At 72.3% G+C, this 57,671-nt stretch carries 45 protein-coding genes and 1 tRNA gene (2 of these 46 cut by a window edge); 29 read left to right on the top strand and 17 right to left on the bottom strand.

Annotation, left to right across the window (positions count from 1 at the left end; all coding sequences use genetic code 11):
- A protein-coding gene (locus HQQ85_RS05300; RefSeq protein ID WP_173181410.1) for an aminopeptidase P family protein crosses the window boundary here: on the bottom strand, positions 1-1,068 show its 5' portion. The gene continues 411 nt to the left of window position 1, outside the view; 1,068 of the gene's 1,479 nt are visible here — the first part of the coding sequence; it begins with the start codon at positions 1,066-1,068; the stop codon falls past the left edge of the window.
- A 104-nt stretch (positions 1,069-1,172) separates the two neighbouring features.
- On the opposite strand from HQQ85_RS05300, the gene HQQ85_RS05295 reads away from it, so the two are divergent.
- Positions 1,173-2,042 (top strand): PHP domain-containing protein, encoded by an 870-nt coding sequence (locus HQQ85_RS05295; protein ID WP_173181409.1) that lies wholly within the window; start codon positions 1,173-1,175, stop codon positions 2,040-2,042.
- Between the two features lie 231 nt (positions 2,043-2,273).
- Here HQQ85_RS05295 and HQQ85_RS05290 read toward each other — a convergent pair whose 3' ends face one another.
- On the bottom strand, positions 2,274-3,950 hold the full coding sequence (locus HQQ85_RS05290; RefSeq protein ID WP_254069264.1) for a DEAD/DEAH box helicase: 1,677 nt from the start codon (positions 3,948-3,950) through the stop codon (positions 2,274-2,276).
- A 277-nt stretch (positions 3,951-4,227) separates the two neighbouring features.
- Between HQQ85_RS05290 and HQQ85_RS05285 the strand changes: the two genes are divergently transcribed.
- A complete protein-coding gene (locus tag HQQ85_RS05285) occupies positions 4,228-4,944 on the top strand; it encodes a ferritin-like fold-containing protein (protein WP_173181408.1) in 717 nt (238 codons plus the stop codon).
- 133 nt (positions 4,945-5,077) lie between these two features.
- Here HQQ85_RS05285 and HQQ85_RS05280 read toward each other — a convergent pair whose 3' ends face one another.
- Together HQQ85_RS05280 and HQQ85_RS05275 are read right to left on the bottom strand one after the other, a co-directional pair.
- A complete protein-coding gene (locus HQQ85_RS05280; protein ID WP_173181407.1) occupies positions 5,078-5,380 on the bottom strand; it encodes a hypothetical protein in 303 nt (100 codons plus the stop codon).
- A gap of 9 nt (positions 5,381-5,389) precedes the next feature.
- The gene (locus HQQ85_RS05275; protein WP_173181406.1) at positions 5,390-5,614 is read right to left on the bottom strand and encodes a DUF3107 domain-containing protein; all 225 of its coding nucleotides are present in this window, start codon (positions 5,612-5,614) and stop codon (positions 5,390-5,392) included.
- Positions 5,615-5,830: 216 nt separating this feature from the next.
- On the opposite strand from HQQ85_RS05275, the gene HQQ85_RS05270 reads away from it, so the two are divergent.
- Together HQQ85_RS05270 and HQQ85_RS20940 are read left to right on the top strand one after the other, a co-directional pair.
- On the top strand, positions 5,831-9,328 hold the full coding sequence (locus HQQ85_RS05270; protein WP_173181405.1) for a PD-(D/E)XK nuclease family protein: 3,498 nt from the start codon (positions 5,831-5,833) through the stop codon (positions 9,326-9,328).
- Positions 9,325-13,191: an ATP-dependent DNA helicase gene (locus HQQ85_RS20940; RefSeq protein WP_254069117.1), complete on the top strand. Its 3,867-nt coding sequence runs from the start codon at positions 9,325-9,327 to the stop codon at positions 13,189-13,191. Before HQQ85_RS05270 ends, HQQ85_RS20940 begins: the two co-directional genes overlap by 4 nt.
- Before the next feature lie 46 nt (positions 13,192-13,237).
- Here HQQ85_RS20940 and HQQ85_RS05255 read toward each other — a convergent pair whose 3' ends face one another.
- Entirely contained in the window at positions 13,238-14,320 is a 1,083-nt protein-coding gene (locus HQQ85_RS05255) for a phosphotransferase (RefSeq protein WP_173181404.1), read from the bottom strand.
- 62 nt (positions 14,321-14,382) lie between these two features.
- On the opposite strand from HQQ85_RS05255, the gene nudC reads away from it, so the two are divergent.
- Together nudC and HQQ85_RS05245 are read left to right on the top strand one after the other, a co-directional pair.
- Positions 14,383-15,477 carry an NAD(+) diphosphatase gene (gene nudC, locus HQQ85_RS05250; RefSeq protein ID WP_173181403.1) on the top strand — a complete coding sequence of 365 codons (1,095 nt, stop codon included), beginning with the start codon at positions 14,383-14,385 and terminating at the stop codon, positions 15,475-15,477.
- Positions 15,474-17,198 carry an ATP-dependent helicase gene (locus HQQ85_RS05245; protein ID WP_173181402.1) on the top strand — a complete coding sequence of 575 codons (1,725 nt, stop codon included), beginning with the start codon at positions 15,474-15,476 and terminating at the stop codon, positions 17,196-17,198. Before nudC ends, HQQ85_RS05245 begins: the two co-directional genes overlap by 4 nt.
- 872 nt (positions 17,199-18,070) lie before the next feature.
- On the opposite strand, the gene HQQ85_RS05240 is transcribed toward HQQ85_RS05245, so the two are convergent.
- The gene (locus HQQ85_RS05240; protein WP_371741771.1) at positions 18,071-19,444 is read right to left on the bottom strand and encodes a zinc-dependent metalloprotease; all 1,374 of its coding nucleotides are present in this window, start codon (positions 19,442-19,444) and stop codon (positions 18,071-18,073) included.
- Positions 19,445-19,587: 143 nt separating this feature from the next.
- On the opposite strand from HQQ85_RS05240, the gene HQQ85_RS05235 reads away from it, so the two are divergent.
- The 6 genes from HQQ85_RS05235 to HQQ85_RS05210 all read left to right on the top strand — a co-directional run bounded on the left by HQQ85_RS05235 (position 19,588) and on the right by HQQ85_RS05210 (position 28,452).
- Entirely contained in the window at positions 19,588-20,691 is a 1,104-nt protein-coding gene (locus HQQ85_RS05235) for a PDZ domain-containing protein (protein WP_371741770.1), read from the top strand.
- Between the two features lie 107 nt (positions 20,692-20,798).
- Positions 20,799-23,771: a UPF0182 family protein gene (locus tag HQQ85_RS05230; RefSeq protein ID WP_371741769.1), complete on the top strand. Its 2,973-nt coding sequence runs from the start codon at positions 20,799-20,801 to the stop codon at positions 23,769-23,771.
- 52 nt (positions 23,772-23,823) lie between these two features.
- Positions 23,824-23,897, top strand: a tRNA-Met gene (locus tag HQQ85_RS05225).
- 150 nt (positions 23,898-24,047) lie between these two features.
- The gene (locus HQQ85_RS05220) at positions 24,048-25,367 is read left to right on the top strand and encodes a cysteine desulfurase (protein ID WP_173181401.1); all 1,320 of its coding nucleotides are present in this window, start codon (positions 24,048-24,050) and stop codon (positions 25,365-25,367) included.
- Entirely contained in the window at positions 25,367-25,807 is a 441-nt protein-coding gene (gene sufU, locus HQQ85_RS05215) for a Fe-S cluster assembly sulfur transfer protein SufU (protein WP_173181400.1), read from the top strand. Before HQQ85_RS05220 ends, sufU begins: the two co-directional genes overlap by 1 nt.
- A gap of 35 nt (positions 25,808-25,842) precedes the next feature.
- Complete coding sequence (locus tag HQQ85_RS05210; protein ID WP_173181399.1) at positions 25,843-28,452, top strand: glucosidase; 2,610 nt, start codon at positions 25,843-25,845, stop codon at positions 28,450-28,452.
- Here HQQ85_RS05210 and HQQ85_RS05205 read toward each other — a convergent pair.
- Complete coding sequence (locus HQQ85_RS05205) at positions 28,427-29,380, bottom strand: DMT family transporter (RefSeq protein ID WP_173181398.1); 954 nt, start codon at positions 29,378-29,380, stop codon at positions 28,427-28,429. The two genes, HQQ85_RS05210 and HQQ85_RS05205, sit on opposite strands and share 26 nt — an antisense overlap.
- Positions 29,381-29,433: 53 nt before the next feature.
- Positions 29,434-29,748, bottom strand: coding sequence for a hypothetical protein (locus HQQ85_RS05200; RefSeq protein ID WP_173181397.1), 315 nt, complete (start codon positions 29,746-29,748; stop codon positions 29,434-29,436).
- 156 nt (positions 29,749-29,904) lie between these two features.
- On the opposite strand from HQQ85_RS05200, the gene HQQ85_RS05195 reads away from it, so the two are divergent.
- Together HQQ85_RS05195 and HQQ85_RS05190 are read left to right on the top strand one after the other, a co-directional pair.
- On the top strand, positions 29,905-31,590 hold the full coding sequence (locus HQQ85_RS05195; RefSeq protein WP_173181396.1) for a M28 family peptidase: 1,686 nt from the start codon (positions 29,905-29,907) through the stop codon (positions 31,588-31,590).
- Positions 31,591-31,640: 50 nt separating this feature from the next.
- Positions 31,641-33,194 carry a family 14 glycosylhydrolase gene (locus HQQ85_RS05190; RefSeq protein WP_173181395.1) on the top strand — a complete coding sequence of 518 codons (1,554 nt, stop codon included), beginning with the start codon at positions 31,641-31,643 and terminating at the stop codon, positions 33,192-33,194.
- A gap of 100 nt (positions 33,195-33,294) precedes the next feature.
- Here the strand turns inward: HQQ85_RS05190 and HQQ85_RS05185 are convergent, their stop codons facing one another.
- Positions 33,295-33,975 (bottom strand): response regulator transcription factor, encoded by a 681-nt coding sequence (locus HQQ85_RS05185; RefSeq protein WP_173181394.1) that lies wholly within the window; start codon positions 33,973-33,975, stop codon positions 33,295-33,297.
- Between the two features lie 92 nt (positions 33,976-34,067).
- Here HQQ85_RS05185 and HQQ85_RS05180 point away from each other — a divergent pair, with 92 nt between their 5' ends.
- On the top strand, positions 34,068-35,279 hold the full coding sequence (locus HQQ85_RS05180; protein ID WP_173181393.1) for a sensor histidine kinase: 1,212 nt from the start codon (positions 34,068-34,070) through the stop codon (positions 35,277-35,279).
- Complete coding sequence (locus HQQ85_RS05175) at positions 35,276-36,565, top strand: hypothetical protein (RefSeq protein WP_173181392.1); 1,290 nt, start codon at positions 35,276-35,278, stop codon at positions 36,563-36,565. The genes HQQ85_RS05180 and HQQ85_RS05175 overlap by 4 nt, the downstream gene beginning before the upstream one ends.
- Before the next feature lie 86 nt (positions 36,566-36,651).
- On the opposite strand, the gene HQQ85_RS05170 is transcribed toward HQQ85_RS05175, so the two are convergent.
- Together HQQ85_RS05170 and HQQ85_RS05165 are read right to left on the bottom strand one after the other, a co-directional pair.
- Positions 36,652-37,017 carry a hypothetical protein gene (locus HQQ85_RS05170; protein WP_173181391.1) on the bottom strand — a complete coding sequence of 122 codons (366 nt, stop codon included), beginning with the start codon at positions 37,015-37,017 and terminating at the stop codon, positions 36,652-36,654.
- A 185-nt stretch (positions 37,018-37,202) separates the two neighbouring features.
- Entirely contained in the window at positions 37,203-37,952 is a 750-nt protein-coding gene (locus tag HQQ85_RS05165) for a GAP family protein (RefSeq protein ID WP_173181390.1), read from the bottom strand.
- Positions 37,953-38,043: 91 nt separating this feature from the next.
- On the opposite strand from HQQ85_RS05165, the gene HQQ85_RS05160 reads away from it, so the two are divergent.
- The 3 genes from HQQ85_RS05160 to HQQ85_RS05150 all read left to right on the top strand — a co-directional run bounded on the left by HQQ85_RS05160 (position 38,044) and on the right by HQQ85_RS05150 (position 42,592).
- Positions 38,044-39,402 (top strand): F390 synthetase-related protein, encoded by a 1,359-nt coding sequence (locus HQQ85_RS05160; protein ID WP_173181389.1) that lies wholly within the window; start codon positions 38,044-38,046, stop codon positions 39,400-39,402.
- Complete coding sequence (locus HQQ85_RS05155; RefSeq protein ID WP_173181388.1) at positions 39,399-41,714, top strand: NAD-dependent epimerase/dehydratase family protein; 2,316 nt, start codon at positions 39,399-39,401, stop codon at positions 41,712-41,714. Before HQQ85_RS05160 ends, HQQ85_RS05155 begins: the two co-directional genes overlap by 4 nt.
- Positions 41,715-41,779: 65 nt before the next feature.
- On the top strand, positions 41,780-42,592 hold the full coding sequence (locus HQQ85_RS05150) for a carbon-nitrogen hydrolase family protein (protein ID WP_173181387.1): 813 nt from the start codon (positions 41,780-41,782) through the stop codon (positions 42,590-42,592).
- A gap of 29 nt (positions 42,593-42,621) precedes the next feature.
- Here HQQ85_RS05150 and HQQ85_RS05145 read toward each other — a convergent pair whose 3' ends face one another.
- Positions 42,622-43,815 (bottom strand): aminotransferase class I/II-fold pyridoxal phosphate-dependent enzyme, encoded by a 1,194-nt coding sequence (locus tag HQQ85_RS05145; RefSeq protein ID WP_173181386.1) that lies wholly within the window; start codon positions 43,813-43,815, stop codon positions 42,622-42,624.
- 177 nt (positions 43,816-43,992) lie between these two features.
- Between HQQ85_RS05145 and HQQ85_RS05140 the strand changes: the two genes are divergently transcribed.
- From HQQ85_RS05140 to HQQ85_RS05120, 5 genes are all read left to right on the top strand, one after another.
- Complete coding sequence (locus HQQ85_RS05140) at positions 43,993-45,675, top strand: S1C family serine protease (protein WP_173181385.1); 1,683 nt, start codon at positions 43,993-43,995, stop codon at positions 45,673-45,675.
- A 126-nt stretch (positions 45,676-45,801) separates the two neighbouring features.
- Complete coding sequence (locus tag HQQ85_RS05135) at positions 45,802-46,890, top strand: glycosyltransferase family 2 protein (protein ID WP_173181384.1); 1,089 nt, start codon at positions 45,802-45,804, stop codon at positions 46,888-46,890.
- A gap of 2 nt (positions 46,891-46,892) precedes the next feature.
- The gene (locus tag HQQ85_RS05130) at positions 46,893-47,699 is read left to right on the top strand and encodes a CDP-alcohol phosphatidyltransferase family protein (protein ID WP_173181383.1); all 807 of its coding nucleotides are present in this window, start codon (positions 46,893-46,895) and stop codon (positions 47,697-47,699) included.
- A gap of 50 nt (positions 47,700-47,749) precedes the next feature.
- Positions 47,750-48,598 (top strand): glycosyltransferase family 2 protein, encoded by an 849-nt coding sequence (locus tag HQQ85_RS05125; protein ID WP_371741767.1) that lies wholly within the window; start codon positions 47,750-47,752, stop codon positions 48,596-48,598.
- A 124-nt stretch (positions 48,599-48,722) separates the two neighbouring features.
- Positions 48,723-50,003: a CDP-glycerol glycerophosphotransferase family protein gene (locus tag HQQ85_RS05120; protein ID WP_371741766.1), complete on the top strand. Its 1,281-nt coding sequence runs from the start codon at positions 48,723-48,725 to the stop codon at positions 50,001-50,003.
- A 56-nt stretch (positions 50,004-50,059) separates the two neighbouring features.
- Here the strand turns inward: HQQ85_RS05120 and HQQ85_RS05115 are convergent, their stop codons facing one another.
- On the bottom strand, positions 50,060-50,281 hold the full coding sequence (locus HQQ85_RS05115; RefSeq protein ID WP_173181382.1) for a hypothetical protein: 222 nt from the start codon (positions 50,279-50,281) through the stop codon (positions 50,060-50,062).
- 89 nt (positions 50,282-50,370) lie between these two features.
- A complete protein-coding gene (locus HQQ85_RS05110; RefSeq protein ID WP_216851420.1) occupies positions 50,371-51,204 on the bottom strand; it encodes a hypothetical protein in 834 nt (277 codons plus the stop codon).
- Between the two features lie 48 nt (positions 51,205-51,252).
- Between HQQ85_RS05110 and budA the strand changes: the two genes are divergently transcribed.
- From budA to HQQ85_RS05095, 3 genes are all read left to right on the top strand, one after another.
- Positions 51,253-51,990 (top strand): acetolactate decarboxylase, encoded by a 738-nt coding sequence (gene budA, locus HQQ85_RS05105; protein WP_173181381.1) that lies wholly within the window; start codon positions 51,253-51,255, stop codon positions 51,988-51,990.
- Positions 51,987-52,547, top strand: a complete 561-nt coding sequence (locus HQQ85_RS05100; protein WP_173181380.1) for an MOSC domain-containing protein — start codon at positions 51,987-51,989, stop codon at positions 52,545-52,547. Before budA ends, HQQ85_RS05100 begins: the two co-directional genes overlap by 4 nt.
- Before the next feature lie 91 nt (positions 52,548-52,638).
- On the top strand, positions 52,639-53,604 hold the full coding sequence (locus tag HQQ85_RS05095; RefSeq protein WP_173181379.1) for an LLM class F420-dependent oxidoreductase: 966 nt from the start codon (positions 52,639-52,641) through the stop codon (positions 53,602-53,604).
- A gap of 102 nt (positions 53,605-53,706) precedes the next feature.
- On the opposite strand, the gene HQQ85_RS05090 is transcribed toward HQQ85_RS05095, so the two are convergent.
- Together HQQ85_RS05090 and HQQ85_RS05085 are read right to left on the bottom strand one after the other, a co-directional pair.
- Positions 53,707-55,077, bottom strand: a complete 1,371-nt coding sequence (locus HQQ85_RS05090; protein WP_173181378.1) for an HNH endonuclease signature motif containing protein — start codon at positions 55,075-55,077, stop codon at positions 53,707-53,709.
- 112 nt (positions 55,078-55,189) lie between these two features.
- Positions 55,190-56,053, bottom strand: a complete 864-nt coding sequence (locus HQQ85_RS05085; RefSeq protein WP_173181377.1) for an SDR family oxidoreductase — start codon at positions 56,051-56,053, stop codon at positions 55,190-55,192.
- A 116-nt stretch (positions 56,054-56,169) separates the two neighbouring features.
- Here HQQ85_RS05085 and HQQ85_RS05080 point away from each other — a divergent pair, with 116 nt between their 5' ends.
- Positions 56,170-56,568, top strand: a complete 399-nt coding sequence (locus HQQ85_RS05080) for a helix-turn-helix domain-containing protein (RefSeq protein WP_173181376.1) — start codon at positions 56,170-56,172, stop codon at positions 56,566-56,568.
- 49 nt (positions 56,569-56,617) lie between these two features.
- Here the strand turns inward: HQQ85_RS05080 and HQQ85_RS05075 are convergent, their stop codons facing one another.
- The gene (locus HQQ85_RS05075; protein ID WP_371741765.1) at positions 56,618-57,508 is read right to left on the bottom strand and encodes an aminodeoxychorismate lyase; all 891 of its coding nucleotides are present in this window, start codon (positions 57,506-57,508) and stop codon (positions 56,618-56,620) included.
- Between the two features lie 67 nt (positions 57,509-57,575).
- Between HQQ85_RS05075 and HQQ85_RS05070 the strand changes: the two genes are divergently transcribed.
- Positions 57,576-57,671: the beginning of a CYTH and CHAD domain-containing protein gene (locus HQQ85_RS05070; protein ID WP_173181375.1), read on the top strand. 1,572 nt of this gene lie beyond the right edge of the window; 96 of the gene's 1,668 nt are visible here — the first part of the coding sequence; it begins with the start codon at positions 57,576-57,578; the stop codon falls past the right edge of the window.

Genomic DNA, 57,671 nt, shown 5'->3' with positions numbered 1-57,671 from the left:
GAACTTGATGCCCGGCCGCACGATCGCGAACGCCGCGTCGGCCGCCTCGCGGACGGCCTCGTAGACCTTCCGCTGCACCTCGCTGAAGCGTCCGTCGACCGGGATCGTGCGCGTGATGTCGGCCGTGTAGTAGCTGTCGAGCTCCACCCCGGCGTCGAGCAGGATGAGATCTCCGGGCAGCACGGGCCCGTCGTTGCGCGTCCAGTGCAGGATGCAGGCGTGCGGCCCCGAGGCCGCGATCGTGTCGTAGCCCACGGTGTTGCCGTCGAGCCGCGCGCGCGTGTTGAACACGCCCTCGACCAGGCGCTCGCCGCGTTCGTGCTGCGAGCTCCGCGGGAAGTCGGCGATGACGTCGTCGAAGCCCCGGGCGGTGGCGGCGATGGCGAGCCGCATCTGCTCGATCTCGTAGTCGTCCTTCACCAGGCGCATCTCGGAGAGGAAGCGGTGGAAGTCCGCGTCGGCCTCGTCGCCTGCACCCGCCGGCAGCTCGGGGGCCGCTTCGCGCACCACCAGCGTGGAGGCGTCGAACAGCACCTCCTCGAAGCCGGCGATGCCCGCCGTGGCCAGGCCGAGGTCGCTCGCGACCTGGGCGAGGGAGGGGCGCGGCCCGATCCAGAACTCCCCGATCTCGGGGTTGGCGTAGAACTCGTCGGAGTCGCGGCCCGCGCGCTCACGGAAGTAGAGGGTGACGTCGTGACCCGCATCCGCCGGCTCGAAGACCAGGAACGAGCCCGGCTCGCTGTCGGAGCCCCAGCCGGTGAGGTAGGAGAACGCGGAGTGCGCCCGGTAGGGGTAGTCGGTGTCGTTGGAGCGCTGCTTCGCGGCCCCCGAGGCGACGACGAGGCGCTTGCCGGTGTAGGCCTCGGAGAGGCGGCGGCGGCGCTCGGCCGCGAACGGCGCCTGCTCGCGCGCGGGCGGCAGCACCTCCTCGCGGTCGGCCCACTGGCTGCCGATGTAGTCGCGGAAGGTGTCGGACGCCGGGGTCGTCGACCGGTTGCTCGTGGCGCGCGGCTTCGGCGCCTCGGTGACGGAGTGGTCGGCGGTGCTGGGTGCGGTGGTGTCTGCCATTCCTCCATTCTCCACCCGGCGGCCGGGCGTGGGCGGGGAAGGCGACGCCCTGGGGACGGAGGCGGCGGTCTGTGGAGGGATCGCGGAGTGGTTAGCATTGGGGAATGTCTCCCGATCGGCTGTTCCGCGCGCCGATCGACCTGCACACGCACAGCCGCGTGAGCGACGGCACCGAGTCGCCCGCCATCCTGGTGCGGGCCGCTGCCGAGGCAGGGCTCGGCACGGTCGCGCTGACGGACCACGACTCCACCGCCGGCTGGTCCGAGGCCAGTGGGGCGGCCGTCGAGAACGGCGTCACGCTCATCCCGGGCATGGAGCTCAGCACCCGGCTCGACTGGTCGAGCGTGCACATGCTGGCCTACCTGTTCGACCCGAACAACGCGAAGCTCGTGGCCGAGACGGCCCGCATCCGCGAAGCCAGGCTGCACCGCGCCGAGGAGATGGTCGCCCGCATCGGCCGAGACTACGACGTGGGCTGGGACGATGTGCTCGCCCAGACGACCCCCGGCGCCACCGTCGGCCGTCCGCACATCGCCGACGCCCTAGTCGCGCGCGGCCTTGCGGCGACCCGCAGCGAGGCGTTCGCGGGCATCCTGCACTGGCGGGCCGGCTACTACCAGCCGCACTACGCACCCGACCCGCTGCTCGCGGTCGAGCTGGTGACCGCCGCCGGGGGAGTGCCCGTCATCGCGCATCCGGCCACCGTCAGCCGGGCCGACGTCGCTCTCGACGACCGAATGGGCGATCTCGTCGACGCCGGACTCTTCGGCCTCGAGGTCGACCACCGCGAGAACACCGCCGAGGGGCGCGAGCGACTGCTGCGCCTCGCCGACCGCTACGGCCTCGCCCTCACCGGCTCCAGCGACTACCACGGCGAGGGCAAGCCCAACCGCCTCGGCGAGAACACCACGCGACCCGAGGTGCTCGACCGCCTGATCGCGCGCGCCACCGGGTGGAGCCCGGTCTACGCGTAGGGTTCGTCTCCACCTCGGCCCGCGCTGCCGCTGGGTCCACGTCCACCTCCGGGGTCGATGAGCAGATGCCCGGCCCGCGTCGAGCGGTGGCTGCCGTCATGGTGACGACGATGAGCGGATGCTCTGCCCGGGGTCGGGCGCGAGCATCCGTCGACCCGGCTGAACGCCCGGAACGCCGAAGACGGCCGGCCCCGAGGGGCGCGGCCGTCTTCGGCGTTCAGCTGTCGAGCGCTACTCGCCCGCGGGGCGGGGGCCGCGGCGGCGCGAGCGGCTGCGGCGGCGCGGGGCGCTGTTGCCGTCGTGGTGCTCGCTGCCGGATCCGGCCGAGGTGGACTCGGTCGCACCGGCGTTCGACTCCTTGATGGCGGCGGGCAGCGTGCCCGAGGCGAGCGAGCCGGGGGCGAGCTTCCGCGAGGTGTCGTTGTCGAGTACGGACGTGGGGGCGGAGCCACCCGAGCGGCGTTTGCGGTTGCGGTTGCGCGGTGCGCCCGCGTTCTCGCCACCGGCGGTGGCGCTGGCCGCGACGGCTGCGGTCACCGGCGCGTCGGACTCGGTGCCTGACGCCTCGGTCGCCGGTGCCGAGACCGTGCCCTGGGTGGCGCGGGCACCCGTGCGGGCTCCGCGGTCTCCGCCGCGGGCCGGGCGGTCGCCGCCGCGTGCCCCGCGGTCGCCGCGCTCACCGCGGTCGCCGCCACGGTCTCCGCCGCGCTCGCCCCGGTCGGAGCGGGGCGCGGTGCCGGCCTCGGCCGACCGCGAGGTGGCCTTGAGGCGCCCGCGGGTGCCCGCCGGGATGTTCAGGTCGGAGAACAGGTGCGGCGACGAGGAGTAGGTCTCGGTCGGCTCGGGCTGGCCGAACTCGAGGGCGCGGTTGATCAGCGCCCACTTGTGCAGGTCGTCCCAGTCGACGAAGGTGACGGCGATGCCGGTCTTGCCCGCGCGGCCGGTGCGGCCGGCGCGGTGCAGGTAGGTCTTGTCGTCGTCGGGGATGGTGTGGTTGATGACGTGGGTGACGTCGTCGACGTCGATGCCGCGGGCGGCCACGTCGGTGGCGATCAGGATGTCCTTCTTGCCGGCCTTGAAGGCGGCCATGGCGCGCTCGCGCTGCTCCTGGTTGAGGTCGCCGTGCACGGCGGCGGCGTTGAAGCCGCGGTCGTTGAGCTCCTCGACCAGCTTCGCGGCGGCGCGCTTGGTGCGGGTGAAGACGACGGTCTTGCCGCGGCCCTCGGCCTGCAGGATGCGGGCGATGACCTCGTCCTTGTCCATGTTGTGGGCGCGGTAGACGAGGTGCTTGATGTTCGCCTGGGTCAGGCCCTCGTCGGGGTCGGTGGCGCGGATGTGGATCGGCCGGTTCATGAAGCGGCGCGCGAGCGCGACGATCGGGCCGGGCATCGTGGCCGAGAAGAGCATGGTGTGCCGGTTCGCCGGGGTCTGGGCGAACAGCTTCTCGATGTCGGCGAGGAAGCCGAGGTCGAGCATCTTGTCGGCCTCGTCGAGCACCATCTCGCTCACCGCGCCGAGGTTCAGCAGGCGCTGGCCGGCGAGGTCGAGGAGGCGGCCCGGGGTGCCGACGACGATCTGCGCGCCGGCCTTGATCTGCTCGATCTGACCCTCGTAGGCCTTGCCGCCGTAGATCGACACGATCTTGGTGGGGCGGTTGCCGGCGGCGATCTCGAGGTCTTCGGTGACCTGCACGCACAGCTCGCGGGTCGGCACGACGACGAGCGCCTTGACGCCCGGCTCGGGGTCGAGGCCCAGGCGCTGGATGAGGGGGAGGCCGAAGCCGAAGGTCTTGCCGGTGCCGGTCTTGGCCTGGCCGATGATGTCCTGCCCGTCGAGGGCGAGGGGGATCGTCTGCTCCTGGATGGGGAACGGTTCGAGGATGCCCTTCGCGGCGAGGGCGTCGACCATGTCCTGGTCGACCTTGAGGTCTGAGAAATTCACGTGGATACCTGTCGTGGAAGCGGTGCCGCCGTAGTGAGGAACGGCGCTCGGATGCTCTGAGCGATGACCGGCGATGGCGCCGGGCGGCGGCGGATTGCCCCGATTTGCGTCAGGGCCCGGGTCGAGTTTAGTGGACGGGGCCTGCACGCAGGCCGGAAGGGCCGCGGCGGCGGGTCGGGGAGCCGTCGAGGACGCGTCGGCCGTGGGTCGGGGGGCCGCGGCGGGCCCCGTTAGGATTGGCGTCGTGTTCGGTTTTCTCCGCCGCCCGAAGGTGCGCATCGACATCCCGCGGCTGAAACCCCGGGACGATTCGGCGAGCTACCCGAAGGTCAACCTGGCCGAGCTGACACCCGAGGTGCTGCCCTACCTGGGCCAGGCCGCCTATGTGCAGCTGGCCGTGTTCGAAGAGGTGTCGGATGCGATCGCCGCCGCCCCGACGGTGGCCGCCAAGCAGGTGCTGGCCCCCGCGGCCAGCCAGGCGCTCGACAAGCACGAACGGCTGGTCGCCGAGATCCGCCGGCGGGTCGACGTGCCGGCCGAGGTGATCGAGCCGTTCACGGCGGGGATCGACCGCTACCGCTCGCTGGTGCGCGGTGGCGACTGGTTCGAGCAGCTGGCGAGCGTGTATCTGACCGCCGGCATCCTCGACGACTTCTTCACGCTGCTGGCCGCCGGGCTGCCGGGCGACATCGCGCCGCGTTGCGTCGCCATCCTCGACGCCGAGACGGGCCGGCGGGCGATCGCCGACCTGCTGGCCGACGGGATCGCCGCCGACCCGGTGCTCGGGCCGCGGCTCGCGATGTGGGGGCGGCGGGTCGTGGGCGACACGCTGCTCGTGTGCCGTTCGGCCATCCACCTCTCGGGCAACCAGGAGTCGGACGAGCAGCGGATCGAGCCGGTGTTCACCGAGATGATCGCGTCGCACACGCGGCGGATGGACCGGCTGGGGCTGACGGCCTAGGCGCTTGCCGCGCATCCGCCCGACTGCTGGTTAGGCGTACAGCGTGGGCGGTGCGTGCTGCGCCGGCCGCGCATCCGCCGGCCTACTGGGCGCTGAGATGCTCAGGCGGCAGCGCCGCCGTGAAGCGCTCGGCTCAGGCCGCGACCCGGCCCGTGAGCAGCTGCTGCAGGCGAACCTCGTCGCGCTCCCTGCGGCGGCGACCGATCAGCACGTCGGCGACCACGACCGCGACGGCCGTGACGACCAGGCTGATCACCCAGATCCACCCCCCGTCCCACGGGAGGCCGGCCCAGGTGAGGATGCCCCAGACGACCGCCGCGACGGCCGCGCCGATGGCGGGAACCACCACGACGCCGTGCCGATCGCGGTTCGGCAGCGCGTAGCGGGCGATCAGCCCGAGGATGACGCCACCGAGGGTGATGAACAGCAGTTCCATGCGAGAAGGTTAGGCGACGAAGCCGACGCGGCGCGACTCTTCGCTGCCGATCTCGACGTAGCTCAGCGAGGCGACGGGAACGAGGTACTGCTTGCCCTTGTCGTCTTTCAGCGAGACGTGGGTGCTGCCGTTGGTGAGGGCGTCGGAGACGATCGCCTCGATCTCGGCGGGGGACTGGCTCGACTCGAAGTTGAGCTCACGGGGCGAGTTGGCGATGCCGATACGGATGTCCATCAGGTGTGCCTTTCACGTCACGTGACCGATTCGACCGGCCACGAGTTCAGATTACGGCACACCCCCGACAGCGCCCGCCGAATGGGGCGCGCGGGCACCAGCCCAGAGCGAACAGAGGGGCGGTCTCGCCTTCGAGGTCTGCGTTCTGCTGCTCGCCGACGAGGGCGAGCGGATGCGCGGCCGGCGATGTCGGAGGCGGCCGGTACCGTGGTGGCCGTGATCGATGCTCCGTCCGACGCCTCCCGCACGACGCCCCCCGAGGCGCCGGCGGAGGCCGCGTCGCGCTCGCCGCGCTCTCGCCCGGGCGTGCCGCCCGAGCTGCTGGAGCGGCCGGTCGAGGCGTCGTTCGCGGTGATCGGTGCTCCCGGCACGGGCAAGACGACGGCGCTCGTTGAGTTCGTCGCCGACCGCGTCGAACGGCACGGGCTCGCGCCCGAGAGCGTGCTGGTGCTGGCTCCGACCCGGCAGAGCGCGACGCGGTTGCGCGACCGGGTGGCGCTGCAGCTGGGGGTGCCGAGCAGCGGTCCGCTCGCGCGCACGCCCAGTTCGGCGGCGTTCGGGATCGTGCGCACGGGAGGAGATCGCACCGCGGCCGGCGCGGGGGCGGCCCCGGTCGCGGGGGTGGCTCGGGCATCCGCTGCCCCGTCGCGCGCGGTGGCGCTGCTGACCGGTGCCGAGCAGGACAGGATCGTGGCGGAGCTCCTGCAGGGCGGCATCGAGGACGAGCTGGCGGGGCGGGCGGCCGTGCCGTGGCCGGCGTCGCTGCCGCCGGAGGTGCGGAGGCTGAAGGAGTTCCGCACGGAGCTGCGCGAGCTGATGATGCGCGCGACCGAGAACGGGGTGTCCCCGGCGGCGCTCGGGCGGCTCGGCATTGCGCACGGGCTGGCGGAGTGGGAGGGAGCGGCCGCCTTCCTGGCCGAGTACCAGGCGACACTCGAGGCGTACGAGGTGGCGCACCTCGACTCGGCGGAGCTGCTGGCCGAGGCGCGGCGCATCGTGCGTGACGCCGGGCTGCCCGCTGGGCTGCGGCTCGTGGTGGTCGACGACTTCCCCGACCTGGCGATCGGGGCGGTCAACCTGGTGCGGGAGTTCGCGCGGCAGGGGGCGGCCGTGGTGGCGTTCGGTGATCCCGACACGGCGACGACGGGGTTCCGGGGGTCGGACGTGCGGGCGCTCGGGCAGCTGTCGCGGGCGCTCGGTGTGCCGACGCTGCCGCCCGTGCTGCTGCGGGAGTCGCATCGGCAGCGGGGGGCGCTGCGGGGGCTGACGCGGAGGGTGACCGAACGGATCGGGGCGGCGGCCGCGGGGCGGCAGCGGGACACGGTGGAGGCCGGTGTTGGTGCCGGCGCTGGTTCGGCGGCGGCTCCGGGCCCAGCTTCTGCGGTAGGTGGCGGTGCTGGTGCTGGGCGCGTGCTGCACATTCAGGCCGATACGCGGGCAGGTGAGATCGCGACGGTGGCGCGGCTGCTGCGCGAGCAGTACCTGCTCCACGGCACCGAGTGGTCGCAGATGGCGGTCATCGTGCGCTCGGGTGCGCTCGTGCCGGCGATGGCGCGCGGGCTGGGGCTCGCCGAGGTGCCGACGCGCACGCTCTCGGCGGTGCAGGCGCTCCGCGACGACTACGCGGCGCGGCACCTCGCCGAAGGGGTGGCGCTCGCGATCGGTCGGCTGGAGCTGACACCGGCGGCGGTGTCGTCGCTCAGTCTCGGGCCGCTCGGCGGGGTCGATGCGGTGGGGCTGCGTCGGCTGCGACTGGCGCTGCGGCACGAGGAGCTCGCGAGCGGCGGCAGCCGGCATTCGGATGAGCTGCTCGAGGAGGCGGTGCGCATCCCGGGCGTGCTCGCGACGATCGATTCCGCGCCCGCGCGGCGCGTGGCGGCGCTCGGCACGACCCTCGCCGCGGTACGCGCGAGTCATGAGGCCGGGGCCAGCGTCGAGGAGCTGCTCTGGGAGCTCTGGCAGCGCACCGGTCTCGCCAAGCGCTGGGGCGACCTCGCGGCCGGCACCGGCATCGTCGCCGACGAGGCGAACCGCAACCTCGACGGCGCGGTGGCCCTCTTCACGGCGGCCCGACGGTCGGTCGAGCGCGACCCGGAGCGGCCGGCCGAGCTGTTCCTCGACGAGTTCCTCACGGCGGAGGTGCCGGAGGACACGCTCTCGCCGCGCTCCCGCAGCGACGCCGTGCTCGTCACGACCCCCACGGGTGCGGTGGGGGTCGAGGTCGACGTCGTCGTGGTGGCGGGGCTGCAGGAGTCGGTGTGGCCGAACCTCCGGCTGCGGGGGTCGCTGCTGCACGCGCAGCGGCTGACGGCGCTCGCCGAGGCGGGGGAGTTGTCGGGGGCGGCGCTGTCGGGCGCGGCGCTGTCGGGGGCTGCGCCCGCGGCGGCGTTGTCGGGCGTGGCGTCGGGCCGAGCATCCGCCGGCTCGGTTCTCGGCCCGACACCGCCGGCACACGCCGATGACGACGGAGGGGCTGCTGCGGGTCTTGGTCGAGCTGAGGGTGCTGCTCGCGAGGAGGCTGCTGCGGGGGCGGCCGCTGCCGCCCAGCGGGCCGAGGTACTGGGGGACGAGCTGCGGATGTTCGCCCTCGCCGTGTCGCGGTCGCGGGCGTTGACCGTGCTGAGTTGTGTCGCGAACGACGACGAGCAGCCCTCGCCGTTCTTCGGCTTCGCCCCCGACGCCGAGCCGATCGCCCAGGCGCGGCACCCGCTCACCTTGCGCGGCCTGACCGGGTACCTCCGCCGCCGGGTCGCCGAGGACGGCGACGCCCGCGCGGCCGCCGCGCTGGCCCGGCTCGCCCAGGAGGGCGCGCCCGGCGCCGATCCGGCCGAGTGGTACGGACTGCTCACCGCGTCCACCGACGAGCCTGTCATCGACCCCACTGACGAGGAGGCCGTGGTGCGGGTGTCGCCCTCGCGCATCGAGGCGTTCGAGCAGTCACCGCTGATCTGGTTCGTCGACCAGGTCGCGGGAGGGTCCAAGAGCCTGGCCGCCGGCATCGGCACGATCGTGCATGCCGCGATGGAGTCGGTGTCGACCGACCCCGAGGCCGAGCCGACGGTCGAGGCGCTGGCGCGTGTCTCGGAGGAGCGCTGGAAGGAGCTGCGTTTCGAGGCCCCCTGGATCGAGCAGCGCGAGCGACGCGCCCTCGAGACCAAGCTCGACGGCCTGGCCGACTACCTCCGCCGCTTCGAGAGCCGCGACGGTCACGAGCTCGTCGGCGCCGAGGCCGGGTTCTCGTTCCGGCAGGGCCGCGCGCAGGTGAACGGGTCGATCGACCGCGTCGAGCGCGACGGCGACGGCACGCTGCTCGTCATCGACCTCAAGACCGGCAAGTACCCGGTGCGCGCGGCCGACATGCCGGGTCACGCTCAGATGGCGGCCTACCAGCTGGCGCTCGCCCGAGGCACGGTCGACGGGCTGGGCGATCCGGATGCGGATCCAGAGCCGTTCCTGAGCGGCCTCGCCGAGGAGCCATCGCACCGAGGCGCGGCGCTGCTGTACGTCGCGAAGGGCGACCGCGAGGCGCGGTTCACCCTCCGCGTGCAGGATCCGCTCGACGACGAGGCCCTCGCCGAGATCGCCCGGCGCATCGAGGCGGTCGCCGAGGGCATGGCCTTGGCCGAGTTCCCGGGCGTCGCCGCCCCCGAGGAGCGGGACAACCAGAACCGGTACGAGTACCGCATCCAGCTGATCAAGGCGGTGAGCGAATGAGCGACGCGCTGTTCGACCTCGCCGACCTCGACGACCCAGAGGCCTTCGTCGTGCCGCGGGGCGCGGGGGCCGAGCATCCGTCGCCTGAATCGGGCCAGCGGTCTCACTCATCACCAGCGGCCGTGGTCGCAGCCGGGGCTGGGGCCGAGTCGCCCGGGTCTGGGCGCGAGTCGCCCGGTGCAGCGGAGGGGCGCCCGCTGCGCCGCACGCCCGACGGCCTGATCCCGGCCGTCGAGATCGCCGACCGACTGGGGCTGCCGCGGCCGACCGAGCAGCAGCGCGCGGTGATCGAGGCGCCGCTCGACCCGCGCATCGTCGTCGCCGGCGCGGGCAGCGGCAAGACCGAGACCATGGCGAACCGCGTGGTCTGGCTGATCGCGAACGGGCTGGTGGAGGTGCCCGAGGTGCTCGGGCTGACCTTCACGCGGAAGGCGGCGGGGGAGCTGGCGGAGCGCATCCGGAAACGGCTCGCGCAGCTGGCCGAGGCACGGGTGACCGAGCGGGAGCCCGATCCGTTCGACGCGCCCGAGATCGCGACGTACAACGCGTTCGCGAACAGCATCTTCCGGGAGAACGCCGTGCTGATCGGCCGCGAGGGCGAGGCGGCGGTGCTGAGCGAGGCGTCGGCCTGGCAGCTGGCACGATCGGTCGTGGTGGCGAGCCGCGACGAGCGGCTCCTCGGCATCGACCGGTCGGTCGACGTGGTGACGTCGGCGGTGCTGAACCTCAGCCGCGCGCTGAGCGAGAACGTGACCGGGTCGGGTCCGGTGGTGCGCTACGCCGAGCGGTTCCAGGCGCTGGCCGAGCTGCCGAAGGGCAAGAGCTCACGGGGTGGCGCCGTGTTCGGCTACCTCGAGTCGGCGATCGCGCCGGTTGCGTCGCTGCCGCTGCTGCTCGGCCTCGCGGACGAGTACGCGGCCGAGAAGGTGCGGCGGGGCTACGTCGAGTTCTCCGACCAGATCGCGCTCGCGCTGGAGATCGTCGAGGGCACGCCGCGGGTGGTGGCGGACTACCGGGACCGCTTCCGCGTCGTGCTGCTGGACGAGTACCAGGACACGAGCGTCGTGCAGACGCGCCTGCTCTCGGCTCTGTTCCGCGAGCATGCGGTGATGGCGGTCGGCGACCCGCACCAGTCGATCTACGGCTGGCGCGGGGCGAGCGCGGCGAACCTGGCGCGCTTCCGCGCCGACTTCGGCGACACCCGGCGTGGGCCGGGCCAGGCGGCGGCTGCGGCGGAGCCGGCTCCTGCCGTGCTTTCCGCGGGCGCGGGCGCGGGTGCGGGTGTGGGTTCGGGCGCGGGTGCAGGTGCTGCAGATGCGGGTGCGAGCGCGGCTGCCGAGGCGCTCGCCCCGTCTCCGGGTGCCGCTAGCGCGGGGTCCGCCTCGACCGGGACGTCCGGCGCGCCGCCGTTCGCGCTGTCGACGAGCTGGCGGAACCCCGAGGTGGTGCTCGAGGCCGCCAACACGCTGGTGCGGCCGCTGACCGCCACCTCGGGCATTCCGGTCGAGGAGCTGGGGCCGCGCCCGGGCGTCATGGCGGGGCGGCTCGACGTCGGCTTCAGCGAGACCGTGCGCGAGGAGGCCGAGCAGGTCGCGGCGTGGCTCCAGGAGCAGCTGCGCCCCCGCCCCGACGGCACGCGCCCGTCGGCGGCGCTGCTCTGCCGTTCGGTGAAGAAGATCGAGCCGTTCACGGCCGCGCTCGAGGCGCGGGGCGTCCGATACCACGTGCTCGGCATCGGCGGCCTCCTCGGCCAGCCCGCCGTGGCCGATCTCGTGTCGACCCTCCGCGTCCTCTACTACCCGACCGCGGGGTCCGACCTGCTGCGCGTGCTCGCCGGCGCGCGCTGGCGCATCGGCACGAAGGACCTCGTCGCCCTCCGCGCCCTGGCCTCCTGGATCGCCGAACGCGACCACCGCTTCCAGAAGCTCGAGCCGGAGGTCTCCGGCCGACTCCGCGGTTCGGTCGTCGACGACGAGGACAGGTCGATCGTCGACGCCCTCGACTTCCTCGCCACCGCGCGTCCCGACCACCGCGCGCTCGAGCCGTTCAGCGAGGCCGGCCTCGACCGCCTGCGCCGTGCAGCGGCGCAGTTCGCCCACCTCCGCACCCGCGCGGGTCTCGGCCTGGTCGACTTCGTCGACCTCGTGCAGCAGGAGCTCCTGCTCGACATCGAGGTGCTCGCGAGCCCCCACCACACCCTCGGCCGTGCCAGCCTCGACGCTTTCACCGAGCAGCTCACGTCCTTCCTCGCGCTCGACCCGACCGCGGGGCTCGGCGACTTCCTGTCCTGGCTCGAGGAGGCCGAGAAGCGTGACCGCCTGGAGCCGCGCAGCGAGGAGGCCGAGCCGGGCACCGTGCAGATCCTCACGATCCACGGGGCGAAAGGCCTCGAGTGGGACGTCGTCGCCATCCCGCGCATGGTCGACGGCGAGCTGCCGGGCGACCCGCGCTCGAGCCGCGGCTGGCTCAGCTTCGGCGAACTGCCGTTCGACTTCCGCGGCGACAGCGCCGAGCTGCCGAAGCTCGCCTGGCAGGGCCTCGACACGCAGAGCGACTTCAAGCCGGCGCTCGACGCCTTCCTGGCCGACAACGCCTCGCAGTACGCCGCCGAGCAGCGCCGCCTGATCTACGTCGCGGTCACGCGCGGGCGTGAGATGCTCCTGCTCACCGGCTCCTTCTGGACGACCGGTGTCAAGCGCCCCCGCGGCCCCGGCCTCTACCTTCGCGAGCTCGAGTCGATCGGCCTGATCGCCGAGGGTGTGCTGCCGGATGCGCCCGAGCACGAGGACAACCCGCTGGCAGAAGCGGAGAACTGGGTCAGCTGGCCGCGTGACCCCCTCGGCGGCCGGCGCTCGCGGGTCGAGTCGGCGGCGGCCCTGGTGCAGGCGGCCGACCCGGGCGCGACCACCCCCTGGGACCACGACATCGAGCTGCTGCTGGCCGAGCGGGCGCGGCTCCGCGCCGACGTGGCGCTCGACGTGCCGGTGCGCATCCCGGCGTCGCGCTTCAAGGACTACGTGTCCGACCCGCAGGCCGTCGTGCGCGCGCTGCAGCGGCCGATGCCCGAGCGGCCCTATCGACAGACGCGGCTCGGCACGCGCTTCCACAGCTGGGTGGAGGAGATGTTCCGCCGCGACGGCGCCGACGCCCTGGTCGACCTCCCCACCCTCGGCGCCGACCACGTAGACGGCCTCCCCGGCTACGACCTCTTCGACGACCTGAACGATCTCGACGAGCTGGACGACCTCCCCACCCTCGGCGAGCTCGGCGCCTTCGTCGACCTGGACGCGCTCGACGCCCTCGTCGACCTGGACGAGCTCGACGACCTCGGCGGTCCGGGTGACCTGGACGAGCTCGACGACCTCGGCGGTCCGGGTGCTCTGGGCGACCTGGCCGGGGCAGCGACGGCTCAGGGGTCTCACGACGGGGCTGGGCGCGGCGTGGGTGGTTCGAACCGCGAGCCGTCCGCAACGTCAGCCGAGGATGCGCGCTTCGCCGAGCTGATCGAGACGTTCCAGCGGTCGCCGTTCGCGGCAAGGCGGCCCGAGGAGGTCGAGGTCGAGATCCACCTGGTGCTCGGCGGGCGCATCGTGGTGTGCAAGATCGACGCGATCTTCGCCGAGGGCGGGCGGTTCGAGGTCGTCGACTGGAAGACCGGTCGCGCGCCCGTCGACGCCGCCGACCTCGAGCTGAAGCAGCTGCAGCTCGCGCTGTACCGCCTCGCCTACGCGCGCTGGAAGGGCATCGACGTCGACCTCGTCGACGCGTCGTTCTACTTCGTGGCCGACGACACGGTCATCCGCCCTGAGCGCCTCTACTCCGAGACCGAGCTCGAGGCGCTCCTGCGCGACGCCGCGCTCTGACGGTGGCACGGATCACCTCGCCGTTCTGCGTCGAGGGTGGAGCGGCTCAGTCCTCCGCGATGCGGTTCGCGTGGTCGTTCGAGAGGGGGCCGAGCCCCGAACCGGCGCGCGCAGCGCCCGCGGCGACGCCGCCCGAGACGGGGGTGCGGTCGAGCAGCGCCTCGACGTCCTCGAGACCCATGATCTGGCCGGTGTCGGTCGACAGCGGGTTGAGCAGGTCGTTCTGCACGGTGGCGTGCAGGCCCGCGAGCATGTTCTCGGCGTCGGCGATGATGGCCTCGTCGCGGCTGTCGACCCCGTGCAGCAGCCAGCGCGCGATCTCCAGCTCGGCGTAGAGCCGGGCGCGCTTGCGCAGCTGGTGGTCGGCGGGCTTCGTCACGGCGCGCGCGTAGGCGGCGTAGACGCGGTCGGCGCTCTCGATGTGGGTCGCCGAGTTGAGCCAGAACAGATCCAGCGCCGGGTCGCCGACGCGTAGGTTGTGCCAGTTCAGGATGCCCGTGACCTGGTCGGCCGCGATCAGGAACGACTCCGGGGCGAGCGCCCCGTGCACGACCGTCGGCTGGAACTGCCAGAGCGCGCTGTCCTCCAGCGCGAGCGACCAGCGGGTCAGCAGCTCCTTCGGCACCCGGCCCGACGCCGCGGCGCGGTCGGTGAGCTTGCGGGAGGTGGCGGCGATCTGGCCGGCCGAGTTCGAGGGCAGCCCCGCATCCGACACCACCGAGGTGGGCAGCGAGTGGATGCCCGCGATCGCCCGCCCGATCGAGTCGGACGCGCTCTCCTCGCCGCCGACGTCGGCGAGCGACCCGGGGCGGCCGGGGATGTAGTCGTAGACCACGGCCCGGGTGTCGCCGACGGGCGTCTGGCCGAGGAAGGCCGGAACGTGGAAGAGCAGTCGCGAGCGCACGCCCGGGGTCAGCGCGTTCAGGGCGACGAGGTCGCGCGACTGCTCCGAGCCCGCATCGTCGTCGCGCGGCACCCGCACCACCAGTTCGTCGCCCGAGCGCAGCGTGACGACCGCCGAGTCGAAGCGGCCCACGGTGTTCGTGGAGAGCGGGCGGGTCGCGACGATGTCCGCCCCGGCGACGGCCGAGGTCGCGAGCGCGGCTAGAGTGAAGTGGGATCTCGCCATGCCCTCCAGGGTACGGCGGGCAGGCTCCCGCACCGGCTTTCGCCACGCACGATTGGTCAACCATGTCCCGCGCTTTCCCGTCTTCGCTGCCCCTCTCGCGGCACCGCATCGACCGGGACCACGACACCCGTTCCGACCCCGCCGCCCTCGACCGGCTCTGGTCCTCCGACCGCGCCCGCGTGCTGGTGCTGAACCGCGGCCTGGCGCTCGCCTCGACCGGCTCCGACCCCGAGGGCTGGGACGGCTTCGGCGAGCCGCCGGCGAACCGCCGCACCGAACTCGCCCTCCTCCGCCCCGACGAGCTGGGCGACGACACCGCCGATCCCGACACCGCCGCCGGCCCTGTCCGCCTCTACCTCGGCATCCTGCTCGACACCGACGATCGGCCGACGGGTGCCCCGGTCTTCGCGATCACGGTCCCGGATGCTCGCGCCGACGCCCTCGTCGCGGAACGCCCGGGCGCCGCCTGGGTCAACCTCCGTCTCGTGGCGACCGAGCTCGACGACAGCGCCGCCGGAGTCTTCACCGAGGCCCTGGCGATGATGAACTGGCACGCCGTCAGCAGCCACTGCCCGCGCTGCGGAGCGACCACCACGGTCGAGAGCGGAGGCTGGGTGAGGCGGTGCACCGTCGAGGGCGTCGAGCTCTTCCCCCGCACCGACGCCGCCGTGATCGTCGGCATCGTCGACGCCGAGGAGCGGCTGCTGCTCGGGTCGAACGCGCTTTGGGAGAACAACCGATACTCGCTGCTGGCCGGCTTCGTGGAGCCGGGAGAGTCGCTCGAAGCGGCCGCCATCCGCGAGATCGCCGAGGAGTCGGGCGTCGTGATCGCCGACCCGGAGTACGTCGGCTCGCAGCCGTGGCCGTTCCCGGCCTCGCTGATGGTGGGCTTCATGGCGCGGGTCGCCGAGGACGGCGCCGCCGGCGAGCGTCCCGACGGCGACGAGATCATCGACCTCCGGTGGTTCAGCCGGGAGGAGATCGTCGACCCGGACAACGGCATCCTGCTGCCCGGGCCCTCGTCGATCGCGCGGGCGATCATCGAGCGCTGGTACGGCGGACCGCTGCTGCCGCGCGAGACCGCGTCCGCCGTCGTGCTGCCCGCCGATGCGGCGGCCGACGAGCGCCCGGTGCCGAGCGGCTCGGGAGAGGGATGATCGGCACCTCGTCGGAGGAGCTGCTGGAGGCCCTCGATCCGCAGCAGCGGATCGCGGCGCGGGCGCTGCTCGGTCCGGTCTGCATCCTCGCCGGAGCGGGCACGGGCAAGACCCGCGCCATCACGCACCGCATCGCCTACGGCGTCGCCACCGGCGTGTACTCGCCCGGCCGCGTGATGGCGCTGACCTTCACCTCGCGCGCGGCGGCCGAGCTGCGCTCGCGACTGCGTCCGCTCGGCGCGGGCGGGGTCGCCGCGCGCACCTTCCACGCCGCGGCACTGTCGCAGCTGAACTACTTCTGGCCGCAGGTGATCGGGGGCGAGGCTCCCCGCATCGTCGAGAACAAGGCGCGGGCGATCGCCCACGCGGCCGAGACGCTGCGCCTGCGGGTCGACACGGCGACCCTCCGCGACGTCGCCGCCGAGATCGAGTGGCGGAAGGTCTCGAACATCTCGCTCGCGGACTACGAGCTGAAGGCGCGCACCGCGCGGACGATGCCCTCGAACCTGTCGGTCGAGCAGATGATCGAGCTGCAGGAGCGCTACGAGGCGCTGAAGGACGAGCGCCGGCAGCTCGATTTCGAGGACGTGCTGCTCGCCACGGCGGGGATGATCGAGATCGAGCCGTCGGTCGCCATCCAGGTGCGGGAGCAGTACCGGTTCTTCGTCGTCGACGAGTACCAGGACGTCTCCCCGCTGCAGCACCACCTCCTCCAGCTCTGGCTCGGTGACCGCCGCGACCTCTGCGTCGTGGGCGACGCGAGCCAGACGATCTACTCCTTCGCCGGGGCGAGCGCGGACTTCCTGCTCGACTTCCCCCGCCGGCACGAGAGCGCCACGGTGGTGACGCTCGAGCAGAACTACCGCTCGACCCCGCCGATCGTGGCCTCGGCCAACCGCCTGATGCGCGGCCGCCCCGGCGCCCTGACCCTGCACTCGGCGGCGAGGAGTTCAGAGGCTGTGGCCGACACCCCGCCCGAGCCCACCGTCACCGCCTACCGCCACGACCTCGACGAGGCCGCCGGCGTCGCCGCCGAGATCGCCCGCCTCGTCGAGTCGGGCACGCCTCCGCAGGACATCGCGGTGCTCTACCGCATCAACGCCCAGTCGGCCCCGCTCGAGCAGGCCCTCACCGCGGCCGGCGTCAGCTACCAGCTCCGCGGCGCCACCCGCTTCTTCGACCAGCCCGACGTGAAGCGCGCCGTGATGGAGCTGCGCGCCGCCTCGGTCTCGATCTCGGACGAGCCGCTCTTCAAGTCGGTCAGCGACGTGCTCCGCTCCCGCGGCTGGACCCAGGTTCCGCCCGAGGGCGTCGGCGCCGTGCGCGACCGTTGGGAGTCGCTCAACGCGCTGATCGGCCTCGCCGAGAGCATGCCCGCCGGCACGACCTTCCGCCAGTTCACCGACGAGCTGATGGAGCGCCAGTCCTCCCAGCACGAGCCCACCGTGCGCGCCGTGACGCTCGCCACCCTGCACTCGGCCAAGGGCCTGGAGTGGCCGGCGGTCTTCATCGTCGGAGTCTCGGAGGGTCTGCTGCCGATCAGCTACGCCTCGGGTCTCGAGGGCGTCGACGAGGAGCGTCGACTGCTCTACGTCGGCATCACCCGGGCCCGGGAACGGCTGCAGCTCTCGTGGGCGGCGGCCGGGATCCGGCGTGGGGCGGCGAGGACGGCGTCGCGCTTCCTGGCAGAGACCGGCATCCGCAGCGTGGATGCGGACTAAGCGACTCCACCGTCACCCCGTCGGGCTCGAGCATCGCCGAGGGCCGCACCCGCAGAGCTCGGCCCGGCCAGGGGCTCGGTGAGCCGCGCGTGGTGAGGGAGCGGTGCTCGCGCAGGGCGTCGACGACGAGGCCGGCCGCCATCGACGCACCCACCGCGTCCGCCGTCGGAGCCTGACGGCTCGCCAGCTGCGAGGCGAGCGCGGGCCAGCAGGGGTCGGCCTCGGCGCGCGCGAACTCGAGGCAGGCGGCGCACGCCGAGGTGCCGCCGACGACCATCGGCCCGACACGCACCGAGCGGTCGCCGAACTCCACGAGAAGGTGCGGCACGTCGTCGCGCAGCCACGCGGATGCCCGGCGTGGCGCCGTGGCGTAGTGCGAGACCAGCACACCGAACGCCGGCGCGGCACCCGGTGCAGCGGTGACAGCCCCACACCGACGCAGCAGCGCGGAGATGGAAGGCGCCGGTGCCCCGTGCCCCCGTACCTCTACCGCCACCCCGTCGAGCGCGGCCGCCCGAGACGGCGGCGACCGTTCGAGCGCCGGGGTGACCGAGGCCAGCAGGGCGTCGACCGAGGGGGGAGTGATGCCCTGCGACGACGCGAGCGCGCCGAGCACCGGCCGGGACACGCCCTTCTGCAGCACCCCCAGCAGGAAGTGCTGCCCGGCGTCGAGCCCCCGCAGCCTCAGCAGCGGATGCTCGACCCCGAACTGCACCTCGTCGGGGGTGCGCCAGACCAACGGATGGGACGGAGAGAGTCGGAGTGCCATGCGGGCATCCTGTCGCCCCGGTCAGCCCCGCAAGCAGTTATCAACAGCCCGGTCGGCGAAGACGCCGAAGAAGCCGACCCGTGCAGGAGAGGCCGGTGACGTCTCAGACCACCGGAGGCTGCTCGTCCCCTCGCGGCGACTCGCCCTGCGGCGAATCGCCCCGCGACTCCTCCTCGCGCAGCAGATCCTCCAGCGCCTGGTCCATCTCGTCGGGCTCGGGCTCGCCGGCCTGCAGCCGGGCGATGAACGCCGCCGGGTCGTCGAGGTCGGCCGTGGTGGGTACCAGGTCGGGGTGCGACCACAGGGCGTCGCGCTGCTCCTGGCCCACCGCATCCGTCACCTGCTGCCACATCGCCGCCGCCTCGCGGAGGCGCCGGGGTCGCAGCTCGAGCCCGATCAGGGCGCCGAACGCCGACTCGGCCGGGCCGCCCGACGCACGGCGCCGGCGCACGGTCTCGGCCACCGAGTTCCAGCGAGGCAGCCGCACCGAGGCCTGCGCGGTGACGGTGTCGACCCAGCCCTCGATCAGGGCGAGGGTGGTCTCCAGGCGCGCGAGGGCGTGCTGCTGCTGCTCGGTCTTCGGCGGGATGAGCGCTCCGCTCGCCATCGCCTGCTTCAGCTCCTCGGGGTTCGAGGGGTCGAAGCTGCCGGCCAGCTCCTCGAGGCGCTCGGTGTCGATCGAGATGCCCTTGGCGAACTCGGTGATGGACGAGATGACGTGCAGTCGCAGCCAGCGCGCGTGCCGGAACAGGCGGGCGTGGGCGAGTTCACGGATGGCGAGATAGAGTTGCACCTCGTCGTCGGGAATGTCGAGACCCTCGCCGAACTCGGCCATGTTCTGCGGCACGAGCGCCGCCTGGCCCTCCTCGAGCAGGGGGATGCCGACGTCGCCGCCCGAGACGACCTCCTTCGAGAGCTGGCCGACGATCTGGCCGAGCTGCATCGCGAAGAGGGTGCCGCCGAGGTTGCGCATCAACTGGCTGGCGCCCGCGATCATGCCCGCCATCTCCTCCGGTGCCTGGTTCTGCAGCACGTCGGTGAGGGCGTCGGCGATCGACTCGGCGACCGGCTCGGCCAGCTGGGTCCAGACCGGAACCGTGGTGGTGGCCCACTCCTGGCGGGTCATCAGGCGGGGGGCGACGGCCGAGTCGGAGAGGCCGGTGACCTCGTCGAGCCACATCGTCGCGATGTGCAGGGCCTGGTCGAGCTGCGCCTTCGTCTGGTCGGTGACGGCGAGGCTGCCGGCGGCCGAGATCTCCTGCGCCTGCTTGGTGGCGACGCTCCAGTCGACCCCGTCGCCCGAGGCCTGCATGGCGTTCTGCAGCTGCGCCATGAGCTGCGACACGGCGGCCGGATCGGACGGCAGGCCGGCCGCGGAGGCCAGCTTCGAGGGGTCGATGTCGGAGTTGCCCGAGAGGAACTGCCGAAGCATGTCGCGGAACTCGTCCTCCGGCTGGTCGCGGTTCTCGTCGCTCACGGTGTCCTCCATGCGGGCTGTCAGATAGTGCTCCTACGCTAACCGGTGGCCCACCGCCCAGGCTGGGTTTTCCCATAAGCTTGAGCGCTGCTGCGTGCGCCCGTGGCGAACAGCCACCCGAGTGCCGACAGCGAGAGGATGCCGTGAGTCTGTTCGAACCCGACGACGCGCGGCCGCGCCCGTCGCGCCGCGTGCGCACCGGCTGGACCGTGCTGCTGATCGCCCTCGTGCTGGGACTCGTGATGAGCTTCCTGCCGGCCCCCTACGTGATCGAGCAGCCGGGCCCCGTTTTCGACACCTTGGGCAGCCAGGAGCAGGACGGCGAGGACGTGCCGCTGATCTCCATCGAGGGCGCCGACACCTACCCCACGGCCGGCACGCTCGACATGCTCACCGTCTCGGTGCGGGGCACGCCCGAGCAGCGCCCGTCCTGGGCCGAGATCCTCTCCGCCTGGTTCGACAGCTCGCGGGCAGTCCTCCCGATCGACGCGGTCTATCCGCCGACCGTCACCACCGAGCAGCGCGACGAGCAGAACGCCGCCCTCATGGTCGACAGCCAGAAGGAGGCCGTCGCGGCCGCCCTGTCGAACCTCGGCATCTCCTACACGACCGAGGTCACCGTGGCCGGACTCGACCCCGACGGCCCCGCCGCCGGGCAGCTCGACGCGGGCGACGCCATCCTCGCCGTGAACGGCCAGGCGGTCTCCGACGTCGACGCCCTGCGCGAGGCCCTCGCGACGAACGGCACCTCGACCCCGGCCGAGCTGACGGTCAAGCCCAGCGACGGCGGCGCCGAGAAGAGCGTCGCCATCACCCCGGTCATCTCCGAGCAGACGGATGCTCCGGCACTCGGCATCAGCGCCGGGTACGACTTCGAGTTCCCCTTCACGGTCGACATCCAGCTGAACGACGTCGGCGGCCCCAGCGCGGGCATGATGTTCGCCCTCGGGATCATCGACAAGCTCACGCCGGGCGAACTGAACGGCGGCGAGAACGTCGCCGGAACGGGAACGATCGACCAGGCCGGCGCGGTCGGCGAGATCGGCGGCATCCGCCAGAAGATGGTCGGTGCGAAAGACGCCGGGGCCGAGTACTTCCTCGCACCGGCCGCCAACTGCGACGACGTCGTGGGTCACGTGCCCGACGGCCTGCAGGTCTTCGCAGTGACGACCCTCGACGACTCGCTCGCCGTACTCGACGCGGTCGCCTCGGGCGGCGACACCTCGGCGTTGCCCACCTGCAGCTGATCGCCTCCAGCGGAATACCAGCGAATCGGGGCGTACCCCCAGCCAGCTCTCCCTAGGATTCCATTGTCTAGAATCGATGGACACCGCACAGCGAGCCAGAGGCATACGTGACTTCCCAAACAGCAGAGAAGCCCGCACGACGTTCGAGAGTCACTCTCGCGATCGCCATAGCGATCGTGGTCGTGCTCGCCATACTCTTCTTCGTCTTCTCCACCCTCTACACCGAGATCCTCTGGTACGACCAGCTGGGCTTCCTCAGCGTCCTGACGACGCAGTGGCTCGCCGGTGGAGTGATGTTCCTGGTGGGCTTCGTCGCCATGGCCGTGCCCGTCTGGGCCTCGATCGAGATCGCCTTCCGCTGGCGGCCCGTCTACGCGAAGCTCAACTCGCAGCTCGACCGCTACCAGCAGGTCATCGAGCCCCTCCGCCGCCTCGCCACCTTCGGCGTCCCGGCCGTGCTCGGACTCTTCGCCGGTGTCGCCACCGCCTCCCGCTGGCAGCTGACGCTGCAGTACCTGAACCGCACGGCGTTCGGCCAGACCGACCCGCAGTTCGGGCTCGACATCTCCTTCTACATCTACGACCTGCCGTTCTGGCGCGGAGCCGTCGGCTTCGCCTCGGCCGTCGTCATCGTCGCCGGCCTCGCGGCCATCGCCACGAGCTACCTCTACGGGGCCATCCGATTCTCGCAGCGGGAGGTGCGCATCTCGAAGATCGCGCGCATCCAGATGGCCGTCACCGCCACCATCTACCTGCTGCTGCAGGCCGTCAGCATCTGGCTCGACCAGTTCGCCACGCTCGCCAACAGCTCCGGCCTGATCACGGGTGCGTCGTACGCCGACGTCAACGCCACCATCCCGGGCCTGCAGATCCTAGCCGGCATCGCGGTGCTCGTCGCCGTGCTCTTCATCGTGGCCGCGGTCATCGGCCGCTGGCGCCTGCCGATCATCGGCACCGCGCTGCTCATCGTGAGCGCGCTCATCCTCGGCTCGCTCGCCCCCTGGGTCGTGCAGCGCTTCCAGGTCGACCCGAGCGAGCGCACGCTCGAGCAGGAGTTCATCCAGCGCAACATCGACATGACGCGCGACGCTTACGGGGTGGCCGACGTCGAGGAGACGCCCTACGAGGCGACCACCACCGCCGAGCCCGGGGCGCTCCGCAACGACGCGGCGACGACCGCGAACATCCGCATCCTCGACCCCGCGCTCGTCACCAAGTCGTTCCAGCAGCTGCAGCAGTTCCGGCAGTACTACCAGTTCCCCGACCACCTCGACGTCGACCGCTACGACATCGACGGCCAGGTTCAGGATGCGGTGGTCACCGTGCGCGACATCGACATCGACGCTCTCGGCTCGTCCGCCACCTGGTACAACCAGACGGTCGTCTACACCCACGGCTACGGCGTGGTCGCGGCCTTCGGCAACCAGCGCTCCGGAGACGGCCAGCCGGTCTTCATCGAGTCGGGCATCCCGTCGGTGGGCCAGCTCGGCGACTTCGAGCCGCGCATCTACTTCGGTGAGAACTCGCCCGCCTACTCGATCGTCGGCGGCCCGGAGGGCTCCGACCAGATCGAGCTCGACTACCCGTCGGGCGAGGACGGTGCGTCGCAGACGTACACGACCTTCGAGGGCAACGGCGGTCCGAAGCTCGACAACATCTTCAAGCGGCTCGTCTACGCGCTGAAGTTCCAGTCCGAGCAGATCTTCCTCTCCGACGCCGTGAACGACGACTCGCAGATCCTCTACGACCGCGACCCGGCCGAGCGTGTCTCCAAGGTCGCGCCGTACCTGACGATCGACTCCGACCCCTACCCGTCGGTCGTCGACGGCAAGGTCGTCTGGGTCGTCGACGGCTACACGACCTCGGCGAACTACCCGTACTCGCGGGTGCAGTCGCTCAGCTCGTCGATCGCCGACACCTACACGCCGACGCCGGCCTACCCCGTCGACGACATCAACTACATCCGCAACTCGGTGAAGGCCACGGTCGACGCCTACGACGGCTCGGTCACGCTCTACGCGTGGGACGAGAACGACCCGCTGCTGCAGACCTGGCAGAAGATCTACCCATCGACGGTGAAGCCGATCAGCGACATGAGCGGCGAGCTGATGAGCCACGTGCGCTACCCGGCCGACCTGTTCAAGGTGCAGCGCTCGATCCTCGGTCAGTACCACGTCACCGACGCGGGCTCCTTCTACTCGCAGGAGGACGCCTGGACGACGCCGAACGACCCGACGTCCTCCTCGACCAGCCCCACGCTGCAGCCGCCGTACTACCTGACGCTGCAGATGCCGACGCAGGACGATCCGTCGTACTCGCTCTACTCGACGTTCATCCCGGCGACGCAGCAGTCCGCCGAGAGCTCCCGGAACGTCCTGACCGGCTACCTCGCGGTCGACGCGAACGCCGGCAGCACCGACGGGGAGAAGTCCGGCGACTATGGCAAGCTGAGGCTCCTGACGCTGCCGAAGGACGACACGATCCCCGGCCCCGGCCAGGTGCAGAACAGCTTCTCCTCCGACCCGGCGGTCAGCTCGGCGCTGAACCTGCTGCGTCAGGGCGAGAGCCAGGTGATCAGTGGAAACCTGCTCACCCTGCCGGTCGGCGGCGGCCTGCTCTACGTGCAGCCGGTCTACGTGCAGTCACGCGGTGAGACGAGCTTCCCGCTGCTGCAGAAGGTGCTGGTCTCGTTCGGCAACAAGATCGCGTTCGAGAACACCCTCGACGGAGCGCTCGACTCGCTGTTCGGCGGCGACTCGGGAGCGAACGCGGGTGACGAGAACGTGATCCCGACCGACGACACGGGTGGCGGAGGAACCTCCGAGATCCCGACCGACGGCGGTACCACCGACCCGGGCACCGGCACGACCGACCCCGGCACGGGCACCACCGACCCCGGAACGTCGACCCCGGCACCCATCCTCACCGGTGACGCCGCCCTCACCCAGGCCCTGGCCGACGCGCAGCAGGCCCTGGCCGACCGCGACGCCGCGCTGAAGGCCGCCGACTGGACCGCCTACGGCGAGGCCGACGCCCGCCTGAAGGAGGCCGTCGACCGGGCCATCGCCGCCTCGCAGTAGCGGGCCGGTGGTGACGACCACTCCGAACGTGTGCTAGAGTTTCTTCTTGTGCCGCGGGGTGGAGCAGTTCGGTAGCTCGCTGGGCTCATAACCCAGAGGTCGCAGGTTCAAATCCTGTCCCCGCAACAAGACGAAGAGGCCCGGTCATCTGACCGGGCCTCTTCTGCGTAGTGGCTGGGCGTGCGGAAGCGGCGGAATGAAGTGTCCGCCGCAGCACTTGGACTCAGTGAACGACAGACGGAATCCGAGCACCCCGAGGCATCTGTGACTATCAACGTGAGCACCCTGAGCACGCGCGACAGCGTGGGCACTGCGACCGGCCCCGGCCTGAGCGACGCGGAGGTGCGGCGGTTGCGTGCCGACTTCCCCATCCTGGGTCGCAGCGTGAACGGGCATCCGCTCGTCTACCTCGACTCGGGCGCCACCTCGCAGAAGCCGCAGGCGGTCATCGACGCCGAGAGCCACTACTACGAGCACAGCAACGCCGCCGTGCACCGCGGAGCGCACACGCTGGCCGGCGAGGCCACCGAGCTGTTCGAGGATGCCCGCGCGACCGTGGCCCGTTTCGTGAACGTCGCCGACGACGAGATCGTCTGGACCTCGAACGCCACCGAGGGCATCAACCTCATCGCCTACGGCATCTCCAACGCGTCCCTCGGGCGCGGGGGAGCGGAAGCCGCCCGCTTCCGCATCGGCCCGGGCGACGAGATCGTCACCACCGAGCTCGAGCACCACGCGAACCTCGTGCCCTGGCAGGAGCTGGCGTTCCGCACCGGCGCGACGCTGAAGGTCATCGGGGTCGACGACGACGGCGCCCTGCGGCTCGACGAGGCGGCGGCCCTGATCGGCCCGCAGACGAAGCTCGTGGCCTTCAGCCACGTCTCGAACGTGCTGGGCGGAGTCAACCCGGTCGCCGAGCTCGTGGCCCTCGCGAAGTCCGTTGGCGCACTGACCGTGCTCGACGCCTGCCAGTCGGCGCCGCACCTGCCGCTCGACCTGACGGCGCTCGACGTCGACTTCGCGGTCTTCTCTGGGCACAAGATGCTCGCGCCCACGGGGATCGGTGTGCTCTACGGCCGCTCCGAGCTGCTGAACGCGCTGCCGCCGTTCCTGACGGGCGGGTCGATGATCACCACCGTCGGCCTCACCGAGTCCTCGTTCCTGCCGGCGCCGATGCGCTTCGAGGCGGGCACGCAGCGCGTCGCCCAGGTGATCGCGCTGTCCCGGGCCGTCGAGTACCTGCAGGGTGTCGGTCTCGACCGCATCGCCGTGCACGAGGCCGAGCTCGGCCGCCGGCTCGCCGAGGGGCTCCGTGCCGTTCCCGGCGTGCGGGTGCTGGGCCCGGGCGCCGGCGCCGAGCGGGTCGGTCTCGCGAGTTTCGTGGTCGAGGGCATCCACTCGCACGACGTCGGGCAGTTCCTCGACGACCGGGGCATCGCCGTGAGGGTGGGCCACCACTGCGCGCAGCCGATCCACCGGCGCTTCGGGGTAACCGCCACGACGCGGGCGAGCGGCTACCTCTACACGAGCACCGACGAGATCGACGCGGCCGTGGAGGCCGTCGCCGACTCGCGCGACTTCTTCCGGGTGGCGTGATGGCCTCGCGCGAACTCGAGAGCATGTACCAGCAGGTCATCCTCGACCACTCCAAGGAGAAGCACGGCTACGGCCTGCGCGAGGGCGCCGCGGGCTCCTCGCACCAGATCAACCCGACCTGCGGCGACGAGGTGACGCTGAACGTGCACCGCGGTGCCGACGGCGTCGTCGAGTCGGTGAGCTGGGAAGGGCAGGGCTGCTCTATCTCGACCGCCTCGGCCTCGCTGCTGAGCGACCTCGTGCACGAGCTGCCGGCCGACGAGTTGACCCGGCGCATCGACGCCTTCCGCGAGCTGATGCAGTCCAAGGGCGCCGTGGAAGGCGACGAGGAGCTGCTCGGCGACGCGGTCGCGCTCGGTGGCGTCTCGCGCTACGTCACCCGCATCAAGTGCGCGATGCTGCCGTGGGTGGCGCTCGAGCACGCGCTGGTGCAGGGCTGACAGAGCGGATGCTCGCGCGACCCTAGGATCGCAGCATGACCGACGAGCCCGCCTCAGCCGAGCGCCGCCGCCTCGCCGAGGCGGACACCGCCGGCTGGCGCGACTGGGGCCCCTACCTGGCCGAGCGCGCCTGGGGCACCGTACGCGAGGACTACAGCGCCGACGGCGACGCCTGGCGCTCCTTCCCGCACGATCACGCCCGCTCCCGCGTCTACCGCTGGAACGAGGACGGCATGGCCGGCTTCTCCGACGCCGAGCAGAGCTGGTGCCTCGCCCTCGCTCTCTGGAACGGCGCCGATCCGATCCTGAAGGAGCGGATGTTCGGCCTCTCCGGCCCCGAGGGCAACCACGGCGAGGACGTCAAGGAGTACTGGTGGTACCTCGACGGCACCCCCACCCACTCCTTCCAGCGCTGGCGCTACCACTACCCCCAGGCCGCCTTCCCCTACGCCGAGCTGGTCGAGCGGAACGCCGCCCGCTCGAAGAACGAGGACGAGTTCGAGCTCGCCGACACCGGCGTCTTCGACGACGACCGTTTCTGGGTCGTCACCGTCGACTACGCCAAGGCGGGCCCGCACGACCTCGTGATGAGCGTGACGGTCGAGAACGCCGGCCCCGACGAGGCGAGCATCGACGTGCTGCCGTCGCTCTGGTTCCGCAACACCTGGGGCTGGGAGGCCGAGCGCCCCGCCGAGCTGCCCGCGCTGCGGCAGAGCGCTCCGGGCACGATCTCGGGGTACCGCCCCGGGCATCCCGAGCTGACGCTGCGCATCGACGACGACCGCGCCGAGGCGCTTTTCTGCGACAACGAGACCGACACCGAGCTCCTCTACGGCGAACCCGGCATCTCGGCCCACCCCAAGAACGGCATCGGCGATCACGTCGTCGACGGGCGGCCGACGGTGAACCCGGCGGGCGAGGGAACGAAGAGCGCCTTTCGGGTGACGCTCACGGTGCCACCGGGCGGGTCGCGTACGCTGCGGCTGCGCCTCACCGAGGGGCCGGATGCGCAAGCTGCAGCCCTGGCCGACACCGTGCTCGCCGCCCGCCAGGCCGAGGCCGACGAGTTCTACGCCGAGGTGCTCCCGGCCGGCACGAGCCCGCAGGAGGCCGACATCGCCCGTCAGGCCTTCGCCGGGCTGACCTGGTCGAAGCAGTTCTACCACTTCGACGTGCGCCGCTGGCTGAGCGGCGACCCGAGTTCACCGCCGCCTCCGGCAGCGCGCTCGCGCATCCGGAACGCCGACTGGCGCCATCTGTCGAGCCGAGACGTGCTGCTCATGCCCGACCCGTGGGAGTACCCCTGGTTCGCCGCCTGGGACCTCGCCTTCCACTGCGTGACCTACGCCCATCTCGACCCGGAGTTCGCCAAGGCGCAGCTCGTGCTGCTGGTGCGCGAGTGGTACATGCACCCGAACGGGCAGCTGCCGGCCTACGAGTGGGACTTCGGCGACGTGAACCCGCCCATCCAGGCCTGGGCGGCGCTGCGCGTGTTCGAGATCGACGGGCACCGCGACCACCGCTTCCTCGGCCGGGTGTTCCACAAGCTGCTGATGAACTTCACCTGGTGGACCAACAACAAGGATCACGGCGACAACAACCTGTTCGAGGGCGGCTTCCTCGGCCTCGACAACATCGCGCCGCTCGACCGCTCCACGCTGCCGCCCGAGGTGGGCACCCTGGAGCAGGCCGACGCGACCGCCTGGATGGCGACCTACGCCCTGCAGCTGCTCGACATGGCGCTGCTGCTCACCGCCCACGACCCGGCCTACGAGGACGTCGCGACGAAGTTCTTCGAGCACTTCCTCGTGATCGCCGCCTCGGCCAACGAGGCCGGCCTCTGGAGCGAGGAGGACGCGTTCTACTACGACCTCCTGCACCTCGCCGACGGCCGGGACGTGCCGCTCGAGGTGCGCTCGCTCGTCGGTCTCGTGCCGGTGACGGCCGCGCTGGTGTTCGAGCGGCACCGCATGGGCGACCTCGACGAGTTCGTGCAGCGGGGGATCGCCTACCTGACCCGCAACCCGGGGTTCGCGCCCTTCGTGCACCTCCGCGAGCACGCCGACGGGGTGCGCAGCCTGCTCGCCCTGGTGTCGCCCGAACGGCTGGAGCGCATCCTGGGCGGGGTGCTCGACGACGAGCGGATGCTCTCGCCGCACGGCATCCGGAGCATCTCCGCCGAGCATCGAACCCATCCCTTCTCGGTCGAGGTCGCCGGGGCGCAGGCCGTCGTCGACTACGAGCCCGGGGAGTCGACCTCGGGGCTGTTCGGCGGCAACTCGAACTGGCGCGGCCCGGTCTGGTTCCCGCTGAACGTGCTGATCATCGAGTCGCTGCGGAGCTACGACACGAGTCTCGGCGAGCCTCACCTCGTGGAGTACCCGGCCGGGTCGGGGGAGCACGCCACCTTCGGCGAGATCGCCGACGACCTCTCGCGTCGGCTCGTCTCGCTGTTCGAGGGTGCCGACGGGCATCCGCGGCCCTCGGACGCGCGCTACCCGCTGCTGTCACGGCCACGGTGGCGCGACAACATCGCCTTCTACGAGTACTTCCACGGCGACACGGGCCAGGGGCTCGGCGCCTCGCACCAGACCGGGTGGACGGCGCTCGTCGCCCACCTCATCGTGACCCGGCGCCGGCCCTGACGGTCGGGGTGGGGCGGCTCCTCATCGGCAGGGTCAGCAGCAGGATGCCCGCGGCGAGCACCGCCAGTCCGACCGCGGCCACGGGCGCGAGCACCTCGCCGAGCAGCAGGGTGCCGAGCAGAGCCGCCGTGAGCGGCTCGGCGAGGGTCAGGGTCGCGACCGTCGCGGCGGGCAGGCGCGCGAGCCCCCAGCCGAACAGCACGTAGGCCAGAGCAGTCGTCACGACGCCCAGCCAGAGCGCCCCGGCGAGTCCTCCGGGCGTCAGCAGCCAGCTCCAGTCGGTCGCCAGCAGCAGGGGAAGGCTGGCAGCCGCGCCGACTCCGAAGACAGCCCCCATCGTGCCGCTCGGGGTCGCGCCCCGGTCGAGCAGCGCCTTGCTCGCGAGCGTGTAGACCGCGTACGAGAGGCCGGCGCCGAGCGAGGCCAGCAGGCCGGGCAGGTCGACTCCGGATGCGCTGCCCGCTCCCTCCGGCGTCAGCACGCCGCTGATCAGCACGACCCCTGCGAGTGCGATCACGGTGGCGACGCTCCAGCGGGCTCCCGGTGCCCGGCGGGTGAGCGGCCAGGCGAGGAGTCCGGTGACGACCGGGGCCGAGCCGAGGGCCACCACGGTGCCGATCGCGACGCCGTTGGCGCTCGTCCCGGCGAAGAAGGCGGGCTGGTAGGCGACGACGCCGGCGGCGCCGATCGCGACGAGGGCCCAGGAGGGGAGGCGGCCGCGGGTCGGGTGTCCCGGGGTGTGCCGAGGCCTCGGGGTGCGGCCGCGCATCCGGGAGCCGAGGGCGATCAGGGCCAGCAGGGTGCCCCCGACGAGGATGCGCGCCGCGCCGATCGACAGCGGTTCGGCACCGTCGGGGGCGAAGGCCTGCGCCGTGCCGGTCGTGCCGAAGCAGACGGCGGCCAGGAGCACGGCCAGGGCGGGGAGCATGCCTGATTGTTACACAATGACGCGGTCGCCACCAGCCACCTTGCGGCGCTCGCTCAGTCGACGGCGGAGATGCTGATCAGCACCACGAAGACGAGCGCGAGCACGGCGATGATGCCGAAGAAGGTGGCGAGCACGATCAGGCGCCGGTGCAGGTTGCGGATGAGCAGGCGCGCCTCGACCATGACGAGGTAGGAGAGCACGATCAGCACCACGCCGAGCAGGGCGACGCCGCTCGAGTCGACCTGCTGCAGGGCGAGCAGGAGCACGACCGAGATGGCCGCCATGATGCCGCCCACCACGAGCCAGATCGTGCCGGTGGAGGTGGTCAGGGAGGGCTGGTTGCCCATCTTCGTCGGGTCGTCGCTCATGGCCGGCTTCCTCGTGATGTTTCCATCAGGTTACCCCTTGCTCGATGACCCCTCCATGGGGGTAGCCTTCCGGAAACACTTCACGCCACTCAAGGGGAGAACCACGTGATCAGACGTCATCGGAGACTCACAGCGATCGGGATCGGAACGGGGGTGATGGTCGCAGGGGTCGCCGGTTTCGGAGCCTCGGCCGCGTATGCCGTCGATCCCGCCGATCTCGAGGAGCGGGTCACGGTCGAAGCAGTGATGGGCCACCTGCAGGCCCTGCAGGACATCGCGGATGCCAATGACGGCACCCGCGCCATCGGAACGCCCGGCTACGAGGAGAGCGGGCAGTACATCGAGAGCGTTCTGCGCGAGGCCGGCTACGAGCCGGTGCGGCAGGACTTCCAGGCGACGACGCAGTCGGTGGAGGCATTCTCGATCGATCTGCTCGGAACCGCCACCACCTACGACCCCGCCACCGGCGCGATCGACCCGGCCACGCCGGAGCGCGTGCTGATGGAGTTCACCCCCAGCACGCCGGCCGGCGGCATCGTCGACGCCGAGCTGGTGGCCCCGGCCACGCCGCTCGGCTGCGACGCCGCGGCCTGGGACGGCGTCGACGCCACCGGCAAGGTCGCCGTGGTGAGCCGCGGTGAGTGCGCCTTCTCGGAGAAGTCGCTCGCGGCCGGAGCCGCCGGAGCCGTCGCGATCCTCGTCTACAACAACGAGCCGGGGGCGCTGAACGGCACCTTCGGCGAGCCGGTCGACGGGCTGATCCCCGGAGTCGGCCTCACCCCCGAGGAGGGCGCCGACGCGCTCGCCGCCATTGCCGAGGGCCCGACCCTGGTCGACCTCGCGATCGAGCAGACGACGACCACCGTCGACACCTTCAACATCGTGACCGAGACGCCGAACGCCGATGACCACGAGAACGTCGTCATGCTCGGGGCGCACCTCGACTCGGTGCCCGCGGGCCCCGGCATCAACGACAACGGCAGCGGCTCGGCCTCGATCCTCGAGACCGCCGTGCAGCTCGCCGATTCGGGCCAGCTCGACCACGCCGTGCGCTTCGGCTGGTGGGGCGCCGAGGAGGTCGGACTCGTCGGCTCGACCGAGTACGTCTACAGCCTGCCGCCGGAGGAGCTGGGCAAGATCGCGACCTACCTCAACTTCGACATGGTCGGCTCGCCGAACTACATCATCGGGGTCTACGACGCCGACGGCTCCGACACGGAGGTCGACCCGGCGGTCAACATCCCCGAGGGCTCGATCGCGACCGAGAAGGCGCTGACGGACTACTTCGACGGCATCGGCCAGGCGCACCAGGGCACGAACTTCGACGGCCGCAGCGACTACCAGGCGTTCATCGACAACGGCGTGCCGGCCTCCGGCCTGTTCACCGGCGCCGAGGACATCAAGACGGAGGCCGAGGCCGAGCGCTTCGGGGGCACCGCCGGTGAGGCGTACGACCCGAACTACCACGCCGTGGGCGACGACATCGACAACATCAGCACGGAAGCGCTCGGCATCAACCTCGGTGCGATCGCCTCGGTGACGGCGTCGCTGTCGAACGACCTCTCGGCGATCCGCCCGGGTGTCGACCCGACGCCGACCCCGACGCCGACCCCCACGCCGACGCCGACGGCCACCGCGGCACCGCCGACGAGCGCTCCCACGGCCGCTCCGGCGCCCGGGTCGGGCAAGGGCTCGCTCGCGGCGACCGGTGCCGACGTGTCGGGGGCGCTCGCCGCCATCCCGCTCGCCGTGCTGGCGCTGGGTGCGGGCATCGTGCTGGTGGCGGTGCGGATGCGCCGGCCGTCGGCTGCGTCCTCGCCCTCGTCGCGCGATCAGGAGTAGGTGGAAAGTACTCAGGTAGGACGGTGGCCCCGCGTCCCTAGCGTGGGGGGATGGCATCTCGCATCCTCTCCCGCGTGGGGTTCTCACTCGCGGCCACCGCCCTCCTGACCGCCGGTCTCACCTCGACGGCCCCCGCTGCGCCGGCCTCGGCCGCGCCGGGGGCCGCGTCGACGGTCAACGTCATGGCCCCCCTCTTCGTGGAGGACTGGGCGAGTGACGGGCCCGACTGGCGGGCCTTCACCGCCTCGCTCGCGGTCGCCGACTCGCAGGGGGTCGACGCTCTCGCCGTCGACGTCTGGTGGGGCAAGGCCGAGCCGACGCGGGGAGGCTTCGACTGGGGCTACTACGACAAGCTCTTCAAGGCGGCCACCTCCGCCGGGCTCGACCTGGTGCCGATGATGTCGTTCCACCAGTGCGGCGGCAACGTCGGAGACGAGTGCAAGACGATCCCCGTCCCGTCGTGGGTGTGGGAGCCGTACCAGATCTGCGGCATCTACGGCCCGTGCGCGAGCGCCCCGGTCGACGACTTCTACCGCAGCGAGTACGGCAACCAGAACCGCGAGGCGGTGGCTCCGTGGGGCGTCGGCGTCGACCGGGCCCTGGTCGACATGCGCGACTTCATGAACGCGTTCGAAGACCACTACAGCCGCGGCACCACCGACTACCGGGGCCGCATCCAGGAGATCACCATCGGCACCGGCCCGGCCGGCGAACTGCGCTACCCGTCTTACGCCCACCACGACGACACGGCGCCGGGCAGCCCCGCGGCCTACCCGAACCGCGGCACCTTCCAGAGCTACACCGACACAGCGGTGCGCGACTTCGCCGACTGGGCCGTCGCGAAGTACGGCTCGGTGGCCGGGGTCGGCACCGCCTGGTCGATTCCGGGCCTCAGCTACGCGGCCATCACGCCGCCCACCGACCACGACCGCTTCATCACCTCGGGGTCGTACGCGTCGCTGCAGTACGGGCGCGACTTCACCCGCTGGTACAGCGAGAGCCTGCTCTCGCACGGGCACGACGTCATGGTGCAGGCCATCCGTGCCTTCGACGGGCCGTTCGCCGCCGTGCCGCTCGGGCTCAAGGTGCCCGGGGTGCACTGGCAGACCATGGCGACCAGCCCGATGCGTCGGGTGCCCGAGATCGCGGCCGGGCTGGTGCACACCGACCAGGCCTACAACGACGCCTCCACCGGGCACGGCTACGACGGCGTGATGGGGCTCGTGCACGATCTCGAGACCCGGGGAGACGGGGCGTCGGCACCCACTCACCCGATCACGCTGCACTTCACGGCGCTCGAGATGCCCGACGGGCGGGAGTGGGACGGCTCCGATCACGCCTACTCCGACGCCGCGTCGCTCGTGACCTGGGTCGGTGCGGCGGCCGCGCGGGCGCACGTCACGCTGAAGGGCGAGAACGCGCTCGCGGGCAGCCTCGGCAGTGCCGGGTCGCCGTCGACGGTCGGCTGGTCGCACATCCGCGACGCCTTCAGCGGGTGGCCGACCGCCTATCGCGGGCTGACGCTGCTGCGCATCTCCGACGTGTCGGGGCCGGGCGCGGCGGGCCGCGGCGAGTTCGAGCGGTTCCTGCGCGACTTCCACTGAGCGGAGGCCCGGGGCTGCGCGACTTCCACTGAGCGGATGCGCTGCGCTGCGCTGCGCGGCGAGGTGAGTGGATGCCCGGGGCTCGCAGCCTCGGGTGCCGTCAGGCGTCTTCGGTGGCCGCCGCGGGCGTGCGGCCCGTGTCGTCGAGGAGGATGAGGCCGTCACGGATGGCCTGGTTGCGCAGCGCCACCTTCGATCCCACGTCGATGCCCGCCAGCCGGTACTTCGCCCGCAGCCGCTTCAGGTGCGACTTGGCCGTCTGCTCGGTGATCTGCAGCACGGTCGCGATCCGCTTGGCCGACTCGCCCGAGCCGTACAGCGCCATCACCCGCCGCTCCTGCGCGCTCAGCTTCGCCATCGCCGGAGCGGCGTCGAGCTGCAGCCCCACCAGCGGCGACACGAAGCGGTTGCCGGCCAGCGCCAGGCGGATGGCCTCGACGATCGTCTCGGCGCCCTCGCTCTTGACGATGTAGCCGTGGGCGCCGGCCGCGAGGGCCTCGCGCACCACGGCGGGCTCGGAGTACGTGCTCATCATGACGGTCTTGACCCCGGCGGTGTCGAGCGCGCGCAGCTTGATCGAGACCGGCAGGTCGTCCTTCAGGTCGAGGTCGAGCAGCACCACGTCGACGGGGAACTCCGGATGCGCGAGCAGCTCGGGCCACGTCGTCACCGCCGCGACGCAGACGATGTCGTCGGCCGCGCTCTTGATCCATTCGGTCAGGGCGGTCAGGAGCATCCGGTGGTCGTCGACGATCGCGATGCGCACAACGTCCCTGGCCATAGGCGCAAGCCTCCCACGCCGCCCCGGGCCGCACGGTCCCCCCTTCCGGGGCAATCGTCGGAGGCGCCGGCCGGCCGCGCTATCTTCGACAGATGGCGACCCACCTCCCGGCCTCGGAAGCGCCCTCCGTGCCGGGGGCGCCGGGTTCGGGCGAGCATCTGCGGCTCGGCATCATCTGCGCCCGCCGCTTCGGCGTCGTCGCCACCGTCTGCGCCGCCGTGAACCTCGCAGTCCCCGAGCACGCGCGCATCGCGGCGTTCGTCCCGACGCTCGTCGGCATGCTGCTGATGACGATCGGGTTCCTCGCCCTGACCCCCCGGAACGGCCGTCTCGTGGTCACGCTGACCTACTGCGCCGCCCTGGCCACGCTCGGCACCTTCCTGCTGCCCGGAGCCGCCGTGAACGACAATCCCACGCTGGCCACCATCACGGCGCTGGCGTCGATGGCGGTGCCGTCGCTCTTCGTCGCGGTGGCCGAGCTCCGCGCGCTCGGCCTGATCGTGGCGGTGACGGTGCTGCCGGTGTCCGTGCTGGCGTGGGCGGGCACCGTGCAGACCGGGCGGGCACCGTTCGTCGTGCTCGCGATCGTCGGCGGCTGGACAGCGATGCTCGGCGCCGGGCTGTGGCTCGCGCGGAGCGCCCGGCAGGCCGAGATCGGCCAGGCGCGGCTGCGGGAGAGCTACGCCGCCGAGCGCCGTTCGACCGAGGCGGAGGCCGAGCTGCGCTACGGCGCGCGGATGATGCACGACACCGTGCTGGCGACCCTCACCCTGATCGCCCACTCCGGCCAGGGCGTCCCGCCCGAGACGCTGCGGGCGCAGGCGGCGAACGACAGCGCCCTGCTCGAGCAGCTGCGCACCGAGGGCACCCTGGGCGGCCAGCGCGATCGGCCGACGGATGCGCTTCCGCACTCCGCCGCCACAGCCGACCCCTGGGCGACCGTCCGGGCCTGGTGCCAGGTGCACGGGATGGACGCGACCTGGCACGGCGAGGAGACCGGCAGTGCGCGTCCGGTGAGCCGGGCCGCACTGGTCGGCGCGGTGGCCGACTGCCTCGAGGCGGTGCGGCGCCATGGGGGAGTCCGGGCGGCCGACGTCACCCTGAGCGGCGATGACACGAGGCTGCGCGCGGTGGTCACCGACAGCGGAGACGGCTTCGCGGCGGCGGTCCCGCCGGCCCGCCCGTCGGCTGCCGAGTCGGCGATCGACGCCGTCCACCGCCGCCTCGCCGCGGCCGGCGGCTCGCTGCGCGTCTTCTCCTCCCCGGGTCGCGGCACGACGGTGCTGATCGAGGTGCCGCGGTGACCCCCGTCCGCCCGAGCCCGCGGACGGCGGCCGTCGACGGTGGCGGTGGCCGTGGCCGTGGCAGTGGCAGTGGCAGTGGTGGTGTCGAGGAGGCCGTCGCGGGGCGAGCCGGGTCGCTCGCGCAGCTGGTGGCCGGGATGCGCGGGGGGCCGGAGGCCCGCGGGCGGCTGCGGGCGCGCATCCGTCGTGACCGGAACCTCAGCGCCGGGTACCTGGGGCTCGGCTTCAACCTGTTCGCGGTGCTGCTGCTCATCCGTGGGCTGGCCTCGCTCGGCTGGTCGTGGGGCGAGGGGGAGTGGCGCTGGCTGTCGCTCGTGGCGTGGGCGCTGCTGATCGTGACGTTCGCGGCATCGTTCCTCGCGGCCCGGCTGCGCGGGGGGATCCTGCCGGCGCGGCTGTCGCTGCTCGTCATCGGGTCGGGCTTCGCCGCGATGCTGCTCGACCTCGGCGCCTTCCTGCTCGACGGCGGCCGAGGCGTCTACCCGACGGCGACGATCGGCTTCGGTGCGTGCCTGATCGCGTGCCTGCCGCGGCAGCCGCTGCGCTGGAGCGTCGTCGGCACCGTGGTGCTCACCGCGACCGGCACGGGCACCGTGCTCGTGGGCTGGGCGAACGACCCGCAGAGCCTCTCGACGGGCGTCACCGGGGTGCTGCTCGGGCTGGCTCCGGTGCTGGCCGGGGTGTCGATGATCCAGGCGGCCGACCGCTACCTCGGCCGCACCATCGACCAGGCCGTCACGGGCAGTCTCGTCACCGCGCCCGCGCTCGGACACGGGGTGCTCGCGGCCTCGGAGCTGCGGCGCCTCGACGGCGACGCCGAGCGACTGCTGGCCGGGGTCGCGGCCCTGCCGGCGGGCGGGGCGATCGACGCGGAGACGGCCGCATCCGCTGCTCAGCTCGGCGACGGACTGCGCCTCGCGCTGCTGGCCGACCACGAGCAGACCTGGCTGCAGCTCGCCGTCTCGGAGTCGGAGCACCTCGGCGACGTCGTGCGCATCGTCGACCCCTCGCTGCTGGCCGCACGCCTCGGCGCCGAGCAGCGGCAGCTCGTGCTGGCGCTGGTGTGGCTGCTGGTGGCGACGGCGCCGCCGTCGGCTCCGGCGCTCGACCTCACCCTCGTGCCGTCGCGGCCGGGGGCGGGGGCACCGCCGGCCATCGCGTTCGCGCTCGCGGGAACGCACCGCCGGGCGATCGACCCGGCCGTCTGGCCGCTGTTCACCCGTCTCGGCCGGCACACGATCGACCTCGGCACGGGGCGGGCCCTCGTGGTGGTCGAGCTGGCCTGAGCGCCGCTGCTCCGGCTCGGCTGCTCCGGCGCCGCTGCTCCGGCGCGGCTGCTCCGGCTCGGCTGCTCCGGTTCGGCCGCTCCGGCTCAGCTCGTGCGGGTCAGCAGGGCGAGGGTGAGGGTCAGGGCGAAGAGCAGGGCTGCGGCGATCGACGAGGACCCCGCCGAGATCGCCGTCTTGGTCGACCGAGCGTTCAGGTCGAACGGTCGGCCGGCCCACCCCTCGGCACGCACCGCGCGCACGGCGGCGACGAGCCCGGCGACACCGAGTGCCATCGAGGCGACCAGTGCGGCGAGCAGCACGATCACGAGCGGTGATCCGAGCAGCCTGGGCGCGGCCACGACGATGACCACGAGGGCGATCACCTGCGCGACCCAGAGCAGGGCCGCGGCCAGGGCGAGCCGGCGGGCGCGGCCCGTGAGAGTGGTGGGGTCGGGGTTCCGGATGCTCATGCGGCGGTCTCGGCTCGGTGGGCGGTCACGGGTCCTCCGTCTCGTCGCGGCACCCGGGTGGTCCGCTGCGGGAAGCCTAGGGTCGGGGCCGTCCTGCCCGAGCCGCCTGGACGCAGGTTGCCCCGCTTTGGGGTGGGATGACGAGCGGCGAACGGTGGACCGGAGGCGACCCCGCTCGGGGCTGGTCAGAAGCGGGTGAGGCCGCTGCCGATGATGACCGTGCCGAGCACGAGGAGGACGACGGTGGTGACGGTGGAGCTGTTGCGGGCGATCCAGTCGCGGAGCTCGCGCAGCGGGCCGATGGTGCGGGTGGGGTCGATCAGCGCGAACAGGATCGGCACCGCCAGCGTCGAGATGCCCAGCACCACGAACACCGCGCCCGCCCCGACCTCGTCGGCGAGCGGGGCCCCGCCGGCGGCGATGGCGACGCCCGCGGCGAGGGTGAGCAGGAGATTCTTCGGACGGAGCATCAGTACGAAGCCGACCCCGAGCGAGGGCAGCGGCCCGAGCGTCGTGAGTCGCGTCATCCAGGCGGGCGGAGCGGCCGCGTCGGTGGCGGCGTCAACGTCGGCTGCGACAGGGGTGTCGGCGTCGGCACCGGCTGCGGCAGGTGCGGCGGCGCGGCGGGCCCGGGCTCGCGAGCGCGCGCGGCCGAAGCGAACGGCCGCCAGGGCGAGCAGCGCCGCGCCGATCACGAGCTCGATGGTCGCGATCAGCGGGTTCGGCTCCGCCGGCTGCACGGGCGGAAGGAGCGAGGCGACCACGGCGAACAGGGTCGTCAGCCCGGCGAGCCCGACGACGGCGCCGATCAGGTAGGCGAGCGCCGACCAGCGGCTGCGCGGCGACAGCAGGATCAGCACCATCACCACGATCGGCACCGAGCTGAGCGCCACCCCGAGCGCGAGCGGCAGGAGATGCCCGATGATCGCCGCCATGCGGTCAGTCTAGGAGCAGCACCGCCCTTCGGGTCCACTGCGCCGAGTGCGCCGCCGCGTCGGCGGGCGCGGGCCTGCGTATCCTGTCGGGATGGGCGGGTCGATGAACGAGGGGATGCTTCGAGCGCTCCTCGTCACGCGCTTCGTGCGGGCGCGGTGGGGGTATCGCTTCCGCAGCCGGCGCCACCTCGAGGCCTGGCAGCGACGGCGGATGCACGCATTCGTCCGCCGTGCCCGCCGCGCCCCGTACTGGGCCGGCCTCCGTGCCCGCGACTTCCCGATCACCGACAAGGCCGCCCTGCTCGAGCACTTCGACGCGATGAACACCCGCGGCGTGCGGCTGACCGAGGCGCTCGCCGCGGCCCAGGCCGCCGAGCGCTCCCGCGACTTCACGCCGACCGTCGCGGGCGACCTCACCGTCGGGCTGTCCAGCGGCACCTCGGGGCGGCGCGGCGCCTTCCTCGTCAGCCCCCGCGAACGGATGCTCTGGGCCGGCACCGTGCTCGCCCGCGTCCTCGACCGTGCCGCGGTGCGGCAGCTCCTCACGCCGTGGCGGCCTCCCGTCACGATCGCGTTCTTCCTGCGGGCGGGCGGCGGACTCTACGAGTCCGTGGCGAGCTCGCGGGTGCGGTTCGCGTTCTTCGACCTCACCGAGCCGTTCGACGGGCTCGCGCGGCGGCTGGCCGGGGCGGGGGAGGTGACGGTGCTGGTGGGTCCGGCATCCGTTCTCGAGGCCCTCGCCATGGCGTCGGCCGACGCGGGCATCGGGGCGCCACGGCTCGTCGTGTCGGTGGCCGAGGTGCTCGACCCCGAGACCGCCGAGCGAATCGTGGCGGCGTGGGGCGTGCGACCGCGGCAGGTCTACCAGGCGACCGAGGGGATGCTCGCCCTGCCGTGCGACGTGGGCGAACTTCATCTCGCCGAGGAGACCGTGCGGTTCGACCGGGAGTGGCTCGACGCGGAGCGCACGCGGTTCGTGCCCGTGGTCACCGATCTCGAGCGGCGCACGCAGATCATCGCGCGGTACCGGCTCGACGACGTCGTGCGGGTCGACCCGCAGGCGCCCGATCGCTGCGCCTGCGGTCGGGTCACCACCGTCGTGGCCGGGATCGACGGCCGGGCCGACGCCGTGCTGCGGCTGCCGGCGAGCGACGGCTCGCGGCTCGTCGACGTGTTCCCCGACGTGCTGCGGAGGGCCCTCGCGCTCGAGTCGGCCGCTTTCGCCGACTGGCGTGTCACCCAGCGCGGTACCGCGGTGCACGTCGCTCTCGCCCCCGCCCCCGACCCCAAGGCTCCGCCCGAGCCGTCCGCCGCCGCCCGCGCGGCGGTCGAGCGGGGGCTCCTCGAGGTCTTCGAGACGGCCGGATGCTCGGCCACGATCGTGCACGACCCCTGGACGCCGCGCGACCCGGCCGTCAAGGTGCGCCGCATCGTAAGGGAGTCGCCGTGAACGCAACCGAACCGGAGCGCGACCGCGAACCCCGCCCAGGGACCGCCGGCTCCGGCCGCCCGCTGCGGGTGCTCGTCACGGGCGCCTCGGGGTTCGTCGGCGGCGCACTGCTGGCGCGGCTCCGCCGCGACCCGGGGTTCGACGCGATCGGCATCGGGCGCCGCCCCGCCACGACCGACGGCTACCGCGCGCTCGACCTCGCGAGCCCGCATGCCCCCGCCGCGCTCGACGCGCTCCCCGCCCCCGATGTGATCGTGCACGCCGCCGCCCGCAGCTCCCCGTGGGGCACCCGGGCCGAGTTCGAGCGGGAGAACGTCGGCCTCACGTCCACGGTGCTGGCCTACGCCGCGCGGCTGCCGGTGCCGCCGCGCGTCGTGTTCGTCTCGAGTGCCTCGGTGCTGACGCGGGCCGCCGACCAGCTCGGCATCCCTTCGGATGCCGCCGCGCATCCGCCGTTCATCAGCCGCTACGCCGCCACGAAGGCCGCCGCCGAGGACCTCGTGCGCCGCCACCCCGGTGACTGGGTCGTGCTGCGCCCCCGCGCGGTCTTCGGCCCGGGCGACACCACCCTGATGCCCCGCGTGCTCGGCGCGGCCGCCGCCGGCCGCCTGCCCGAGTTCGTCACCCCGGCGCCCGTAGTCTCGGATCTCGTGCACATCGACACCCTCGTCGAGCACCTCGTGCGCGCCGCGACCCGACCCGCCGCCGCCGGCCGCACCCTCGTGGTCACCGGGGGAGAGCCGGTCGAGCTGCAGGCGGTGGTGCTCCGGATGCTCGCCGCCGCCGGCCTCCCCGCGCCCCGCCGGCGGGTGCCGCGCCTGGTCGCACTGGCCGCAGCCGGGGCCGTCGAGCTCGCCTGGCGCCTCGCCCGCCGCCCCGGTGAGCCCCCGATCACGAGGTACTCGGTCAGCGTGTACGCCTTCTCGACCACCTTCGACGACACCGCGACCCGTGCCGTGCTCGGCGAGCCGCTGGTGCCCACCCGGGAGGGTCTCGACCGCCTGATCGCGGACCTCGCCGCCGCCCGCCCCACGCCCGCCCGCCCCGCGCCCGCCCGCCCCGCGCCCGCCCGCCCCGCCGCGGGGGCCGAACGACGCTGGGAGGAACGGGTGCAGCGCACAGCGCATCCGCTCGCCTACCCGCTGCTCGCGCGCATCCGCCGCCCCACGCTGCGGGTGCCCCGGATCGGCGTGATCGTCGCCGACGCCGCCCTGCTTCGGGCCGTGCTGCTCGACACCGAGAGCTTCAGCAAGACCGGCCCCGGATCGTCCGCCGAGCTCTGGACGCCCGTGCTCGGCCCCTCGGTGCTGCTCAACATGGAGGGCGCCGACCACGCCGCCCTGCGCCGGCGCCTGGCGCCTCTGTTCGCCCCCGCCTTCGTGGGCGCGCTGACCAAGGAGACCATCGGGGAGGGCGCCGACCGTCTGACCGAGCGTCTCGTCGCGGGGGAGCCGGTCGACCTCGTGGCCGAGGTGCGCGAGTACGCCGGGCAGGTGATCAGCCGTCTTGTCGGCCTGGACCGCGGCGTGATGGGCGAGGAGCTCTTCGCCCGGGTCTCCGCGATCACCGGCTTCGTCTCGCTCGCCCGGCCGCGCTTCACACCATCGCAGATCGCCGAGGCCCGCGAGGTGCTCGACGAGCTGACCCGGCACGCCCGCCGCGCGTACCGCGAGGCGCCGGCCGGCCTCGGCCTCGGCCCCGAGGCGATCGCCGCCGGCGACGCCCACGTGACCCCGCACGAGACCCTCCCCGGCCGGATGCGCGGCCTCGGCCTCTCGGAGGAGGAGGCCATGGGCGCGGTCGGAGCCTTCGTGCTCACCGGCACGGAGACGCTCGTCTCCTACCTGCCGCGGCTCGTCGCGATCCTCGCCGACACGGGCTGGCTCGACGTGCTCGCCCACGACCGCAGCCTGCTCGACGCCGCGATCGGCGAGGGCCTGCGGGTCACGACGCCGTCGCCGGTGATGCTCCGCAGCGTCGAACGGGAGGCGCGCGTGGGGGAGGAGGCCGTGCATCCGGGAGACCGCCTCGTGCTCGCCACCTTCCTCGCGAACCGGGGAGCCGGGAGGTTCGACCCCGTGGGCAACCCGGCGGCGTCGCTCAAGCAGCTCTGGTTCGGGGCAGGGGCGCACTTCTGCCTCGGCGCCCCGCTCGCGATGGCGCAGATCCAGCGCACGATCGGCGCGGTGCTCGACGCGCACGCCGAGGCCCCGCTGGACGTGACGGGCCGCCGGGCCCAGCGCGGCGCCCTTATCCCGGCCTACCGCACGCTGACGCTCGCCCGCCCGACGGGCACGGGCACCCGGCGGTAGGGTCGAGGCATGCGTGCAGCCCAGAAGCCCGGTCTCCTCGCCCGCCGCGTCGAGGCGGCCGGAGCATGACCCCGCCCGGCTTCGGTGTCGCGGTCGCGCAGTTCGCCCCCGGCGACGACGTCGACGCGAACCTCGCGACCATCGCCCGTCTCGCCCGGCGCGCGGCCGACCGCGGCGCGTCGCTCGTGGTGTTCCCCGAATACTCCTCCTTCTTCGTCGACCCCCTCGGCGAGCGGATGCTCGAGCACGCCCAGCCCGTCGACGGACCCTTCGTGTCGGCCCTCGCCGACCTCGCCCGCGAGCTCGACGTGCACCTCGTGGCCGGTCTCGTGGCGACGTCCGCGCATCCTGGACGCTTCGCCAACCGCCTCGTCGCGATCGACCCCGTCGACGGACTCGTGGCGACGTACAGCAAGCTGCACCTCTACGACGCCTTCGGCGCCCAGGAGAGCGACTGGGTGGAGGTCGGGGAGATCGCCGAGCCCGAGACCTTCTCGATCCAGGGCGTGACGATCGGGCTGCAGACCTGCTACGACATCCGCTTCCCCGAGGTGACGAGGCGGCTCGTCGACGCCGGCGCCGACCTCGTGGCCGTGCCCGCCGAGTGGGTGCGCGGGCCACTGAAGGAGCACCACTGGCGCAGCCTCGTCACGGCGCGGGCGCTCGAGAACACGATCTACGTCGCGGCCGCCGACCAGACGCCGCCGATCGGCGTGGGGGCGAGCCTCGTGGTCGACCCGATGGGCGTCACGATCGCGTCGCTCGGCGAGCGGGAGGACGTGGCGGTGGCGTGGGTCGACCCGGCCCGCATCGACGAGGTGCGGCGGGTGAACCCGGCGCTGGCGCTGCGGCGCTTCTCCGTCGTGCCGAAGGCCTAGCCCGACCTGCGGAACAGCCGCCCGGCTGCCTACCGGCCGAGCCGGGCCAGCTGCGCCGCGGCGCGCTCGAGCACCTCGGTCTTCTTGCAGAACGCGAAACGCACGAGCGAGGCGTACTCGCCCGCGAGCTCGTCGTGGCAGAAGGCGCTGATCGGCACGCCGACCACGCCGGCGAGCGACGGCAGCTCGCGGCAGAGCACGCGCGCGTCGGCGTAGCCGAGCGGAGCGGCGTCGGCGACCACGAAGTAGGTGCCCCGTGGCGAGGAGACGTCGAAGCCCGCCTTGACGAGGCCCTGCGAGAGCAGGTCGCGCTTGGTCTTCAGCGTCGAGGCGATGCCGGTGAAGAACTCGTCGCCGAGACCGAGTCCGACCGCGACCGCCGGCTGGAACGGGGCGCCGTTGACGAAGGTGAGGAACTGCTTCACGGCGAGGATCGCGGTGACGATCTCCCGCGGAGCGACGATCCAGCCGATCTTCCAGCCGGTGACGCTGAAGGTCTTGCCGGCCGAGGAGATCGTGACCGTGCGCTCGCGCGCTCCCGCCAGCGACGCCACGGGGATGTGCGGTGCGTCGAAGACGAGGTGCTCGTAGACCTCGTCGGTGACGATGATCGCGTCGTGCTCGTGCGCCAGCTCGACGATCAGCTCGAGCGTCTCGAGCGGCAGCACGGTGCCGGTGGGGTTGTGCGGGTTGTTGATCAGGATGACCTTGGTGCGGTCGGTCACCGCCGCCCGCAGCTCGTCGTGGTCGGGCAGGAAGTCGTGTCCGCGCAGCGGCACCGTGACGTGGCGGCCCCGGGCGAGGGCGATCAGGCCGCCGTAGGCGTCGTAGAAGGGCTCGAGCGTGACGACCTCGTCGCCGTCGTCGACGAGCGCCAGGATGGTCGCGGCCAGGCCCTCGGTCGCCCCCGCGGTGACGAGCACCTCGGCGGGGTCGACCGCCAGCCCGTAGAAGCGCTCCTGGTGAACGGCGACCGCCTCGCGGAGCACCGGCATCCCGGGCCCCGGCGGGTACTGGTTCACCCCGTCGGCGATGGCGCGGCGGGCGGCCTCGAGCACCTCGGCCGGGCCATCCTCGTCGGGGAAGCCCTGGCCCAGGTTGATCGCGCCGGTCGAGGCGGCTAGGGCGCTCATCTCGGCGAAGATGGTCGAGGCGATCCGGCCGTCAGGGGCCAGGAGCCCGGCACCTCGGGCGGTGCGCTGCCAGGATCCGGTGAGGGTCATCCTTAGAACCTACCGCCACGGGGATGCCGTTCCGGGCCGGGAGGGGGATGCTCGATCATCGGCCGGACGGGCTTCCTAGGGTCGTCATAAGCACACGGCAGTCTGCATACAGCCTGGTCATAGAGAACGCCCAGTTTGGGTGAGGATGCTAGCCAGTGCTTGGAAGGAGCACCCCACATGTCAGAGAGCACCGAGAACCCCGAGGGCATTCCGGCCGACGACCAGCAGCCGAAGCACGACGCTCCGGCCTCGGAGACGGCGCCCGCGCACCACGACGACACCACCGCCGTCGTCCCTCCGATCACCCCGGCACAGTCGCCGACGCCCACGCAGGCCACCACCCCGCTTCCGCCGTACGACGCTCAGCAGCATCAGGCCTCGCACCAGCAGGCTCCCCAGCAGCACCAGGCCCCGCAGCAGCAGCCCGCCGCCTTCACGCCGCCCGCCGGCCCCGCGTACCCGGCCCCGCAGGGCCAGCCCGTGCAGCCCTCCCACTACGGCAACGGCTCCTTCGGCACCCCGCCGAACGGCACGCAGCCCTACGCCACGGCTCCGCACGACCCGAACTTCAACTCGGCGATGTACGCCGCCTCCGGCGCCTACGCCGACCAGAACAAGGCGCCCAAGGCGCCGAAGAAGCGCCGCGGCGGCCCCGCACTGATCGCGGCTCTCGCCATCGGAGCCCTGATCGGCGGCGCCTCGGGCGCCGGCGTCACCGCTCTCGTGGTGAGCCAGAACGGCGGCACCTCGTCGAACTCGGCCTCGAGCCCCACCAGCATCACGGTGAACAACCCCGATGACGCCAACCTCGTCACCGCGGTCGCCGCGAAGGCCTCGCCCTCGGTCGTGACCATCTCGGCCTCGGGCGACTCGGCCGCCGGCACCGGCTCGGGCGTCGTGCTCACCGCCGACGGCTACGTCGTGACGAACACCCACGTGGTCACGCTCGACGGCGCGACCGGCAGCGCCGAGATCAAGGCGCAGGCGAACGACGGCACCATCTACAACGCGACGGTCGTCGGCACCGACCCGGTCGCCGACCTCGCCGTGATCAAGCTCACCGACGCGAAGAACCTCACCCCGATCGAGTTCGCCGACTCCTCCAAGCTCGAGGTCGGCGACCAGACCGTGGCCATCGGCTCGCCGCTCGGCCTGAACGGCACGGTCACCAACGGCATCGTCAGCGCACTGAACCGCAGCATCACGGTCGCCTCCTCCGCCGCTCCCGAGGACACCGAGACGAACCCGAGCCCCGACCAGGGCGAGCAGGGCCCGTACGACTTCTGGAACTTCGACCTGCCGGGCCAGGACCCGCAGCAGGAGCAGCAGGCCCCCACCCAGCAGCAGTCCATCTCGCTCTCGGTCATCCAGACCGACGCGGCGATCAACCCGGGCAACTCCGGCGGCGCGCTGCTGAACGACAAGGGCGAGCTGATCGGCATCAACGTGGCGATCGCGAGCGCCGGCTCCGGCAGCGAGAGCGGCGGCCAGTCGGGCAACATCGGTGTGGGCTTCTCCATCCCGGCGAACCTCGTCAAGCGCGTCACCGGCGAGATCATCGACAACGGCAAGGCCACCCACGGCCTGCTCGGTGCCTCCGTCGCCGACGCGGCGTCGCAGCCGAACAGCACGCAGGGCGGTGCCTACATCGACTCCGTCAGCTCCGGTGGAGCGGCCGAGGCCGCGGGCTTGAAGGCGGGCGACATCGTCACCGCGTTCAACGGTCAGCCGGTCACCGACTCGATCGACCTCACGGCGCTGGTGCGCACGCAGCCCGCGGGCGGCAGTGCCGAGCTGACCTTCCTCCGAGACGGCAAGTCGCAGACGGTCGACGTCACCCTCGGCGAACTCGCCGGCTAGGGCTTCCCTGCTCCGTCCCGAGCCCGGGATCACCCGGCTGATAGGCTCGTCGTCGCACTCCAGCGGCGGCGGGCCTTCCGTCGTCCGGGGCGGCACGACCAGCACCACTATCGACGAGCGGATGCGATGACCGACCTCTCTGGCCCGCCAGCGCCCGAGTACGCCGACCTCGGGCTGCCGGGCGTCTCCTACGTCATGCCCGTGCTGAACGAGGTCACCCACGTGGAGGCCGCCATCGCGAGCCTGCTCGACCAGGACTACACCGGCCCCTTCGACGTCATCGTCGCCCTCGGCCCCTCGATCGACGGCACGACCGAGCTGGTGGAGCGGCTCTCGGCGGTCGACCCGCGCATCCGGGTGATCGAGAACCCCACCGGGTCGACCCCCAGCGGGCTGAACGTCGCCATCGGAGCCTCGCGCTACCCCGTGGTGGTGCGGGTCGACGCCCACTCGCTGCTGCCGCGCGACTACACCCGCATCGCGGTCGAGGCGCTCGTGCGCACCGACGCGGCGAACGTCGGCGGCATCATGCAGGCCGAGGGCACCACGGCCTTCGAGCGTGCGGTGGCCCACGCCTACGGCTCCAAGGCCGGCCTCGGCGGCGGCGCCCACCACGTCGGCGGCGTCGAGGGGCCGGCCGAGACCGTCTACCTCGGGGTGTTCCAGCGCGCGTGGCTGACGAAGGTCGGCCTCTTCAACGAGGACATCCGCCGCGGCCAGGACTGGGAGCTCAACCGGCGACTCCGCGAAGCGGGCGGCACGGTCTGGTTCACGCCTCGGCTCGTGGTGATCTACCGGCCCCGGCCCTCGCTCGAGCGTCTCGCCCGGCAGTTCTTCTCGACCGGGCTCTGGCGCGGCGAGCTCGCCCGTCGCTTCTTCACGGCGAACGCCCTGAAGTACTTCGTGCCGCCCGTCATGGTCACGGCGGCAGCGCTCGGCTTCCTGCTCGGCGTCGCCGGGCTCATCACGCTCGCGGTCGCGGGCGACGACGCGGCTCGCACCACCGGTGCGATCCTGACGGCGGGCTTCGTCGTGCCGCTGGTCTACCTCGTCTTCGTCGCGGTCGCGGCCCTCGGCGCGGCGCGCAGCCAGGGCGCACGCGCGGGCGCCTGGTTTCTCGTAGTCTTGCCGTGCATCCATTTCAGCTGGGGCCTCGGTTTCATCCTCGGATTCCTGAAGCTCACGAAGAACATCACCGCGCACACGGGAAGGTGACCGTGCCCCACGCCCCCTCCGCCCGGCCGACCTCGATCGCCGAGCTCAAGGCCATCGCGCAGCCCCCCGAGGTGCGCGGCCGCCGCAACGCCGAGCACTGGACGGCGTCGCTGTACCTGCGCCGGCTCTCGCCCTATGTCACGTGGATGCTGCTGAAGACCTCCATCTCGGCCAACGGCGTCACCGGCCTGATGATCCTCACGGGCTGGGCCACCGCGGCCGCCCTGCTCGTGCCGGGCATCGGCGGAGCGGCCCTCGCCCTGGTGCTGGGGCAGCTGCAGATGCTCGTCGACTGCTGCGACGGCGAGGTCGCCCGCTGGCGCCGCACGTCCTCGCCCGCCGGGGTCTTCCTCGACAAGGTCGGGCACTACACCACCGAGTCGCTCATCCCGATCGCCCTCGGCATCCGCGCCGCCGGCTACCCGTTCGAGGCGCCCGAGGACTTCCTCTGGACGACGCTCGGCCTCCTGCTGGCGCTCGTGATCGTGCTGAACAAGGCGCTGAACGACATGGTGCACGTCGCCCGGGCCAACGCCGGGCTCGACAAGCTGGCCGACAAGAAGGGCGAGTCCGAGCCGTCCCAGGCCCTCGTCGCCCGACTGCGCCGCGCCGCGCGCTTCCTGCCCTTCCACCGGCTGTACCACTCGGTCGAGCTGACGATGCTGATCTTCGCGTTCGCCGTCGTGGGTCTGTTCATCGGCGGGGTGCTCGCCGACCGCATCCTGCTGGTCGCGCTCGTGCCGCTGTCGCTGCTCGCGCTGGTCGGGCACTTCGTGGCGATCATGGCCTCCAAGCGGGTGCGCTCCTGAGCGAGGCGACCCCGGCGGGTGGTGCGGGCGGGCCCCGGCCCACCATCGGCGTGGTTCTGCTCACCCAGGGCACGCGCCCGGCCGACCTCCTGCGCGGAGCGCGGTCGCTGCTGGCCCAGCAGGGGGTCGGCCTCGACATCGTCTGCGTCGGCAACGGCTGGGTCCCGACGGGGCTTCCGGATGCTCTGCGAACCCTCGCCCTGCCCGAGAACGTCGGCATCCCCGCCGGCCGCAACGCCGGGGCTGACGCCGTCACGGGCGAGTACGTCTTCTTCCTCGACGATGACGCCTCGCTGCCGTCGCCGACGTTCCTCGCGGACGCGGTCGCCCGGCTGCGCGCCGACCCCTCGATCGGGCTGCTGCAGCCGCGGGTGGTCGACCCCGAGGGGCGCGAGAACCCGCGCCGGTGGGTGCCGCGCATCCGCAAGGGCTCGCCCGAGGAGTCGGGGCCCGTGTTCTCGGTCTGGGAGGGCGCCACGCTGCTGCCCCGGGCCGTCTTCGACCGCACGGGCGGCTGGGCCGCACCGTTCTTCTACGCCCACGAGGGCATCGAGCTCGCCTGGCGGGTCTGGGACCAGGGGCTCCGCACCTGGTACGACGGCGAGCTCGTGGCGAACCACCCGGCGATCGAGCCGACGCGGCACTCGTACTACTACCGGCTGAACGCGCGGAACCGGGTGTGGCTCGCGAAGCGCAACCTCCCGGCCGTGCTGGTGCCGCTGTACGTCGGCAGCTGGACGGGCATCCAGCTGCTGCGCTGGGCGCGGCGTCCGGCGGCGCTGAAGGCCTGGTTCGGCGGCTGGGCCGAGGGCTGGCGGAGCGACGCGGGGGAGCGGCGGCCGATGTCGTGGCGCACCGTGCTGCGGATGGCGCGGGCCGGGCGGCCGCCGATCGTCTGATCGCCTCGGGGGCGGACGCGCATCCGCTCGCTCGACAGGTGACGAAGGTCACGATTGCCTAAAGAACACCCCGGACGGCCCCGATTCGGGGGGTGGCCCCGAACGCCCTGGTTAGCCTTGACGGGTGGGACTGCTGAACGATGCGAAGCTCGGGTGGAACGTCGTCCGCGACCTCGTCAAGGCGCGCTCGATGCGCCGCCGGCTGGCCGGGCAGCTCGCCTCCCGGGCGCCGCTGCCGGCCCGTCACTTCGAGATCGGCGTGTACTTCGCCGACGGCCCGGTGAACCTCTACCAGCTGCGGCAGTGGTACGCCCCGCTCGCGGAGCTGGCGAAGACGCACCCGGTCGTGATCCTCAGCCGCAACCCGGCCGGCACCAGTGCTCTTCTCGAGGAGTCGCCGGTGCCGGTGGCCTACGTGCGCACGGTGCGCGACCTCGAGGACTTCCTCGGCGAGCACGAGCTCAAGATCGTGCTGTACGTCAATCAGAACGCTCGCAATTTCCAGATGATGCGCTACGGCCGCCGGTGGCACGTGTTCATCAATCACGGTGAGAGCGACAAGATGTACATGACGACCAACCAGTTCAAGGCCTATGACTACAGCCTGGTGGCGGGCGACGCGGCCATCGCGCGGTTGCAGCGGGTGCTCTGGGACTTCGACTTCGACAAGCGCGCCATCCCGATCGGGCGGCCCCAGGCCGACCACTACTCGGGTCGCACGCCGTTCACGTCCGACGATCGCACCGTGGTGCTCTACGCGCCGACGTGGGAGGGCGATCGCGCGGCGGCCGCGTACGGCTCCATCGCCTCGCACGGGGTGGCGCTCGTGCGAGACGTGCTCGCCTCGCCCTCGCACCGGCTGATCTACCGTCCGCACCCGCGGAGCGGCGTGTTCGACCCGGCCTACGCCGCGGCGAACCGGGAGATCATGGCAGCCATCGCGGCGGCGAACCGGGCCGACCCGTCGGCGCAGCACGTGCACGACACGGGTGCCGAGCTCGGCTGGCAGCTCGCCGCCGCCGACATCGCGATCGTCGACGTCTCGGCGATGGTCTACGACCGGCTCGCCACGGGCAAGCCGCTGCTCATCACGCGGCCGGTGGCGCCCGAGGCGCAGATCGACATGGGCGGCTATCTCTCGGACTGCGAATGGCTGACCGTCGAGCAGGCACCGCAGGTGCGCGCGCGCCTCGACGAGCTCTCGCACGACTCGGCTGCCGGCGTGCGGCTCGGGCGCTGGGTGCGGCACTACTTCGGCGACACGACGCCGGGGGCGGCGACGGCGCGGTTCCACGGCGCGATCGAGCAGCTGCTCGCCGAGTGGGAGCGGAACGCGGTGCTGCACGCGAGAGACGAGCCGGTGGCGCTGGGTGACACCGAGGCCGAGGCCGACGAGAAGGACTGACCGGGCGGGCCGGGGCTAACGGGCGCCGACCTTCGCGCCGTACGTTTGTGCCGGGGCTAGCGCGCGCCGGTGCGGGCGACGAAGTACTTCGCCACGATGACCGCGACTCCCGCGATCAACAGGAACACGGCGGCGGTGACGAGCATCGGCGTGAAGTCGTAGCCGGTCTCGGCGAGCACCGGGCGGGCCTCGTGGTCGTCGCCGGCGAACGCGGCGGCCGAACCGAGCCCGAGGAAGGCGAAGGTGGCGAGCACGGCGGCGGCGACACGATACTTCATGACGACCCCCTCCTCGTTCGAACCACTGATTGCGCTTATATACCCTCGGTCGAACACCAGGCTACCACTGCCAGGTGGAGCACAGGAGTTCAGATGCGGATCTCCGGCACGGCCGTGTCGTTCTGCGGCCCCTCGCCGCGGGGACCCGGCGCCTCGATGGCGGCCTGACGGCGACGGGGCAGGATGCGCATCACGCCCTTCTTCGGCGGGGCGACGTCGACCGGCTTCGCACCCTTCGGCGCCTTGATCGTGATGGCGAGGGCCTCGGGGAAGGTGAGGGGCGGAGCGCCGAACGCCGAGCGCGCCGACTGGATGACCGTTCGGCCGAGCATCAGGTTGCCCACCCCGCCGATCGCGGCGCCGACCCCGAACGGGATGGCGCGGCCGACCGCATTCGTGCCCTGCCCGATGGCGAAGCGCCTGAGGAACACCTTCTTCAGCTGATCGGCGACCGGCCCCACGACGAACTGCGGCAGGCTCGAGGTGACGACCTGGCCCCAGTACGCGTTCCGGCCGAGGCCTCCGGTGGCCTGGCCCGCGATCTGCTTGAGCAGGTCGCTGCCCGCCTTGCCCATGATCAGCGTCATCACGAGCGCCCGCGCCCGGTCGGGGTCGTCGACCGCGATGCCGTGCACCTCGGTGACCGACTGCGCGAACAGCGCGGTGGTCTCGAGGAAGCCCGCCGTCTCGACCGCCGACAGGCCGAGCGAGACCCCGGTGCCGACGAAGGGGAACATGGCGCTCGCCCCGACGGCCGCGCCGCCGCTCGTCACCGCGGTCACGTAGCGGCGCTCGAGGATGGCGAGCAGCTGCTCGGGCGTGGCGTTCGGGTGCAGCCGGCGGATGCTGCGCAGATGCGCGAGCACGGCCGGGCGGTGGACGCTCAGCAGGAGGTCGATGTTGCGCTCGAGACGTGTGGGCATGCTTCTACTCTGGTGCGTTCGGCTGAGATGTGCGCGAGAATGCCCCTCATGCGCCGATTCCGGGCCGAGAAGGCCGTGCAGCAGTACTCCGTCGTCGACGCGCTCGTCGCCGGCCTCTTCGACGGGGAGTTCACGGTGGCCGAGGTGGCTCGGGGCGGTGACTTCGGGCTCGGCTGCGGCGACCACATGGACGGCGAGCTGGTCGTGCTCGACGGGGTGTTCCGGCTCTTCCACGGCGACGGTACGGTCACGGTGCTGCCGCCGTCGGAGACCCTGGCGTTCGCCGAGGTGGTGCCGTTCCGGGCCGACTCCTCCGAGCCACTCGAGGCCGTCGCCGATCTGGCCTCCCTCGTCGGCGAGGTGCATGCCCGCACGGTGAGCGAGAACGTCTTCCACGCCGTGCGCTTCGAGGGCCGCTTCGGCACGCTGGCGCTCCGCGAGGCGCGGCGCCAGTCGAAGCCCTACCTGCCCCTCGCCGAGGCCGTGCACGACCAGCGCGAGGTCTCGGTGACGGATGCGGTGGGCACGCTCGTGGGGTTCGTCGCCCCGTCCTTCTTTCAGGGCGTGAGCGTCGCGGGCACGCACCTGCACTTCGTCGACGCCTCGGGCGGCGTCGGTGGCCACGTGCTGGGGCTGACGTCGGCGACGGGGGAGCTCGCGATCGAGACGTACTTCGGCGTGAGCATCCGTCTGCCGCATTCGGCGGCCTACCTCGATGCCGACCTCGAGGGCGGCGCCGAGGTGGATGCGGCCATCCGGCACGCCGAGAGCGACCACCAGCGGTGACCGCGGCCGTGACCGCGTACGACGTCGAGATCGTGCACCTGCTGGCCTCGCCACTGCACCGCTACGAAGGCCGGCCCGCCGACGGGCCGCTGCCCCCACCCGGCGGGGTCGACGAGAGCCGCGAGACGATCGAGGTGCGCGCGGGGCTCGGCATCGTCGGCGACCGCTTCTTCGGGCGGAGTCCGGCGCATCGCACGGCGGCCGTGACCGTGATGGCGGTCGAGTCGCTGGAGTGGGTGCAGCAGGCGCTCGGGGTGCAGTCTCCGTTTTCGCTCGCGGCGCCGCGGCGCAACGTCCTGCTGCGCGGGGTCGACGTCGATGCGCTGCGCGGCCAGGAGTTCAGCCTCGACTCAGGGGAGGGGGAGGTGCTGTTCCAGGGGCACCGTCCGGCGAGCCCGTGCGGGTGGATGAACGTGGTGCTGGCCGAGGGGGCGCACAAGGCGTTGCGCGGCCGGGGCGGGGTGCGGGTCGAGCCGCTGTCGAGCGGGACGCTGAGGGTGGGGCCGGCGGTGCTGCGCACACGCGCATCCGTCGCCTGGCAGCCGACGCTCGTCTAGGGCGTTCTGCCTGACTAGTGCGCGTTCTGCCGGGTGGTGCCAGCGTGGAGGGCACCATCGTGCAGGAAGACGTGCAGAACAGGAGAAACCCATGGTGCGCTTCGGCTACACCCTGATGACCGAGCAGAGCGGTCCGAAAGACCTCGTGCGCTACGCCGTCGCCGCCGAGGAGGTGGGCTTCGACTTCGAGGTGTCGAGCGACCACTACTCGCCGTGGCTGACGGAGCAGGGTCACGCTTCGTACGCCTGGACCGTGCTGGGCGCCGTCGCCCAGGCCACCTCGCGCGTCGAGCTCGCGACCTACGTCACCTGCCCCACCGTGCGCTACCACCCGGCCGTCGTGGCGCAGAAGGCCGCGACGCTGCAGCTGCTCTCGGACGGGCGCTTCATCCTCGGGCTCGGTTCGGGAGAGAACCTCAACGAGCACGTCGTGGGAGAGGGCTGGCCGGCCGTCTCGGCGCGGCAGGACATGCTCGAGGAGGCGATCCACATCATCCGGGAGCTGCACACCGGCGAGCTGACGACGTGGGAGGGCGAGTACTTCCGGGTCGACTCGGCACGCATCTGGGATCTGCCCGACGAGGGCGTGCCACTGGCGCTCGCCGTGTCGGGCGAGAAGTCGGTGGCACGGTTCGCGCCGCTGGGCGACCACCTCGTGGCGGTCGAGCCCGACGCCGAGCTGGTGAAGGGCTGGACCGAGACCGCCGGCAAGCCGTCGCGATCGATCGGCCAGATCCCGATCTGCTGGGGCACCGACAAGGAGGCGGCGATCGAGAAGGCGCACGCGCAGTTCCGCTGGTTCGGTGGCGGCTGGGCCGTGAACGCCGACCTGCCGACGCCTGCAGGCTTCGCGGCGGCGAGCCAGTTCGTGCGGCCTGAGGACGTGGCCGGCTCGATCGCGTGCGGGCCCGACCTCGACGAGATCGCAGAGAGCTTCCGGCCCTACATCGAGGCGGGGTTCACCGACATCGCGCTCGTGCAGGTGGGAGACGAGGGTCAGGACGAGTTCCTGGCGACGGCCGCCGGGCCTCTCCTGGAGAAGCTGCGCGCTCTCTGATTTCCTACTGACCCAGCCATGTCCATCTCGGGCAAGCGCGTCAGCGCGCGGCAGCCGTGTACTGCCGCGCGCTTCGCGCTTGCCCTCGGAGTCCGTGGCTGGCTAAGCGGCAGGTCGCTGGATGGTGCGTCGACGCGTGGTCGGGATGGGGTTCTGCTCCGTGTCGACCCATCTCGGTGGAATGAGATGAGGCACCCCGTCGTGCATGGTCAGCTTCCATGGTGATTTGTGCAGGTGCGAATGGTGGAAGTGACAGAGAAGCACGCCGTTGTCGATGTCGGTTCGGCCGGGCGGATGATCGTCTGAAACCCATTCGTTCGCATGGTGTGTTTCGCAGAACGAGGGTGGTCGGTCGCAACTGGGCCATACGCATCCGCCGTCGCGTGCGGCTAGTGCCCGGTTCTGCGCCGCGGTGAAGAGCCGCTTCGCTTTGCCGTGGTAGAGCACCTCGCCCTTGTCGCCGAACAGTGTGGTGGCGGTGGGGGAGGTGCAGCGTAGCTGCGCGACGGTGGAGGCGGGGATGGGCTGGTCTATTCCGTCGATCCACCCGACGCCGCGGCCTGCCAGGAGGTCGTCGAGGGTCATGTGCACGTTGATTGTGGCGATGGCCCCGTTGATGCGAGGCATGTCATCAGCGCCAGCAGCGCGGGCGATCAGCTCAGTCACGGTGTCGGCGTTTTTCTGCGCCTGCGTGCGCCCATCGGCGATCACGTATTCGTCCCCATCGACGAACCGCGGCCCCGTCACGCGCGGGCTCTGCATCGCCCGGATACTCGACAGCCACACCCCGCCCTGCTCGGGCGCCAGCGTGAACGTCCCCCGGTACATCCCATCCGGCGCCAGCGCGATCGTCAGCGACCGCTGCATCTGCAGCACTTCGTCACGTGGCTCCGCACCATCGGGGTCGAGCACCTCGCGCAGGTGAATGGCTGCCCGAAAGGTCTCGTCCGCGGTCAGCCGGCACGAGAGGGTCTGGTCGACGAGGGTCTCCTCGGCGAGGCTCAGAACCTCGGGCGAGCATCCACGGTCGGCGAGCACACTGCACTGCTTCACGATGGCCGCTGCGGCCTCCACCCCGAGCACGCCCTCATCGAGCACGCGAGCGACCGCCGGGAACGGCGCAGGCCCTTCGCCCCCACCCAGCAGCACGGCACCGCGGAGCTTCCGCCCGAGATCGAGCCGCGCCTTACACGCCCGCGCTGACGCCCCGGTGACCTTCGCGACGAGCGCCACCGGGCTGGTGAAGTTCTGCGACCGGCTCAGCCCCTCGTCGCCCAGCTCGCTCCGCGACCGCACCCCCACCTCGCCGGCGGTGAGCACGCCCCCCGCCGACGCGAGCCGTGCGACCGCCTCGAAGTCGGCCATCAACTCCAACACGGCCTCGTCGGAAAGCCCAGCCAGCCTGCTGCGCACGGCACCCAGAACGCCCTGAAGATCGCTGGCGATCCTCTTGAGCTGCGGGTCTGTCTCCATACTGAGATTCTATCAGAAACTCCTGATGAAAGCTCGTTAAATGGAGAGGTTCCACCCTCCCTGCAGCGCCCGGATCGCACTTGTCGACGGGTCGCAGGGAGGGTGAGGCGGGCTACTTCGCGGCGAGGGCCGTGAGGTAGGTCTCGAGGGGCTGGGTGGCGTGACCGATGAGGCGGGCGAGGTCGCCCGAGGTCTCGCCGAGCAGCCCGTCGCGGATGTTGCCGTCGAGCGCGACCACGAAACCGGCCGTGCCGTCGTCGAGGCCCGCGTCCTTGAGTGCCGCGAGGTGCTCCTCCGGCGAGACGGACCGGTAGACGACCGGACGACCACTCGCCGCCGAGGCCGCCGCGGCGAAGTCGTCGCCCGTCCAGGCCGCGTCGCCCGAGAGCTCGTAGACGGCGCCGAGGTGGCCCTCGCTCGTCAGCACGGCGGCGATCGCCTCGGCGTAGTCCGTGCGGGGGGCGCTGGCCACGCGACCGTCGCCGGTGCTCGCGAGGTAGACGCCCGACTCCGCGGCCTGGGCGTAGGAGCCGTCGTAGTTCTCGTGGTACCAGCCGTTGCGGAGCACCGTCGCGGGCACACCCGAGGCGGCGATGGCCTCTTCGGTCGCCTTGTGCTCGGGAGCCAGGATGAGCGTGGTGTCGGTCGCCTTCGGCGCGCTCGTGTAGACGAGCTGTGCCACGCCGGCCCGGGCAGCCGCGTCGATCGCGTTCTGGTGCTGGGCGGCGCGCTGGCCGACCTCGCTACCGGAGACGAGCACGAACTTCTCGGCGCCGGCGAGGGCTGCGTCGAGGGTCGCGGGGTCGGTGAAGTCGATCACGGCGGTGCGCACGCCGGTGGCCTCGGCGAGGGCGGCGAGCTTCTCGGGCGTGCGGCCGGCGGCCACGATGTCGGAAGAGGCGACGCCGCGGGCGAGCAGGTGCTCGACGGCGAGGCGGCCGAGGTGGCCGGTGGCTCCGGAGACGACGATGGTCATGATGATCCTTTCGGGGCCCCGCTCGGGGCCGGTGTCACGAGGGTGAACTGCGTCCCTCCGAAGATACTTCCCGGATCGCTGTACCCACTTTCCGGTAAGTACCCTAAAGTGGCAGCATGGCCGACAGCATCTGGGACGAGATCCACTCCGACACCCCGTCGATCCCGGGCAACCCGTTCGCCTCCGGCTGCCTCAGCCGGGTCGTGCTCGACCACGTCACCAGCAAGTGGGGCGTGCTCGTGCTCGCCGCCCTCGCCAGTGAGCCCATGCGCTGGGGGCAGCTGCACCGTTACGTCGAGGGCATCAGCGAGAAGATGCTCGCCCAGACGCTCCGCCAGCTCGAGAGCGACGGCTTCGTGCTGCGGCAGTCGGCGGGCACGGTGCCGCCCCGGGTCGACTACAGCCTCACGCCGCTCGGCGACGAGCTCGCCGCGCTGCTCATCCCGCTGGTGCGCTGGGTGGGCGACAACGTGCAGCGCACCTCCCTGGCTCAGGGTCTCGCCGAGACGGCTTAGCGCCAGCACCGGCCGGCGCGACCCACCCCGGCCCGGCCAGAACCCCGCCTCAGTGCTCCCCGAGGTACTCGTTCAGCCGCGCCGTCAACTCCCGGTCGACCGCCTTGGCGACCCCGTCGAGCTCGACCACCGGCACCGCGCGACGGATGCTCGACACCAGCCACAGCGCGTCCGCCCGCCCCAGCTCGCTGCTGCGCAGACGCACCGCACCGGTCTCGTAGCCGAGCTCCTCGAGCAACGCGAACGCCCGGCGCTGCGTGGTGCCGGGCAGGATGCCGAGCTCCGCCGAGGGCGTCGTGAACCGGTCGCCCTCTCGCAGCAGCACGCTCGCGGTCGGCGCCTCGAGCACGAAGCCGTCCGAACTGGTGAAGATCACGTCGTCGGCACCCCGCCGCTTCGCCTCGCGGATTGCGGCCGTGTTGACCGCGTACGACAGCGTCTTCGCGCCCTGCAGCAGCCACGGCGAGGTGGCGGCGACGTCGTGCCGGTAGCCGCGATCCAGCGTCACCACGCGCACGCCCTCGACGCGCTCGCGACTGAAGTCGCGGCCGGGCTGCGCGAGGATCCAGCCCGTCGGGGCGTCCTGCCCCTCGATCCCGCGGGTCAGCACGAGCTTCACCGCGAGCAGGTCGACGAGCGGATGCGCGGCCACGGCCGCATCGAAGGCCGCCCGCCACACGGCCCGGCTCGGTTCGGGCAGATCGAGCAGCTTCGCCGAGGCCGCGAAGCGGTCGAGGTGGGCGTCGATCGCCGGGGCCGCTCCTTTCGCGACCATCACGGTCTCGAACACCCCGTCTCCGCGGGTGGCCCCGAGGTCGAGCACGCTGAGGTGGGGGAGGGCCGGGTCGGCCTGGGAGAACGGGGCGGGACGCGCATCCGTCGACCCCTCGGACTCGTCGTCGAGGGGCCGGGTGACCAGAATGAGTACAGGGACGGACACGCCTTCAGTGTGCTCCGCATTCCCGGCCGTGAAAGCGGAACTCGCCGTGAAGGGGTAGACCGGAGCAATGGCTCACACCAGTCAGACAGAGATCGAACGCAAGTACGCCGTCGAGGGCGATCGCGCCCTGCCGTCGCTCGAGGGGGTCGGGCAGACGGCCGGC

The organism is Herbiconiux sp. VKM Ac-2851 (genome assembly GCF_013205105.1).
In the GTDB taxonomy this organism is placed as follows: Bacteria; Actinomycetota; Actinomycetes; order Actinomycetales; family Microbacteriaceae; genus Herbiconiux; species Herbiconiux flava.
The sequence above is the reverse complement of the archived record's forward strand: the minus strand, read 5'-3'. Positions and strand labels throughout refer to the sequence as shown.

What these genes read in the sequence shown, in the direction of transcription:
- HQQ85_RS05295 (WP_173181409.1), top strand. Translation starts at nt 1,173, where the DNA reads ATGTCTCCCGATCGGCTGTTCCGCGCGCCGATCGACCTGCACACGCAC.
- HQQ85_RS05290 (WP_254069264.1), bottom strand. Translation starts at nt 3,950, where the DNA reads ATGGTCGACGCCCTCGCCGCGAAGGGCATCCTCGAACCGTTCCCCATC.
- HQQ85_RS05280 (WP_173181407.1), bottom strand. Translation starts at nt 5,380, where the DNA reads ATGGAACTGCTGTTCATCACCCTCGGTGGCGTCATCCTCGGGCTGATC.
- HQQ85_RS05275 (WP_173181406.1), bottom strand. Translation starts at nt 5,614, where the DNA reads ATGGACATCCGTATCGGCATCGCCAACTCGCCCCGTGAGCTCAACTTC.
- HQQ85_RS20940 (WP_254069117.1), top strand. Translation starts at nt 9,325, where the DNA reads ATGAGCGACGCGCTGTTCGACCTCGCCGACCTCGACGACCCAGAGGCC.
- HQQ85_RS05255 (WP_173181404.1), bottom strand. Translation starts at nt 14,320, where the DNA reads ATGGCGAGATCCCACTTCACTCTAGCCGCGCTCGCGACCTCGGCCGTC.
- nudC (WP_173181403.1), top strand. Translation starts at nt 14,383, where the DNA reads ATGTCCCGCGCTTTCCCGTCTTCGCTGCCCCTCTCGCGGCACCGCATC.
- HQQ85_RS05245 (WP_173181402.1), top strand. Translation starts at nt 15,474, where the DNA reads ATGATCGGCACCTCGTCGGAGGAGCTGCTGGAGGCCCTCGATCCGCAG.
- sufU (WP_173181400.1), top strand. Translation starts at nt 25,367, where the DNA reads ATGGCCTCGCGCGAACTCGAGAGCATGTACCAGCAGGTCATCCTCGAC.
- HQQ85_RS05210 (WP_173181399.1), top strand. Translation starts at nt 25,843, where the DNA reads ATGACCGACGAGCCCGCCTCAGCCGAGCGCCGCCGCCTCGCCGAGGCG.
- HQQ85_RS05205 (WP_173181398.1), bottom strand. Translation starts at nt 29,380, where the DNA reads ATGCTCCCCGCCCTGGCCGTGCTCCTGGCCGCCGTCTGCTTCGGCACG.
- HQQ85_RS05200 (WP_173181397.1), bottom strand. Translation starts at nt 29,748, where the DNA reads ATGAGCGACGACCCGACGAAGATGGGCAACCAGCCCTCCCTGACCACC.
- HQQ85_RS05195 (WP_173181396.1), top strand. Translation starts at nt 29,905, where the DNA reads ATGGTCGCAGGGGTCGCCGGTTTCGGAGCCTCGGCCGCGTATGCCGTC.
- HQQ85_RS05190 (WP_173181395.1), top strand. Translation starts at nt 31,641, where the DNA reads ATGGCATCTCGCATCCTCTCCCGCGTGGGGTTCTCACTCGCGGCCACC.
- HQQ85_RS05185 (WP_173181394.1), bottom strand. Translation starts at nt 33,975, where the DNA reads ATGGCCAGGGACGTTGTGCGCATCGCGATCGTCGACGACCACCGGATG.
- HQQ85_RS05180 (WP_173181393.1), top strand. Translation starts at nt 34,068, where the DNA reads ATGGCGACCCACCTCCCGGCCTCGGAAGCGCCCTCCGTGCCGGGGGCG.
- HQQ85_RS05170 (WP_173181391.1), bottom strand. Translation starts at nt 37,017, where the DNA reads ATGAGCATCCGGAACCCCGACCCCACCACTCTCACGGGCCGCGCCCGC.
- HQQ85_RS05165 (WP_173181390.1), bottom strand. Translation starts at nt 37,952, where the DNA reads ATGGCGGCGATCATCGGGCATCTCCTGCCGCTCGCGCTCGGGGTGGCG.
- HQQ85_RS05160 (WP_173181389.1), top strand. Translation starts at nt 38,044, where the DNA reads ATGGGCGGGTCGATGAACGAGGGGATGCTTCGAGCGCTCCTCGTCACG.
- HQQ85_RS05150 (WP_173181387.1), top strand. Translation starts at nt 41,780, where the DNA reads ATGACCCCGCCCGGCTTCGGTGTCGCGGTCGCGCAGTTCGCCCCCGGC.
- HQQ85_RS05145 (WP_173181386.1), bottom strand. Translation starts at nt 43,815, where the DNA reads ATGACCCTCACCGGATCCTGGCAGCGCACCGCCCGAGGTGCCGGGCTC.
- HQQ85_RS05140 (WP_173181385.1), top strand. Translation starts at nt 43,993, where the DNA reads ATGTCAGAGAGCACCGAGAACCCCGAGGGCATTCCGGCCGACGACCAG.
- HQQ85_RS05135 (WP_173181384.1), top strand. Translation starts at nt 45,802, where the DNA reads ATGACCGACCTCTCTGGCCCGCCAGCGCCCGAGTACGCCGACCTCGGG.
- HQQ85_RS05115 (WP_173181382.1), bottom strand. Translation starts at nt 50,281, where the DNA reads ATGAAGTATCGTGTCGCCGCCGCCGTGCTCGCCACCTTCGCCTTCCTC.
- HQQ85_RS05110 (WP_216851420.1), bottom strand. Translation starts at nt 51,204, where the DNA reads ATGCCCACACGTCTCGAGCGCAACATCGACCTCCTGCTGAGCGTCCAC.
- budA (WP_173181381.1), top strand. Translation starts at nt 51,253, where the DNA reads ATGCGCCGATTCCGGGCCGAGAAGGCCGTGCAGCAGTACTCCGTCGTC.
- HQQ85_RS05095 (WP_173181379.1), top strand. Translation starts at nt 52,639, where the DNA reads ATGGTGCGCTTCGGCTACACCCTGATGACCGAGCAGAGCGGTCCGAAA.
- HQQ85_RS05090 (WP_173181378.1), bottom strand. Translation starts at nt 55,077, where the DNA reads ATGGAGACAGACCCGCAGCTCAAGAGGATCGCCAGCGATCTTCAGGGC.
- HQQ85_RS05085 (WP_173181377.1), bottom strand. Translation starts at nt 56,053, where the DNA reads ATGACCATCGTCGTCTCCGGAGCCACCGGCCACCTCGGCCGCCTCGCC.
- HQQ85_RS05080 (WP_173181376.1), top strand. Translation starts at nt 56,170, where the DNA reads ATGGCCGACAGCATCTGGGACGAGATCCACTCCGACACCCCGTCGATC.